Here is a 57,671-nt window from a genome sequence, read left to right as displayed (position 1 = left end):
CTTGCCAAGCTACTGCACCACTTGGGATCATGGAATCATACCAAATAATTTGCTGATTCTTTGGTTTTCGTGTTTGTAAATAACTCATAAACTCTTTCATTCCACTAGCCGTTTTCGCATCAACATTGGTTTCTTGATTAATAAACCATCCATCAAAACCATACGCTTTGGACATTTCCAACAACTTATCCGCCATCGGAAATCTTCCTCTTTGATCCTTTTGAACGAATTGTTCTACCCACTCACTCTTTCCCCCATATGCTTCTGGCGGAAAGAAAACGGTACCCACTACCGGCACGCCATTTCTATGAGCTGAATCCGTTACATCACCACTCGGCGGAACAATGATTCCTTCACCCGATGAACCTGCCCACGCAACCAACATATCTACATATTGCCAATTTGTAAAATTATAGACTGCTTTATCCGTTCCACCCTGTGATGGGGTACCTTTTGTATGCCGATTCACGATTGCGATTGATAGTACTTTTGCTTCTGTACTTTGATTCGCGTTTGATTTCTTCCCTTGAACTCGATCAGCTAAAGGAACTTTTGAAACATTAAACGGTGCATCTGGATCAATTTTAGGACTCCAATTTAACAACGTCTCTGGAAACAACGCTGTTGATTCTGGCATTTGCTCAAATACTGGAATGCCACTTTCCTGATTACTTCCCAATTCAGCTGACTCTGCATAAACAGTTGTCGTAAAAGCCAGATTCGCTCCTGTTACAAAAGCAAACATAACAGCCGAACAATAACATACACTTCTCCACGTTTTTCTTTTCACTGAATGAACCTCCTTAAGTTAGTTGCCTAAATCCCAGCATTATTCATTCTCCAACCAAAATGTTAACGCTTTCTTTCCGTTTTATAAATAGATAAACTATAGCATTTATATCAAAAAGTATAGGTTTCTTTCTTGGTAAATCAGAAATAACAGCCGAAATATCGAGCTTTACACTCTTTATCTCAGCTGTCCTATCACTCGGATCTATAAAAATGAAAAGAAAAGCCTTCCATCAATTTCATAAGCTCGATTACGATCTCCTCTTCTTCTTTCGCTTCTGGTTTATCACACCAAACTGCTAGAGCGGCGCCTTTGAGCTGTTGCCGTTTAGTTGGGGAAATTAGTTGGTGTGAAGCGAATAAATCGGGATACCAATTTTCTTTGATTTTTTCTGTCGTTGGATACGTATAGCCTGCATTCTCACCAAGTACATAATAAAGATAATTATCATTGAAATTAATGACGGTATATCCTTCATCCAAAAATGTGTGAACAGGCGCCATTTCTTTTTGCCATCTTGTCCAATAGGTGATTTCAACATTTTTTGTCAGTGTAGAACTTTGATTTTTTCTAAAAAAAGCGTCATTCCAAACTCTAGGAATAAATCCGTGATTTCTAACAAAATCTGCTACCGTGTTGATGTAGGATTCAAATTCTCCGACCCCATTCTTTGCCAACGCAGGATAGCACTCCATTTGATCAAAAACAACAAACTCATCTCCACCGATATGGAAATAGCGACTATCAGAAAACAACTGCAGATACTCTTCGTACAGCGAGAGTACAAATGACACTGCTTGCGGATTCGTAATATCTAAAGCCGAAGGAATTTTATCGATTCTGCCATCTTCCTCTTGTATCGACAATTGCCATTCAGGATATGCTTTTAATAGATGTTCCATATGCCCTGGCGTATCAATATCAGGAATAATTTCAATCGAGAGATAGGCTGCATAGCGAATTAGTTCTTCTACTTCCGCAATCGACAGACATTCATCTGAAACAAGTTCAGGATAGCGTAGTGATTCAATTCGAAATCCATTATTTTCAGAAAAATGTAGCTGCAGGAAGTTACAGCCATACAGAGCCATTTCCTCTATAATCCGGTATAATCCTTCAGGGGAGAAATATTTTCTGCCAATATCTATCATAACGATTCGTTCGCTTACAATCTCTGAGAATTTTCCGGAAGTGATTTCAACTCCTGTTCTTAACTGCTTCGCTAAATACATGACACCACGAAAAGCAGTCACTTGACCACTTGCCTGAACCACGATCTGTTCAGCTGCTTCAATAACAAAAGAGTTCTTCGCCTCTGATGAAAAACGCACGATAACATCCGCTTTCTCTATCGTCTTTATAAAACTAATTTTTTTGTTTAATAATCGCAAGTATAAATACGCTATTTTCTCCTGCTCTGTTTCAAAAGTCTGATCCATATAAAAATAGATTGTTTGTAATTTAAATAAACGAGTCACGCTATCATGCTTCACATCAAACCTCTTTGTTCCTTCGCCAACAATAAGCACCCCATCGTACCGCTATTATCACCTAAACCACAACCCACAATATACTCTTCTAAGTCTGGCAACGAAACATAACCACCTAATTGTTGTTCTAATGACTCACGTATTTTAGGTAAAAGATGCGTTTGCTTCATCACTCCTCCGCCTAGGATGATTTTTTCTGGCGAAAGAACTAATGTATAATTCATCAAAGACTGTGCTAAATAAAATGCTTCAATTGACCACGCTTCATGAGCTACTTCTAATAGTTGCCCTTTGATTCCCGTCCTTTTTTCTAACGCTGGTCCAGCAGCCAAGCCTTCCAAGCAATTATCATGATAAGGACAGACACATTCCAATGTATCGTTTGGATAACGCTGAACAGTAATATGCCCCATCTCGGGATGACTAAACCCTTGTAAAACAGCACCGTTCACAACCGCACCACCACCAATTCCCGTACCCACAGTCAGATAGATACAACTTTGAGTTCCTTTTCCAGCACCCAAATGAATTTCACCGTAAGCAGCAGCATTTACGTCAGTAGTCCAAGCAATCGGAATAGCAAAACGCGCTTTTAGCGTTCCTAAAAGATCCATATTTGTCCAGCCTATTTTAGGGGTAGAGGTAATATAACCATACGTACTGGATTTCTGATTTACATCGATCGGCCCAAACGAACCTACCCCGAGTGCCTTTAATTGGTAGCTATCAAAAAATTCAAAGACTTGATTTAATGTTTCTTCTGGTAATGTCGTAGGCAAACTGATTCGGTCAACGATCTGTAAATCTTCATCCGCTACTGCGCAGACAAATTTAGTCCCGCCAGCTTCGATCGATCCATAATATTCCATCAAAATCACTTCTCTTTCTTATCGGTCAAATCCAATCGTACGAATTTCATAGGCTTCTAGGTTATCTGTTACTTTTTCAGGTTGTTTCACTTCTAGTAGGTTTAATAAATATGATTTTTCGCCAGTGCTTTTTTCTACTTTAACTTCATCTGACTTATCACTCATATTGAACCCTCTAACAACAAGTGCTTGATTCTTTTCGCTGTTTTTCATTGCCGTTACTGCAAAATTTGTGCCTTCAATCTTTAAGTAGGCGTCTTCGGCTTTTAATCGCCCTGCATGATTTGTTGTTTGTTTTACACTAAAAGGTATTTGCGCCGCGTATGCTCGTTTATAGCTAGCGTATCGCTCCGCCGCTTCTCCATGAAAGTCAACACCATAATTAAAAGTATGTTGTCCTATGCATTGCGCTTCTGGTGTCGGGAAGTAACCCCAATCACCCATTTCACCGACGGATCTTAGAAGCGTTAACGCAATCGTATTGGTTTCAGGTAAAATCTCATATTCGTTCAATCCAAAATTTGAAACAGTTATTCCAGCTTTTTCATCATGAATATTGACAAATGCATGTTGATGTTGAGGATTGGTTGGATTCTCCCAACTTTTGCTAACTTGATTCGGTCTAGTAACTACTTCATAGATGCTATCAGCTTCATGCGTCTCTGCTTTTATCCCTGTTGGAAATAGCATCCGCAAGCGATGATCTTTCATTTGGTTATTTACAGTTGTTTCAAAGTTCAGGTATGGAGAATCTTTTTCCATCGTTACTACTGTTTCGATCGTTAATTCTTTCAGTTTCGATGAACGCTTGGCTTTTCTATAACGAAAATCAACAACTGATTTTTGTTCTTGTTCTAATAAATCTTCTGCAGATTCGGGAATCATCATGCGTTGGATGATCTTGACTTGTGCTATGAAAGATTCATCTTTCACTACAGAAATTTCTGCTGGAAGTCCGCTAGATAAAAGTGGAGTTGTATCTTCTGGTTGTTTAAAAATATATTCATTTCCGATATCGCCTGTATTTTCGATCGTCAGTAATTCAGTGTATTTTCTACCAGATTTTTTATCCAGTACGTCTAATGTTCCATCTCCATTGATCATTACCTTCAAGCGACTATTTTCCAGCACACCGTTTTCCGCATTTACGACCATTGAGTCTGTTTTCTTTACTGGCGCTTTTGTTTCTTGTAATGCAAAAGAGTTCCACGAGAAGGCTGGCATGTTACTTATCGACAGTTCTATTTCCACATACTTAGCCATATACGGCACTCTGAAACGGTCTTTTGGAAGGTCATACCCAAAACTAACTTCTGGATTTGAAATCAAAGACGGTACTACTTGCCCTTTAGAATCAATCACTTCAAATGTTGGTGTTTGACTTTCAGCAAGCTCTTCCCATAATTCATGAGGAATCCCTTCTTTGAACGGTTTTCTCTCGATTTCTACTTTTATTTTTGTGATTTCTGATTTTTGATACCCCGATGTATTAAAGACAACAAACGGATAACTTGTGTCGGCGAATTGCGTTGTATCGACCGCCTCTACTAAGTGGGTCAACGCTTCTTCAGCCAAAAACTTCCCGACTTCATTGGCTTTTTCAAATCTCGGAATCATTTCACGATGTACTTCGTCGACTGAGCATCCGCAAATACTATCGTGTGGATGATTTTGTAGCAATAATTTCCAAGCATAATCCAGTTGATCGTGTGGATAGGTTTGTGTTAGGTCATACGCCATTGCAGCTAATGGTTCTGTCACATTTTCCAATTGGCGCTCCACAGTTGTATTCCATTGTTTTAAATAAACTCTTGCTGATGCGGTATTCGCTAACGTAAACCAGCCATCCGTCTCTTGGCTCGTTAATTCTCCTTGAACGGTGCCAACCTTATCGGGTAAATCTTGACGCATCAGTTTTAAGTATTCATCAAAATTCGAGTGAATAAATTCATATTCAGGAAACAACTCATTTGCCAAGGCAATGGCTTTGGTAATATTTTTTTGGACTGGTTGATGATCCACACCATTCATCATTAACAAATGATCCGTAGAAGCGAATTTTTCAGCTTCAGCTAGCTTTTGATTCCAGAATGCTAAAGCTGTTTCTTTTTCAGCAGGTATTTCATTGCCATTACTGTACCAATTAGCAAATAGCAATCCTAAAATAGTACTACCATCTGGCCCTTGCCACCACATTTCGGAATACTGTGATGTATAATTTTCATCCTCTAACACTTCATTGTTAAAGCCAACTGGTTTCACTCCTCGACCAAAAGCCGCTGCGTCTAAATCAGCCTGTCTCATCATTTGTGGTGTTTGCCCCATGTTGCCGAATGTATCTGGGAAATAGCCTAACTTAACTTCTGGACCCCATTTTTCACTTTCTTTTTTACCGATCAACATATTACGCACATTTGACTCAGAGCTGATCAGAAAATCATCTTGCAAGATATAAAATGGACCGATTCGTAGTTTGCCATCCGTAATTGCTTTTTGAACGGCAGATTTCTTCTCTGGTCTAACTTGCAAGTAATCGTCTAAAATAATCGTCTGACCATCCAAATGAAAACTATCGAATGCCGAATCGGTCTCAATCAATTCCAACACGTCATCTACCAGCTCAACTAAGCGCATATGGTGCTGTTCATACGGCATGTACCATTCACGATCCCAATGAGAATGAGAAATGATATAGACTTTTTTCTTCATAATTTTACGCTCCATCCATTCTTTTTATCGTTCAACTCGAATATCAAAATAATCCATCACCAACTCACAAAACATCATGTTCGCCCAAGAGAACCATTCACGTGTATAATTTTTCGGATTGTCTACATCAAATCCTTCATGCATTAAGTGTGTGCCTCCGTCGTTGGCTACTAAAGAATTCAAGATTCGTTCTTTTTCTGACTTGTTTTTTGTCGTCATACCTTCCATCGCCAACGCGATCGGCCAAATATAATTTTCTGGCGTATGAGAACTACCGATACCTTTAGCGTATTTCCCCTCATAAAAATAAGGGTTTTCCTTACTTAAAATTGTTTTTCTAGTTGCTTGATACGTCTCGTCATCAACTGTTGTATAGCCCAAATAAGGTGCAGAAAGCAGATTAGGAATATTGCTATCATCCATAATGCTAGCATTACCTAGACCATCTACTTCGTATGCGTAGATAGCGTCTCCAGCTCGATTGTCCGTTTTGCCAAATTGGTGAATTCCAGAATCAATTTCTTTTCTAAGTGAAGATGCTTGCGCTACTATTTCTGGATCAGACAATATTTCAGTAAAAATCTCTTCGATATAGCCCAAAATAACTACAGCAAACATATTCGATGGCACTAAATAACCGTAACGGCAAGCGTCATCGCTCGGACGAAAGCCCGACCAAGTCATCCCTGTTTTACTGACCTCACTGCCTCGACCATCATTTGGAAGTGTGTCCTCTAAACGTGTAGTATCGCGTTCGAATGTATATGGTGAATTTTGGTGCTCTTGTTCTGTTTTAAAAACCGTCAAAATCTTTTTCACACCTGCTACAAAATTCTCATCGAATTGCTTCTTGCATCTCGTATTTTTGAATAGCAAGTAAGCGAGCTGAACGGGGTAACAAAGTGAATCTATTTCGTATTTCCGCTCCCAGATCCACGGACTCATTACCGTGTGATCGCTCTGATGTCCAGCACCATTCGGTTCTTCATTGAATGCATTAGCATAAGGATCCATCGTAATATAGAAAAATTGACGTTGGACCAAACCGCAAATCATGTCTCTTAATTCTTCATCTTCTTTGGCGATAACTAAATAAGGACGAACTTGCGCAGTAGAATCTCTCAGCCACATCGCAGGAATATCTCCTGTTAGTAAAAACGTAGTCCCATCCGCTTGTCTTTTGACTGTCGTAGTCAAGGTATTGGCAAAAGCTGCATTGAAGTTTTCCGCCCAACCAGCGTGCTCTTCCCCACACATCTTAGTGATTTTATCCATAAAATCTTGAACTGAGTTTGGTATTTTTTTGTAAGCCATACGTACCTCCCGTTAGTTGATATATCATTTCACAACGAAAGTATATGATAATGAAAGCGTTTTGTCTACTGTTTTTATTAATATTTTTAAATTGAACTCTTTTTCTTTCTATGTTAAACTAACAACAATGATATATCATTTCACATTTAGGAGAACAACTATGTCAAAACCATTATATAAAAAAATCACCGATGACTTATTGCAAGCAATCGAAACTGGAAAATTGCCAGAAAATGCCCAACTTCCAACAGAGAAGGAACTCTCTCAAACGTATAATGTCAGCCGTATCACCTCGAAACGAGCACTAACAGAGCTCGAAAATCAAGGGTTGATTTATCGTATCCAAGGAAAAGGCAGCTATGTTCAAAAACGTAAACCTATGAAGAAAAAAGTGTCACGTATTTTATTTTTGATTCCTTTCGTAAATGATCTTTCTCTTGGGAACTTCAATGAGGGATTAGCTCCTGTTACAAGTGAACATCACTACGAAGTAATCATGTCATCCTCAGAATTTTTGATCAATAAACAAGCAGCTGATATCATCGAAGATTTTGACGGAATGATCTACTATGCACATAATACTGAAGACTTTTTAGATACGTTATTCGAGTTGTCTATTCAGCAATTTCCAGTCATCATCTTAGATAAAAAGATCCACGATCTGCCTTATCCCACTGTTCAATCGAACAACTTTTCAGGTGGTGCGATGGCGACAACTTATTTAGCAACTCAAGGTCACCAACGGATTGCTTATATTTTTGGAGAAGAAACACTGCCGCAATCTGTACGGCAGCGCTATTTAGGCTACATTCATTCGACGAAAGAACAGCACTTATCTTTTCATACCGCTTTAACAGATAAGCAAGCCTTCCTACACTCCGATGTTATTGCTTATATTTTAGAAAATGCGATTACTGGTGTTGTCTGTGAAAATGATTTAGTAGCGATTTCTTTAATGAACCAAGCCAAGCGAGCCAATGTTGATATACCAAATCAATTATCCGTTATTGGTTTCGATAATATCCAAGCTGCCTCATTGATCGATCCATCTTTAACCACAATTGCTCAGGATTTTAAAGGGATGGGTAACCTTGCCGGCACGATGCTGATAGAATGGATCGAAAAACAAGTGATTCCAACAGATCAGCAAGTTCCAGTAAAACAAATTATTCGACACTCTACAAAGGAGAATTAATGTATGAAACCAACATTCATCGACACTAGACACGGAACTGATAATCAACATTCTTTTTCAAATGGTAATTGTTTACCTTATACGGGTGTGCCTTTTGGCATGAACTATTTTGCACCTCAAACTAATGGAGATAACGGTAGTTGGTGGTTCAATCCTCGTGACCGAGTCTTTCAAGGGTTTCGCTTGACCCATCAACCTAGTCCTTGGATGGGGGATTTTAGTTATTTGGTTATGTTGCCTTTTAATGGCAAACTAAAAGAATCGACTGTCTTTCATGCTCAGTCTTCTTACCGACCAGATGAAAGCGTTTTTAATCCTAGTTATTTAGAACTGACAGCACAGCGCTATCAACTGACAACTCGTCTAATTCCTAGTATGTATGGTGGTGTCTTAACAGCAAGTTACACACAAGCAGATGCCGGACTTTTACTTTCGTTACCTGGAAAATATCACCTTACTATCGAGGATGCTCATACCGTTTCCGGCTCTATAATAAACTCCGCAGGTTGTAAGGATAATCATTTTTCTTTTTACTTTACCTTGCATTTTGACCAAGCTTTAACTTTTGAAAAACCTGTCGAACAAAAAGGTGAAAATGAGTGCATTACTTTTTCATTTGGAAATATTGGAGAACAAGTAGTCCAGTTCGGTACTTCTTTTATCAGTTTAGAACAAGCTAAATTGAATTTGTCTCGTGAAGCACATTGGCAACCAGCAGACTACCTTGCAAACTCAGAAAAGCAGTGGTCTCATTATCTGAATAAAATCGAGATTCAAGATAAGAACCAACAGCGTCGTTCGACCTTTTATCATAATTTATATCGTGCTTTTTTATTTCCACAAACATTTTATGAAAAAGATGCTCACAACAAAATTATTCATTATGATACGTTGGCTAAAGAAGTAAAACCAGGATTTCTCTATACAAATAATGGGTTTTGGGATACTTATAAAACGGTTTATCCTCTTTATTCATTGATTGCTCAAGAAAAATATGCAGAAATGCTGGAAGGTTTTTTGAATAGTTATCGAGAAAGCGGCTATTTGCCTAAATGGCTTTCACCTGACGAACGAGGCTTAATGCCAGGCACATTGATCGATGCTGTGGTTGCTGATGCTGCAGTAAAAAATATTCGTCCTGATTTGATGCCTGAATTTTTAGAAGCTATGATCAAAGGAGCGACAATTCAAAGTGAGAATCCAAATTACGGCAGACAAGGAACCAACGATTATTTGACTTATGGCTATGTTCCTGCTCACTATCATGAGTCTGTAAACCATACCTTAGATTATTGCTATAGCGATTTCTGCATCAGCCAAGTTGCAAAATCATTGGAAGAACATACAATTGCTGAACATTATGAAAAACAAGCAAAGAATTATTTAACTATTTTTGATCCTGAAACTGGCTTTATGCGGGCTAAACAAACAGATGGCACATTCAAAGAACCTTTTAACAGTCACCAATGGGGAGAAGATTACGCTGAAGGTAGTGCGTGGCAAAGTAGTTTTGCGGTGTATCATGATTTTAAAGGTTTGATTGCAGCATATGGTGGACCAGACGAATTTCAAGAAACATTGATTGATTTATGCAATCAGGCACCAGTCTTTAATGTTGATGGATATGGGTTTGAAATTCACGAAATGAGTGAAATGGCCGCCACAGAGTTTGGCCAATTGGCAATTTCTAATCAGCCTAGCTTTCATTTTCCCTATTTATTTAGCTATATTGGAAAACCGGAGTTTGCCCAGCCATTACTAAAACAATTAATGATCCAAGAGTTCGATGATAGCTCTACTGGTTTCCCAGGCGATGAAGATAATGGAAGCATGGCTAGTTGGTATATTTTTAGTTCATTAGGATTTTATCCTGTTTGCCCTGGTTCAGGCGAATATGTGATTGGGATGCCTTTATTTGATAAAGCGATTATTCATTTATCTAGCGGTGAAACATTGACTATTTCCACTAGTCCAAATCAGGAACAGCAACAATTTGTGGACCATATTCGTTACAATGATTCTTTGCATGAGGAATTAGTTTTCACTCATGACAGCTTGATAAATGGTGGTACGATCGACTTTACTTTGGGCACCGTGCCTAGACCGAGACAATACAAAAAAGATCAACTTCCTTTTAGCATTTAATAACGTGTTATTTACAAAAAAAGCAACTACAAGAGCAGATCTCTTGTGGTTGCTTTTTCACCTATTCTTCCCCCACCGAATCGTAATGGTGTTTATATTTTTCTCGAAATTCTTTCGGCGTTAAATCATTCATCTTTTTGAAAATTTGAGAGAAGTATGTGCTGTTGTTAAAGCCGATTTTATCAGCAATTTCATTTACGTTATCATCCGTATAAAGCAACAAATTTTGAGCTTTTTTCATACGATATTGGTTTAAATATTGGGAAAAGCTCTTCTTCGTTTCTTTTTTGAATAGTTGCCCCAAGTACATCACATTAAGATGCAATGATTGCGCTACACATTTCAATGTTAATTCGCTTGTATAATCCGAACGAATTTTATCGATCACTTTTTGAACGTTTTCTGAGTAATCGTATGCTATTTTTTCCCGCGTGATTTGAGTCACTGTAGTGGATAGAATATCATGCAGTTTATCAGCGTTAGACGAGTGATTGATATCATCTAACACTTGCTGATACTCCCCTTCATCCAAATGATTAAAACGGCGATAAATATCCATAAAAAGCATAAACGTAATATGCCGAACATCCTCAGGACGAGCACCAATTTTTTGCGTCTTAGCAAAAATTTCAGCAATCGTCGTCTCGATCGTGGTAAAATCTCCCACCATCAACGTCTTGTTAAAATTGATAATATCTGCTGATAGATCAAAATCATCTGAAAAAACAGAATACAGTACATTACTGCCGCTAGCTTCATAAAACTTATAGCGCTGTAATGTTTGATTTGCTTTTTCATAACTATCTGGCACGTCCTCCCAATCACTGACCGTCTCACCAACACTTATCAACCAACTATCATCTTCATTGGCTTGTAACGGATTGGCTATTAAGAGCTGGTTCAATTGATACTTGCCACCTTTAAATATATGTACAATCAGACTTTTATCCCCTAAATTACGAGTAAATAATAACGATTGCTGCTGATTTTCTAGCCAGTCAATCACATTGATCTTTTTCTCGCGATTAACCTCTATCAACAGAACTGTCCACTCTGATTTTTCTGTAGTATTGACCAATCGATCCAGCTCTTCATAACTATCCTTATCAATTTCGCCATTCACCCATTGGGACAATAAAATTTCACTATACAAGCCATTTCTAGTTTCTTGTTGATTGCGTTCATCTAGACGTTTTCTTGCTTTTTTAACACTTTTTAGAAGTTCAACCTTATCTACAGGCTTCATCAAATAATTGATAGCCCCCAACTGTAATCCGCCTTTTAAGAAATCGAATTTTTGATAACCAGAAAGAATCATAAATTCAAATTCTCTCGCCTCTTTTTGAGCAGCTTCAATAAATTCTAATCCTGTCATTTCCGGCATTGTGATATCCGTAATGACTAGATCAATCGCCTCTGTCTCCATCATCGTCAATGCTTCTTTGGCATTTCGCGCCGTCCCTTTGATGGAAAAGCCTTCTGCTTCCCAAGAAATAATTTTTTTCAGCCCATTTACGATCATATACTCATCATCAACCAATAAAACATTGTAATTCATTTTATTACTCCTTTACTCTACGACTACTCATCGCAAAATGATTTTGCTGTAAAAGACGGTGACTTTTTTTGAAATAAACTTTCTTTTTCTTTTCATTGTCAATCAGATTTGTTAGGAAAGAGGATCATCAAAGGTTAACTCAATTGCGATTCCTTTTATTTCGTTTGGCGTAATCGTCATTAAAAATGATGGGCCAAAATAAGCACGCAAACGTTCATTTACATTTTGCAGCCCAATCGAATCATGCAGCTCGATTTGCTCGCTCTTCAATTTAGTTTGAATCAACGCTAGCTTTTGTAAAGAGATTCCTTTGCCATTATCACGTATTGAAATCTTTACCTGCCCCTTAATTAAACGAGCCTTCACGCTGATAGCATTGTCATTTCTGGAAAAATCGATACCATGAACAAAATAATTTTCAATCAACGGCTGAATTGAGAATTTCGGTAAAACCAGTTCCTTTAATGCCTCATCGATCTCAAAGTGATATGCAATTCGATCTGGATATCTCATTTGATATAAATATACATACTTTTCACAAAAACTTAGCTCTTTTTCCAACGTTGTTGTCTTAGCCTGATCGGTATTATTCCGCAGTAAGGTTGAGAAGGCATATACGACATCCGCTAGTTCCTCACTCCCTTCACTTAATGCATACATTCGAATATACTCGAGTGTGTTATATAAGAAATGGGGACTGATTTGCGATTGTAAGGCTCTCATATGTGCGTCTTGCTGCTTGATCTCTAGTTTATAGATATCCGCAATATATTGCTCAATATTATCCAACATCGTATTGATTCCTATAGATAATTCTTTTAACTCAAATTGGGTCTCTTGATCATTGATCCGTGTATTCAAATCTCCTTCAGAAACAAGCGCCATCGATCCCATAATAATATCGACTTGTTGAGAATACTTCGTAAAGGTTCGATAAAGCAAATATAACAGTAATAAAATCAACACCAAACCACCCAGCATCAGAATCCGTAAATCAAAAAGAACTTGCGTCAAGATCTTTTTCTTAGAGATCGTCACTAAAATATCAAAACCACTCGTTGTTTTCAGATGTTCCAGTATATTATTTTCTGCCAACTGTTGAATTGGCAAAGCAGATGTTTCTTTCATTTTTTGCTGAATCAGTTGTTGGTCTGACGTGTTATTTTGTTCCGTATAAGTCAATAATTGATACCCTGTACTTGAAAATACATACGCTAATAATCCATCGAATGTCGTTAAATGAGTCAAGCTATCGATAATATCTTTTTGAGAAAACTCAATATAAAAACTGCCCAGCACTTCTAAAGTCACTGGATTTGTGATTGGATACGCCAAATAAAACTTATTATTTAGACGTGGCGTTCCTTCTATCTTCTTACCACTCTTATTTTCAACACTAGAAAGATAATAATCAGTATAATTGTTCAATACGATGATAATCGATTCGATATTATCATACATGGTATAAAAATTTTTTACTTGGCCGGGTAAAAATAGATAGTTGCCTGTTTCTAACTGTTGATCATAAGAGTAATTCAAGTAATCTGAAATCGAAGTATCCATGTAACGATTTAAATTGTTGATTTTTTCTTGATTATCTCTCAAACTATTCAACATCGTTTTACCTTGTAGATTCTTATCATTGATCGAGCGGCTAATCGTGTCTACAGCTTCTTGTGCTGTAATCTCCCCTCTTCCCATCGATTGCCAATAGGTATTCATACCAATACTGACCATGCCGATCAAAATCAAAGACACAAGGATCAACGCATAATTTTTCAGCAAACGGTTCAGTAACGTTTTTTCATTAAAGAAAGAAGGTTTTTGTTTACGCATGGAGTTCCAATCGTTGATCGATTGTTTGGCGCCATGATTTTGTTGCCGTGAAACTCCAAATTTGAATCATAGAAAACGTACCAAATAGAATCAATCCTTTAAACTTCCACGTAACGAACAGAATCAAGCATATGCCAATTGCAATTTTTAAAAGATTGGTAAAATTTGATAACGTCGAAATAAACGCTAGTTTCAATAAATTTTTCAAACCGATTTCATAATAACTGTCTAATAGTAATGTATACTGAAAAGTCACAACTGCATAGATCATTGCAAAGACTAAAAGAAAATCAATCATCAAAAACGCCAATCCTTGGATTTGAACAGATAAAAATAAATTATAGGCTAAACCTGTTAATAACAAAATAGTGCCATAAAAGAGAATATTTCCTCTGACAAAATTCTGCTTAAAACGACTCCAACCTGCTTTCAACGTAATATCTTTGTAATTAAATTGATGACTGATAAATAATTCATTGATTGTTTTCAACGCTGGCCCAATCCCCGCTATAAGTAAACCACAACAGCTGAATAACCAAAAAAATAAATTTAACTTTACAATGACCCAGATTTTAATGAACAATGTTTCCAACGCTTTTCCAACCATCTAACTCTTCCTTTCTACTTCTCTATTAGTATAATAAATAACTATTCCGGATATTCCAAATAAAAAACTACTGTCTAAGATAATAGTACGCAGTTTAACCCAATTATTTTTAAAAGAACCAAGTAAAAACGATGTATTATCGATTCACTTGGTTCCAAGGATTTATACCTGTTTTATTTTTTCAAAAATTCATCGTATTGTTTTTGCATTTCAGCTAAGACTTTTTCGTAACCAGCATTAACAAGCGCTTCTTTTAATTTAGGGACTGTTTCTTCTGGGTCAACAGTTCCTGTATTTAAACCATCTAGGTATTGACTCATAACGTTCGCTATATTACTCATTTCTGTTTTCACATTTGATGTCACGAAGTTAAAGCCTAAAATCGGAGATGTCTCTGCTTTAGCAATTGATTCATCACGCTCTTTGATCATATCATCTGTGATGGTATCTTGGGTGTATAAAATTTTGTTATTCCCTGTATTCCAGGCTGGTAAATGCGTGTTTGGTTTATACCCATCGAGCAATTTGATTTTACCCTCTTTGCCTGGAATTTTTTCCCAAGCTTCGCCTTCAATTCCCCAAACTAATCCATTCAGCAATTCTGGATCACTATTGATTTGACCTAATACTTCTACAGCTTTTTCTTTATTTTTAGACGTATTTGAGACTACAAAGTTGGCCATTCGAGCTTGATCACTTGATTTAAGTGGTGTAGTAAAGGCTTTAGATACTAATTCTTGTCCTGCAGCATTACTTAAAATCGTATCACCATAATCGTAAGGACCTTGTGTTTCTTGACGAACGAACCAAGTATTTCCTTCTAGTGGAAACTCTGTATTACTTGTAGCCGCATCTGATGGAATGTAGCCTGCTTGATACCATTTATGCATTGTTTTTAAGACGTCCATGAAGTCTTTATTTTCATATTGGTTGACGATTTTTTTAGGATCACCATTTAAATCCACTGCGAATGGATAGCCATTCCCAATCGGAAAGTCAAAATCACCTTGTGCTTTGAATCCTTGACCAATCGCAAATGCTGCAATATTTGGTTCTTTTTCATGGAATGTTTTTAGTACGTTTTCTGCATCTTTGTATGACTTAATATTATCGATCGATAACTTGTATTTATCCAAATATTGTTTGTTGAATGTCAGTACTTGTTGAGAGTATACGTTGCCATTTACTGGAAATGCGTATAATTTACCATCCACCAAATTTCCTTTTATATACGCTTCATCCAACTGGTCATAAGCATCTTTAGCAAATTTCGGTGCCAGTTCAGTTAAATCAGCATACGCACCCTTTTGCGCATTTGGTACGTAATTATCCGCAAACGCAATATCATAATTTTCACCAGAAGAGACAATAACACTCATTTTTTTCTCATAATCGCCCCATCCAATATACTGGATGTTTAGTTTAACACCTGTTTTTTCTTCGATCTTCTTGTTAGCCGTTTCCATCAAGGCATCATAGTTATCAGGTTTATCTCCGATTTGATACATCATTAGTGTATTTTCATCCGCTTTTTTGCTACTTCCTTCTGTTTTTCCTTTACCACCGCCGCATGCTGTTAACGCACCTAAAAGAACAACTGCTGTACTTAAACCGATTACTTTTTTCCACGTCTTCATTCCTGTTCCTCCTTGTAATTTAAAATAGTAACAATGTTCCACTTCACCTTGTACCATTCAACATCAACACAGTTCTTCGTTGTGTTTCTTGGCATGTTTCAAGGAAAAAGCGTAGCGGGCTCGTTTAGCCTTGCAGGAAAAGCTGAATGAGTAAGCTTTTTATTCCTTAACTCCGCCAATCGTTAACCCTTTTACAAAATACTTTTGGAAAAATGGATAACTGATTGCAATTGGTAATGTCGAAATAACGACGATTGCCATCCGAGCTGATTCTCCCGGTATCGCTGCCATCCCGCCAGATAATTGACTACTGGCTCCAGCATTTTGGGTCAAGTATTGAATGTTGTTTTGAATCTTCATCAATAAATATTGCAGTGGAACTAAACTATCTTTTTGAATATATAAGAGTGCATTAAACCAGTCATTCCAATACCCTAAAGCGGCAAATAAACTGATTGTTGCAATTCCCGGTACTGCTAGTGGTAACACGATTTGAATAAAAATCCGCATCTCAGAAGCCCCGTCGATCCGCGCTGACTCAATGATCGAATCAGACACCGAGCGCTTGAAAAAGGTCCGCATCACAATAATATTAAACGGACTGACCGCCATTGGCAAAATCAATGCCCAAATCGTATCTTTTAACTGCAGTAAATTCGTCATCACTATATAATTTGCCACCATCCCTGGGGAAAACAACATCGTAATCAAACAAAAAACAGTAAAAAACCGACGAAACGGAAAATTAGATCTTGAAATCACATAAGCATATAGTGAAGTCGCCGTACTATTGATCAACGTTCCAACTACCGTTACTAAAACGGTGACAAACAATGCTTGAAAAATCTTGTCTTGCATCTGATCAAATAAGTAAGTATAGCCAAAGAAACTAAACTCCTTAGGCCAAAAACTATACCCATGAGTGGCTAGTGCTGTTTCATTAGTAAGTGAGATCGCGACAACAAACAAAAACGGCAAAATGCAAGATAGAGCAAAAACTGCGATCAACACATTAAAAAACAAATTTGCAGGTCTATTAAATGAGCGTATTGCTACTTTTGAAACTGGCTTTTTCTTCAATGTTTTCACTCCTCCTTAGAATAATGCCGAATCATTGTCAAAGCGACGAACGATTCCATTTGTAACCATCAACAAGATAAAACCAACTGTCGACTGGTATAACCCAGCTGCTGCTGTCATGCCGATATCGCCTGTAGCGGTCAAGCCGTTGAAGATGTAAGTATCCAAAACAGACGTGACCTGATACAATGAACCAGAATTTCTTGGAACGTTATAGAACAAACCAAAATCCGCCCTAAAAATATTTCCCACAGCCAAAATCGTCATGATCGTCATCAGAGGTAACAATTGAGGAATCGTTACATTTTTGATTTGCTGCCACTTGCTGGCACCATCCACCATCGCAGCCTCATAATAAGTCGGATCAATTCCCATAACAGAAGCAAAATAAATGATACTATTATAGCCGATTCCTTTCCACGTTCCGATAAATACTAAGATGAACGGCCAATATTTCGCTTCACTATACCAATTGATCGGCATTCCTCCACGACTAGCAATCCACTGATTGAAAATCCCTTTATCTGGACTTAAAAAGGCATAAACAAAATACCCAATAATAACCCAAGATAAGAAATACGGCAAAAGAGACATCGTTTGATAAACTTTTACCAAACGCTTATTCCGCAATTCACTCATCACGATTGCAAAAAATACAGAAATGACAAGGTTTAGCGTAATAAACGTCACGTTGTACAACACTGTATTTTTCGTAATCAAGAAGGCATCATTAGAAGAAAACAAAAACTTGAAATTATCCAAGCCAACCCAAGGGCTCTCTTTCAAACTAGCGATAAACCCATCTGGTGAAATATGGAAATCCTTAAAAGCTACCACATTGGTCAATACTGGAATATAAAAGAAAAAGATCATCCAAACCATCGCTGGAATCGCCATTAAGATCAAGGCTTTATACCGCCATACATTCGTAAAGAAAAGCGAGCGCTTTGACTTCTTCTTCATTTCCCCAACTCCTTTCATCAAATTGTCTACAATAGAATTGTAGCGCTTTCAAAAAGGAATAAAAATAAACAAAATATAGATATTCTTATAAAAAATATAGATGTTACTAAAAATACCCCAAATGATGCCTTTCCCTATAATCATTCCTGAATATGATACAATGAATCTACCAACTAGAATGGAGGAAGCAACGTGCAAATTTATCAAAACACAAAAATCGCTGGCAACAAGTCCCTATATATTTCAGGCCAAACACCAAGTAAAGAGGGTTACACACCGCATGGTATTGAAGAGCAAACAGAAATTGTATTAGAAAAAATCATCACTGCTTTGCATGAAAATAATTTAACGGTAGATGATTTAGTAAAAATCACGATATATATTACAGATGTTGCCTATCTGCCAGGCGTTAGAAGTAAGCTAGCATCATTTGTCGGCGCATCAAAACCTACTTCTACATTAGTTGTTGTTGCCGGATTGATCGATCCAGACTTTAAAGTTGAAATTGATGGAATTGCAGCATTTTAGATAAACTATTCATTTTATTAGATACTAAAAACGAAGCGAGTGCGAGACAAAACTTAATAAACGGTGACCAACAGTCAGGTTCTTCGGCAATTTCGCAAAAAAGCGAGCAATACAAAAAGCGTGTTGCTCGCTTTTTATATTGCTCGAACCTAATCGACTCTTGTCTCAAACTCATTTCGCTTAGTTATGTTTTTTTTGATAAACAATGTACCCTAGTAATCCAACTAAGATAACGCCCATTCCAGCTGCCACCCACGGCCAATAATTGGTTGGCTGTTTTACTACATCTACAGCTTCTTCATTAAGTTTCTCTGCCTCTTTTTGCTCAACATCGAATTCTTTTGTAAAGGCCCACTTCTCTTCACCACTTGTAACCTCTAACTTAAGTGTGTACTCGCCTGCACGTATTTCTTCATTCTCTAAAGAAACATTGTAATCAAATACAGAATGCGGCGCCATCGCCAATTTTTCCGTTTTTGTTGTGTATATCAATTGATCTTTTTGATACACTTTCGCTTCAACAGTCGCTTTTTTTAAGGTCGCACTTTGAACATTTCTTAATGTCGCTAAAAAAGCTGTCCGTCCATTTGTCAGACCTGCCTTAATGTCCCCAAGTTTGATTTCTGGTTTTACAATAGTATCCGTTTCGCTTAGTTTTACACCAATCGTGTATGAAAATCGATTTGACAACTGGACACCTGAAGCATTTTTTTGTTCCTGCTTGCTCTCATTTGAATCCTTTGAAGGCTCTTTGTCATTGACTTCTTGGACAAAAAATCCACCTAATATTTCGCCATCGAAAGAATCGCTTGGCATTTTCAAATGAAACTGAATCTCTTTTTCTTCTTTAGGATTTAACGTAACGATTTGTTTTTCTGAAACTAAATCCGTCAAACTATGCTTCATCGATTTGTCTAATAGAGGTTTATCAACACTATAATCGACCATTCCATTATTATTTGTGAAAGCATCTCTAGGGGTAACTGCAATCGTTGATGGACGATCTGCATAATTTATGAGTTTTAATTTTAGCTCCTGCTCTTTCGAAGGAGTCATATGTAAATCAAAATAACTAACATCTGTCTTTTGGTTCTCAGGTAAAATAGCTTGAACTGAGTATGACATTTCTTCGGCAAAAACAGTGTTTCCGTAAAATAATCCAACAACAAAAATAATACTTAAAAATCCTACTATCTTTTTCATTTATCATTATTCCTTTCTATATATAACTTGAGTGACTTATGTACAGATAAGTTTGAAACAAAAAGACATGCTCTTTGTTTCAAACTACTTTTGTTATAACTATTGCTATGTCTAATTAACCTACTGCTTATTCTTGACCTGTTTCAGCATCAACTAAGTTCCAATTGATTTCACCAGAGTAATCTCCAGCTACGACTTTTTTGTTCTTTGTATAACCGAATGTCATCATCGCATTTGATAGCCCGATCGTGTTAACACCTAAACCTGTTGTTTCGCCATCAGAAACGATATTCGTTCCCACTTGATCGATGATAATTAAGTTATCTGCTGATTTAGGTACTTCTTGCCCTAAAATTTTTGATCCTTCGATCAATGGTGACGCAAGTGTTTGTTCTTTATTCTCAGTGTTTACAAAGGCAGATAGTTTAACGTTTACTGTCCATTTTTCGTTAGATCCTAGTAAATCAACTACTTGACCTTGGATGATTCCTAATTCATTTTCCATTGGTTTAGATTTGATAGTTGAATTGATGGTTGTATTCCCATTTTCATCAGTTGATACAGCATCGTTTAAATCAAAATCAAAATTCGCTGTATTAGTGAAACCTGTTAAATAAAGGTCCCCACCTTTAACAGCTGCTTCCGTCTTTGTTGTTGCTTGTTTTGCTGGTGCTTCTTCTGCATGGGCCGTCACCGCAAATAGACTTCCCGCTGCTAATAAAATCATTCCTGTTGTTAAGGTACTTGTTTTCATAATAAAATTCCTCCTAATATTGGTTTAACTGATTGATTATTTTAAGGATAGACACTAAAGATTCTATCTATTTAAAACGCTAATAATGGACGTTTGAATCTTAAGGCACATCCATCAGATTCCAAGAAACGGTTCCTTGGTAATGGCCTTTCGTCATGTTTGGAGATAGTTCAGCATATATTTTTTGCTCGCTTTTCTCCCCGAATTTCAATTCTTTCATTCCTTTGTGACTAATGATGACTCCAGCTTCTAACGATTGTTTTTGATTCCCCTCTTCAAAGAAGAGAGGTAACGTGTCACCAGATTCATTTTTAATTTCACTCGATACTTGTAACGACCACGAATTGTTACCACTACGTGTATCTTGAATCGTTATACTCAAATCTTCTGCATATCTTTTTTGTTTTTCTCGTTTTATTGTCCATTCACCAAAATTCAATTCCCCTGTAACCTCTGCAATGGTCAACATTTCTTTGGGTTGAACCTTAGGTAGTTTGATCTCTTTTTCAAGCTCAACACTTTCTTCTGTTTTATCTATTCCAAAAGCAGAAGTATGCACAATGATTGGTTCACTAAGCTTAGACGAATCTTTTGCTGCTGTCGCCTTCACTCGTATATGATATTCTTCTTGGGGTAAAATATCCTTTTTAAAACGAGCAATCGCCATTCTACGATAGTTTTGTTTTACCTGCTGCCCATCTGTTTCGGAAACGATCCCGCATTCAACTTGGCTATCAGGTAAAGGCTGGTTATTTTTATCAAGAATCTGAATTTCTTTAAGAACTAGTCCTTCTTCTTCTGGAAAAACATACTGCACTTGCTTCCATGCACCAGAATCAACGTCTTTGGCTAGTGTCGAGTTGCCGATCTTACCTTCAAAGAGCAATTCATCCTCTTCTTTGATATCTTTATTTAGCAGCTGCCCTTCTAAGTATGGTTTGGGAAAGTTAGTAACAGTTCCTTCATTTGCTATACTGATTTCGCTTTTCACTAAGGGTTTTGTGGTACTACCTTTTTCATAAAAACTAGCTTTGTTCACGATAGATGCCAGTTTTACGCCTAAACTTTCATCTTTAACAATTGCGTCAAAACTAAACGTAATTACTTCATTAAGAGCCATTGCCCCGTTATAAATCATTTTGTTCCCTTGTATTTGAACATCTGGTTTAGGATCTCGCTTGTTTTCGATATGCAGTGAGGCCTCATCTAGCGTCAAGTACTTGGAAAATTCATTTTCCCATCGGAAATAAATGTTTTTCCCTCTGTTTTCTAGATATATTTCATAGTGTAAACGGTCGCCCGGGTGAACTTTTGAGAGTAGTCCATTCGTATTCGTAACAGTCGAATCAAAAACATATTTTGTATCTTTTGAGACGATTCTAAACGTACGTGTGACCTTCTCAGACAAGTTACCATTGCTGTCTTGTGCCAGAAAAGTAAGCGTATGTTTCCCAGTTTTGTATGCAGATAAATCAATTTTGTCGATCGACCATTTCTGCTTTCCACTTTGATCCCCATTTTCGATCTCTTCAAATTTTGTATACGGCTCATCATCGATTGCATAGAGCATATCAACCGTACTACTTAGTTCGGATTCTACCGTACCGCTGATGTTCTCAAAGATTTTTCCTTCAAGTAAACTAGCAGGAATATCTGATTGTAGGTTTATCTTGGGGTTATTGATTTCATCTAAATGAATCGTATATGACATCGTCCGCTTTTCTTGTGGTTTCACTTTTTGTTTGTTCCACATCATAGCAACTGCCGCATCTGAATAATAATCGACGATTTCACCTGGCTGACCATTCTTTTCTTCTAACCCATGAACTTCACCACCGATGATCGATCGGCTCTTAAAGAAGTCTCCTGGTTCTGCATAACGATACCACCAGTGAATCCCTATACTTAAATCTAAATAGGTTCCTTTTGCAGCGCCCCATTTGTCTGGATTAGTTCCAACATTACTTGTCTCTCCAACTTTAAACATCACTTGATAAGGATCATTTGCAATTGAAAGTCCACGTCCATTTCCGATATAAGCAACGTCTCCGCTGTCTTTCCCATTCAACTTAGTATCAACAACTTCTGAAAAACCAACATTCATTGGTTGAGGATCACCTAATAGAGGTTTATCAACACGTTTGATCTCAATTTGTTTTTGAATATCTCCAGTTTCGGAATTTGAACTGAGCGTTACCCGCACTACTACTTTATAGGAATAGATTAGATTATGATCAAGCGTAAACTCGCCATAGGCTCTGATTTGGTTCTCTTTGACTGAGACGGCACTCATAGCAACTTTCTCTACAGGCGTATATTCTCCAGCTTTTTCAAAAGAGTAAAACCGAATCCCTCTACCATTTGAAGAATTACTTTCATTGCGATAATCAACTCGCTGACCATTTTCATTGGTTAAGAAAATATTCGTTAAAAATAAATCCTCTTCTGTAGCAAAACCATATGAAATCTGACTCCCTGATGATAATGAGGTAGCTAACGTCGTTTGCTTATCGAGTTGAACTTTCCAACCAGCATCTCGATCTGCCGCAATCTCACTCACCAAGTCTCCTGACCGTGTTTCTGGTTTACGTGCTTGTTCTGTCGTTGTTGACGTTGAACTCGATTCTGTACTGTTACTAGTGCTACTTTGGTTTTCTGAATTTTTTTCAGGTTCTGACGATCCTATCGTTTCACTTGTCTCGACCGTTGAAGAAGTTTCTGAACTTGATTGATTGGTGTCTTCTGTTTCGCTGCTTGTTAATTCTGACGTGCTTGTTTCAGTAAAACTTTCATCTAACTGTAGTTGGTAAGTGATCGTCTCTTGATTCTGTTCTACTATAATTTCTTGTTCTTGTACTTGATCGACATCAAAATATAATTGAAACGGTGCTGTTCCCTGATAGATAAATGAGATACTATGATTTTCTTCATCATTTGTTAATTTTAAGATAGACTGTTCTTGTTCTAAAGCAACAATATCCATTACTGTATTTGTTTTAATGGTTACTTCTTGCCCTGGCCGAACCTGAGGCAATGACACAACAGCTTGTTCTTTTTCATTTTTATGTATTTTTAATATGTTTGTCTGTTCACTTAGTGTTTCGGCGAATACATGTATCGGACTTTGACATAACGGACTGACAACTAAAAAAATAATAAGCATCCATAAATTAAATCGTTTAATGAATTTCACTGACTCACCTCTTGTTTGTCAAAATTTGTTCTGCTTACAAAATATAAAAGAATTCAGTTCCAACTTCAAGATATTCTCGTATTACAATAATTTGCTTATTTTTAATTTTTTAATATGAAAAACATTTAAACCCGTTTATAATATCTACTATAAAGGTGGGATCGTTATGTTAATGACTCAATTAATCAAAAAAAATGAACAGATAAAATTGGATTTATTTACTAGAATCGTAAATAGTCCCATGATCGAAAGCGAGACATTACAAACACAATTGTCTCTCTCTAAAAATCGGCTGTATCACTTTGTCCTTCAGCTCAATAGAGATCTGGCAATCTATCAAATCCCAATCACAATTAATTACAAAGAAAATAAATATATAGCAGAAAAATCAGAAAAGGGGCATCATCCCTCACTATTGATTTACGAACTTATTCAACATTATTTAAATGCTTCTGCTATGTTCCAATTGACGTATCTTTTTTTACACGAGGAGCAAATTCCAATCACTGATATTGCCAACAAATTGCTATTTTCTCAGTCCCATACGTATTATGTAGTCCGTCAGGTCAATCCGTTTTTGACGCAATTTAATTTAAGATTATCAGTTGCCAATAAGAACGTTTATCTTGATGGTCGAGCTGCTGATATTTTTATCTTTCGCTTTTTAGTGTTTAGTTTCCTATTCTTTTACCGTTCAGCCTATCCTGCGATTGAATCTGAGCGTCAAAAAAGTGTAGCAAATGAAAAAACACTTCCTTACGCCAAACAGATGACTTATTCTGAGCTTCACAGTTTAAATTCTTTTTTCTATGTGTTAGAACATACGCCTACGGATCTAGATCGCTTAACAGAAGAGCTTCACTGCTCCTCCGTCTTTCCTTTAACAACCCTACTGAAAGCGAAAGAAAATGAGCCGGATCATGCCTTCCTACTATTTTTCCTGCGGATCTTTATTCCCAGACTCTGCAGCTTTGAAGAAATGATTCGTTTGGGAGAACAGTTAGAAACCATGATTGATTTTGATCTAGCAATGCTTGCCAAACAAATGCTAGATGCCATATTCGAAGCCTTTACATTGGAATCTTTGCCTCGTCTTTATAAAAACTATTACGCTAGCCTTTATATTTTGACCCTACATTTAAGCTATATTCAGTTTTTTGGGCATGATTTAAAAAATATCTTTTATTCACAAGCCTTAACTACTAAAAGTATTCAAACTCATGCAGCTTTGTATGAGCAATTGGTTGATTTCTACGATCAATTTCAACCAGCAGTCCCTTGGTCTAAAAAAGAAGAGAGCAAACAGGTACTAATCGATACACTTTATTTGATCGTTCTCGGTGAGCATCAGCAAAAAGTTATGATTTATATCGACTTTGGTGGGAATATCGTTGCTGAATTGGCCTTAAAACGTAAACTAATGAAAATACTCAACCCAGACACTTTTATCTTTACGACGGATGACACGATTGCAGATGTGATCATCGCAAATTATGTGGCACCGATCGAAAGACCAGATACCACCTTTTTACTTGTGGAAAACTTTAATGAGGCTGGAACTTGGAAAGCTATTTATACACATCTTTTACAGCTCGTTAAAGAATAATACGCAAAAAATCGAGACAATCATTTCGACTGTCTCGATTTTTTTATTTTTCTATTCAATCTTATGCTTCTTTAATGCTTTTTAAAATATAGTAGCCTTTATCTTTTGTTACGATTTCTACGTTACCAAAAACTTCCGCCATTCTTTTTTCGGCACTTGGCGCCCCTTGTTTCTTTTGGATCACGACTGTCAGGGTTCCACCGACTAAAAGCCTTGGATGAGCTTCACTTAAAATTTCGTGAACCACTTTTTTCCCCGCTCGGATTGGCGGATTGCTGATAATTGCAGCGTATTCCTTTTCATGAACATCCGCATAAATATTTGAAGTATGGATATCAACATTTTCTACATGATTTTTCTTCGCGTTTTCTTGCGCTAAGGCCACCGCACGTTGATTCACATCGATCATTTCTACCGTTCTTCCGCTCAATGAAGCAAGCGTTAACCCAATCGGACCATAGCCACAGCCAACATCAAGTAGCTTCCCTTCTGGTAGTTCTTCCCAATCAAAAGCATCGATCAACACACGTGAACCAAAGTCCACCGTATTGCGGGAAAACACCCCACTATCTGTTAAAAACTGGAATTTTTTGCCTCTTAATTCAAACGACCACTGCTCTAAATCATGCGCTAGATCTGGATTTTCTGTATAATAATGATTCGTCATTTTCTTCTTCCTAACTATTTTCTTTTGTCATCAGTCTACCTTTTATTTCGCGAACAATCAAGGCTGCTAGTAGGTCATAACCTGTTTTAGAAAAATGTAGACCATCTGCTTGTAAAAATTCATCGGTTCCAGGGTAAACAACCATAGCTTTGTATAAATCGATGACAGGAATTTCATATTTAGCTCCGATCACTTTTACTCGTTCTGCATATTCACGAATACGGTCATCATCTCGGGTTGGTTTTCTAGCACAATCTACGTAAGGCGGTGTAAGTAGAATAACTTTTTCTTTGCCGATTTTGGTAATCATTGTTTCGATATTTTCTGCGTATTGTTCTAAAGGCACTAGGTTATCGATATTTGTATCATTGGCACCGAAAAAGATTGTTACAATATCCGCTTGCTCAGCTAGTACTTCTTTCTCTAAACGTTTCATGGCATCTTGCGTGGTGTCTCCTGGCATACCAGCATTTACGATCATGACTTCTTCATAATTTCGAGTTGCTAAATCTTCTGAGATTAGGTTTTGTAAAATAGGAGTAATGGCTTCTTCGCCGTATCCTGCAGTAATACTATCTCCAAATAAAACAATTTTTTTCATTAAGCATTTTCCTTTCTTGTCTTGTTTTCTTTGTTTATCATACCATTGAAAAGACCGTTTTGCTGAAGCAAAGAATTATTTCAGGAATTGGTGTTAGGTCTAGCTAAATTGTGTTAAAATAGGAGCAGAAATAAATGTTGGCTTTGGTGGAGGAACCGATGGACGATAAAATGAATTATTACCCCATTTCACGGAAGGAATGGCAGGGCTTCTATCATAACGGCAAAGCGCCGCTGACAGAAGAAGAATTAGAAGATATTAAAGGCTTCAATGATCAAATTTCATTGCAGGATGTGCAGGACATTTACGTGCCGCTGACCCATCTGATTCACTTATATATGAAAGAATTTGAGTCTTTAACTGTTAGCAAAGGGCTGTTTTTGCATGAATATGTGCCTGTTCCGCCTTTTATCATCGGGATCGCTGGTAGTGTGGCTGTTGGGAAAAGTACCACCGCCCGCTTGCTACAGCTGATTTTATCCAGAACCTTTAAACGCCGCAATGTCCAACTGATTACGACGGACGGCTTTTTGTATCCGAATAAAGTGTTGGAAGCAAAAGGTATCATGGATCGTAAAGGATTTCCTGAAAGCTACGACATGGAAAAGTTGATCGACTTTTTAAACCAAGTCAAAAACAGCCAAGAAGAAATCAAAGCACCACTTTATTCTCACAGCGTATATGATATTGTGGAAGGCGAATATGAAGTGATCCAACAACCAGATATTCTGATCGTTGAAGGAATCAATACACTACAATTGCCAGCCAATCAGCAAATTTACGTCAGTGACTTCTTTGACTTTTCAGTCTTTGTAGATGCTGAACCGAAGCTGATCGAAAAATGGTACCTTGAACGATTTGGCGCCTTACTCGATACAGCCTTTCTTGATCCAGATAATTACTATTATCAATATGCGATCGGCAATCGTGAAGATGCCTTTGCAATGGCTAAAGAAGTTTGGAAAACGGTGAATTTGAAAAACTTAGAGGAATATATCTTGCCAACTCGAGGCAGAGCGGATATTATACTTCATAAGACTGAAAATCATATTATTGATGAGATATTTATGCGGAAGTATTAAAAGAAAGGCTGAACGAACTCGTTCAGTGCTGACAGAAAAATAGGGAAAACTGATTGTGACGCTTTTTGTCACTAGCCTTTTTCATCTTTTTTCCGAAGCACTAGTTCGTGAAGCTAGATCACAAAGTAACACTTAATTTGATTCTAAAAAGGTCAAAAATTCTTTTTGACCTTTTATTAGATAAATCTAAATGGATAGGGGTAATAAATGTGACCAATGTTGCCGATTTGACAACTGTCGAAAAAATTATTGTTTTAGACTTTGGTAGTCAATATAACCAATTGATTACTCGACGTATTCGTGAATTTGGCGTGTTCTCAGAATTATTGAGCCACCGAATCACAGCGGATGAAATTCGCGAAATGGCACCAAAAGGAATTATTTTCTCTGGTGGCCCAAATAGTGTTTATGATGAAAATGCGTTTAGTATCGATCCTGAAATTTATGAATTAGGCATTCCAATTCTAGGGATTTGTTACGGTATGCAACTAATGATGCATAATTTAGGTGGAAAAGTTGAGCCTGCTGGCAACCGTGAATACGGCAAGTCAGAGCTATCACTTTTGATTCCTGATTCACCTATTTTTAAAGGAACACCTGAAAAACAAATCGCTTGGATGAGTCATGGTGACTTAGTCGCTGCCATCCCTGATAGCTTTGAAACTGTGGCAACTAGTGCAGATTGTCCGTTTGCAGCAGTTCAAAATACAGACCGCAACTTGTACGGTGTGCAATTCCATCCAGAAGTACGTCATTCTGAATATGGTAACGACTTATTACGTCACTTTACCTTTGATATTTGTCATTGCGAAGGCGACTGGACAATGGGCAATTTCATCGAAATGGAAATTAACAAAATCCGTGAACAAGTCGGCGATAAAAAAGTCCTTCTTGGCCTTTCAGGCGGCGTGGATTCTAGCGTTGTTGGTGTGCTTTTACAAAAAGCTATCGGCGATCAATTGACTTGTATCTTTGTGGATCATGGTTTATTGCGTAAAGGTGAAGCAGAACAAGTAATGGATAGTTTAGCTGGAAAATTCGGCTTGAACATCATTAAAGTAGATGCGAAAAAACGCTTCTTAGATAAATTAGCTGGCGTTTCCGATCCAGAACAAAAACGTAAAATCATTGGAAATGAATTTGTTTATGTTTTCGATGACGAAGCGACAAAACTTGATGGTATCGACTTCCTAGCACAAGGTACCCTTTATACAGATATCGTAGAAAGCGGCACTGAAACAGCGCAAACAATCAAATCTCACCATAACGTGGGCGGATTGCCGGAAGATATGCAATTTGAATTGATCGAACCGTTAAATACTCTATTTAAAGATGAAGTTCGTGCCTTAGGAATTGAATTAGGCATGCCAGAAGCACTTGTTTGGCGCCAACCATTCCCTGGTCCTGGTTTAGGCATTCGTGTTCTTGGTGAAATTACCGAAGATAAATTAGAAATCGTGCGTAACTCTGATGCGATTTTACGTGAAGAGATCGCTAATGCTGGTTTAGATCGTGATATTTGGCAGTACTTTACTGTGTTACCTGGCATCCGTAGTGTGGGTGTGATGGGTGATGGCCGTACGTATGATTATACTGTGGGGATTCGTGCAGTGACTTCGATTGATGGGATGACAGCTGACTTTGCTAGAATTCCTTGGGATGTGTTGCAGAAGATTTCTGTGAGGATCGTGAATGAAGTGGATCATGTGAATCGGATTGTTTATGATATTACGAGTAAGCCACCTGCTACTGTTGAGTGGGAATAATGTAAAGGTGAATGACTCACAAATCCATTGATTTATAAGGGTTTCTGCACCATAGAATTATTCCAAAAGAATAAAATTATGCAAATATGGTAGCTTATGCGACCACATTTGTAACCAAGAAGTCCGCCAGTAATGGTTGACTTCTTTCTATATAAGTGGAAAGTTCCATGAAAAATATAGAACCTCTTTTAAAAGGAAAATAGATTGGAGAGATATTCATGAGTAAATCGGTTAATTTGGACTCTGTTGTGCAAATTATTGATTCAGGTGACAACAATTTGTTAAAATCTTTTTTGAAGTTAGAAGACAATGGTTTTTCTTATACTAGAAATAGTGGAATGTCAGGAACTGAAATAGATGATCTTTTATTATTATCAAAATACTTAATAGCTCAAACTTGTTTCAGTCAAAAAAATGGCTATTTCATTGGATATGTAGTGAACGCAGGTATACGAGAAGAATTTGATATTTTACGTTTTAGCAATGATACAATCGTAAATATTGAATTAAAGCATGACCTTCCATCTGGTAGTTATGAAGAAATCAATGATCAGCTAATTAGACATCGCTATTTGTTAAGCATTCTTGAAAAAAGAACAGTTTTGTGTACCTTTATCAATAGTTTAAATAAATTACTTTTATTAAAAGAAGATAATACTTTAGTTGAAGTTTCTTTTGAAAGTTTGGCTAATATGATCCCATATGATTATATTCTAAAAAATGAACTAGAAAATATCAATTTATCAAGCCTTATAATTTCTCCGTATTCGCAACCAGCTCAATTTGCAAATCATCAGTATTTTTTAACCGATGAACAAAAAGAAGTACGTAAAGATATTTTAACTAATAATCAATATAATAAATTTGGGTTAATTGGGGGTCCCGGTACTGGTAAATCAATGGTTATCATTGATTTAGCTAAGGAGTACCAAAGGCTTGGCAGAAAGGTATTAGTCATATTTTGTGCTTCTTTACCTAATTCTAATGAGATTAGCACTGCACTTGACTTAAATATACTTTCTATAAAAAACATAACAGAAAACGTTTTAAATGCCCACAATATAATTTTGGTTGACGAAGCTCAAAGGCTATATAAGAATCAATATGACTGGTTAATGAACACAAATAATAAAAAAGTTATTTTCTCAGTAGATCATCAACAAACACTACATCCTGAAGAAAAAAAACTTTACATTGAGAACCAACTGAAATTAAGTCCTGATATAAAAATCAAAGAATTGAAAAAAAAAGTTAGAACTGATTTGGTAATGTCTTCTTTTATACAAAAATTTTTAAATCTAAAAGCGAAAGGAGTCCAACCGTTTGATTATGATAACGTAAACGTTGTCTACTTTGAAAACAAACTAGATGCTGGTACGTATATAGAATATATGCGTCAGGAAGAAAACTACGTCTCTATAGAGCTAACAGAATATGTAACAAAAACAGGTAATAATTTGAAAAGACCAAAAATATGTATGTCATCTGAAACATCACACTCTGTAATTGGAAAAGAATATGATAATGTTCTCGTGCCTTTGGATAAATATTTTAAATATGATGAAGATGCAAAGCTAGTATCTACATACAATGAATATTACCCTTACTATGAAGATAGTTGTATTTTCGAAGCTTTAACTAGAGTTAAAAACAAATTGTTGTTAGTTATAATAGATAACCCCGATTTGTATATAACAGTTCAAGAAATATTAACTTGGAAAAACGACAAATTATATAAGCAGTAACTCTTTTAACCTTATCATTTAAGCAATGTTTCGGAAAACCTTAGATTGAGCTGTTGAATTAGAATACTTAGAATCTAATGTATCAAAAAAAATTAAAGCTATTCAAAAAGGGAAAGCATCTGTTCCTTTCTGGATGAAAGAATAATTTAAAAAAATCAATACTTAAATTTGTATCGATGATTACTATCTTTGTAAATTGAAGTATTGTTAAAAATCCGTAACCAATATTTCGCTATTATTATTCCTACAAAATTCATAATCAAAGCTTGATAATATTGATTACCGATTGGACTTTAACTATATAAAAGAGCTACCTTTACAGGTAGCTCAGACATTAAGCAATAATCTTTTTTATATCTTCGGCAGATAGTGGCATATAACCAACTTGATTTTCTCTTCTTTTTTCTATAATCTCTTTCCATCTACTTACCCAAATTTTTAAAGTATCTTCTCTTGGATAGTTACCATGAGAGTTCAAATCTATTTTTTTAAATTCAGCATATCTATCCATCTCATGAATAACAAACTTACAATATGAATAGTAATTAGTTGTGGAATTTCCATCAAACCCTTGAAAAGAAATAGCCTTCTCATCTATATTTTCTGGATCTTTCGTATAGGCATTTTGGAAAGCCCTATACATTTCCAATACATTCCACACAAATTCTGAATCCTCTTTAGACATAAGATCAGCAAAATATTCTGTAGCATCATCATAATTATATTCATAACCTTGAACAAAAATTTCTCGTTTAGTTTGATAATCTTTTTTTTCATATTCATTTTCTGCTAACTTTGACAAAATCTCGTATTGATTACTTAGGATTAATCTCTCCATTTTTGAAATTTTTTTCAAATATAAAAACTCCTCTCAATCTATTTATTTTAATTTTTACCACTTTCTAAGAACAAAAAGAAGAACTTTTCATATTAAGTAACCCTGAATGATACCTGCATTTGAAATAATCGTTTCTATGCTACCCAATTTAACAGCACATGAGAAACAAAATCTTGAATTGGGTTGCAAGTCGGATATAATAACTATTATAATCCTAAGTATGATACGAAATTATGCCAGTACTCGCTTACTTTTTAGACCTAGTGAATCGGTTAGAGTAGAAATAAGCTGAAATCATAAGGTGTAATAGGATCAGACTTTGATTGGGATTTACATTCTATAATAAACAAAATATCTGTACCTCTATAAAATTCAAAAATTTTTTTGGCAATATTTTAAATAGTTCTTATCTCGAACCTACAATTGATAAATTCAAAGACATATAATCTGATTTTTTCACACAATTAAAATAGATTCATTGTAATCATCCAAAAATATTTGATATAAGTTCAATACAGTAAGATATTGAAAATATTCTGCTTTTTCTATAAAATCTTTAACTTTTATTTTCGTTAAGGTTATTTGTTCTTCATTTCCATGAGCAACCTTATTTCTTGCTTTAACTAATTCATCAAGAAATGTTTTCCATGCATTTGAACCTTGATAATTTAAATTTAGTTTAGCTAATAATTCTTCGTTAGAACTCATGGGATTATTTTTTAATATATCAATTTTTTTTAAAATCATTTCTTTTATAGGATCACGTTCATCAGAATTCGAAGAAAAAAGATCGGAAAGTTGTTCAGAATTTATGCGCTCTAAAAATTTTTTCTCACCAACTTTACTGAAAAATTTAATGAATGTATCAGGTTTTGGATTCTTTAAATTAGTGGTAATACAATTAGCATCTATAGGTATGTTATTGTCTTTGTGTAGATTTTTTATTTTCTCTCTGTATTTCTGATTAAATCCCTTATCTTCATAATAGCTATCTTGTACAGCCTTCATAAGACTATTATTAGCTTGGGACGCTCCAACAAACTTATTGTAATCATCAATCCAACTCTTAGCGATTTGTTTTATCCCTGACTCAATATTAGCACTAATTAATACTACACAACTTTCATAGATAGTCACCTGCACATTTGTATCGTCATAGTCTTTGGAAATTTCTAACAGCTCCTTTGGCTTTTGCCAATTTTCAGTCAGAATCTCTAATAAATTGGATATACTTAATTCCTCCAACTCCATCAAAGTACTCCTTTAACTGCGTTAATTCTACCCACAATTTTTGCTTTATCGTTAGTACTTCCTTCTATATACCTAAAGAAATCTTCATCTGAAAATAATTTCTTTACACTTTCTCGACTATTGCTTTTTAATTTATCCTTAGACAACAAAGTATCTCCAACTGCAACAGCTATCGCATCGTATACCGAAACATTAAATGAAGACATTTCCTTATAATCATTCTCTTCTTTTATAAATTTATACTTAGCAAACGCTTTTTCACCAAACTCTTCTCGAATAACTTTCATAGTTCTATTAAAATGCTTTTCCATTAATGACAAACTATGATTGTCAAGTTCATTAAATTTTTTCATTGATGTAGAAAGGAAATATTTTAATCCACCTTTCATATCATGATATTTATCATCACCAAAAGCAAAGAAACGTAAAACTGTCTCAACGTCTTCCATTCTTTTAACTTTTTTATTCTCCTGTGGTTTATTCAAATTAACTTGCAAAAGAATTCTAAAATCTTCATTCTCGGATAATTTTTTGATTAAATCATTAAACGGCCCTCGATGTGAAGCATTTCTAAGTTCTTGTGACTCTAATTTCACAGAACCCGAATTTAGGCGTTCAAAAATATCATATTTGACTTGAGAATCCACAGATGAATCAATTCTTAAACACTTTATAGTTCTTTCTTCTAATCTTCTAATCAAAAAACCTGGTAATCCACTATATTTATAACCATTAAGATCACTTAATATTTCCATACCTGTAAGCTCATATTCATTATGGAAGAAATTTACAATAGCTGTTAATCTTTGTTGCCCATCAATTACTGAGTATCTTGCAATATCGTCTACATTTTCATCGTCTACATCAATATCTTGAGAAATAAATATTATCGGAATTGGAATATTTAATATTAAACTTTCTATTAATCTTGAAGATGTTACATCATTCCATACATGTCTTCTCTGATATTCTGGATCTAGTTTTATTACTTGATTATCAACTTTTTTGACTAATGTCTCTAAATCATATTCGACATCTTGAGTCCTGACTGTTCTTTCTTTTGCTTTTTCTTGTATTTTTTTTAGATCACTTTTATCCATAAAAACTACCCTCCACGATTATCGCTAAAATTAACATAACTTAACAATATTTTAACATATTCTGAAACTATCTTCAGTAAAAAAAGCAATTTAACCATAGTCTTAGACTTACTAAAAATAATTATTCATCATCAAATATTGTATTATTCATCTCTGGAAAATCCAACAGTTCAGAAACCGTCATATCAAGCCCTGTAGCTAACTTATGCAAAGTTTTCAACTTAGGGTTTTTGGTATTCCCTTTCATAATATTATCCACAGTAGACTGCGTTATACCAGATAACGTTGCAAGTTTATTGATCGATATGTTTCTTTCAGTACATAAATTGTTAAGCCGTAATCTAATTACATCAGAGTAAGTCATAATTATCCTCCATTAACCTTGTATAGTTAACTTAAGTATAATGAATAAGATTACACGAAATTAACCTTATAAGGTTATCTCCAGTATTATTCATCATCAAAAAGCGTTTCATTCATCTCTGGAAAATCTAATAGTTCAGAAACCGTCATATCTAATCCCATTGCTAATTTATGTAACGTTTTTAGTTTGGGATTTTTAGTATTCCCCTTCATAATGTTATCCAGCGTAGATTGGGTCATCCCTGATAAAGTTGCAAGTTTGTTTATTGAAATTCCTTTTTGTCCACATAATTCCTTAAGCCTAAAAACAATAATTTCTGAATATGTCATAATCTCCTCCGTTAACCTTGTACAGTTAACTGAAGTATATAATACTTCCATACAACGAATTAACCGCACAAGGTTGACAACAGATAATTCTTGTGATAAATTAACCTTATAAGGTTAAAAAATATCATTAGGAGGTTCCACATGGCTCACCCAGTAAAAATGATCACCTATCAAGATCTACATAAACTAAATCATTCAATCCAACAATTAAAGAACTGGCACGAAACATTCAGTTTACTAAAAAACAACACCCATAATCATTCTATTCCCGATAACCTCTTCTATGAGCATGAGCGAATACTAAAAACATTAACTCAAGAAACACATAAACTTAAAACCAAAGAGAAATTGAAAAACATTTTGATTTAAAATCCTAGCTGCAAAATGGGATTTTAAAGTTCATCAGTATTAGCCGAACTGTTACTGATGAACGATAGATTTAAACAAGTAGTTGGATAACTGGCTACTTGTTTTTTGAATACACATCAGCAGTAGAATGAGAATATTCATGATATTTAGACCGATTATTTTTTTCTCTAGTAACTAGCGCAACGCAAAAAAGCCTAGAGGAAATCCCCTAGACCTTACCACTACCAAATGAATTAGATTTTTATCTCATTCCCTATTGCATATTCTTCTCCAAGTGCTTCTTGTAGATAATTTGTTATTTGATTAAACTCATCAAGAAATACTTCTTTTTCTATATCTGAGTTAAATCTAATGTACTTGAACTCAGTATCTGTATCAATAAATAGGTCATTATATTTTTCTTGTAAGGAAACTAATTTTCTTTCTAATTCTTTATCTTCCACTAACTCTTTAGGTATATCGTTATATAGAAAATGCCCATCTGCATATATCCATATAGGAAAACATTGATACTCTAAATATAGTTTTATTTTTTTCATTGCTGTACTCCTAAATAAAATAGTGCCTTACTTAAAACCTATTGATTCATTTCTAAATAATTGGAGTCTTGTTTTTTATTTTAAACATCCACTACATTCAAATTTTTTTCTCGTGCATATTCATTTATTTTTGTAATTAGTTCATCTTTGTATATGCATTCTACAAATGGAATTTCACGCTGATTATTGATTTCATACTCTGGAAAAATAAAGAAATTCAATCGATCCAGTTTCTTTATAATATACTCGTTTCCTTCAAACTCGCCGCTTCTAATTTCATAGGAATTAACAAATTCAACTATCGCTTCATAAAGCTCTTGTTCATTTATTTCAGCTTGTAAAAATTTCTCTATCGTGTTCATACTTACATCTCCTTTAATTGATTGGGTATGCACTAAGCATTCCTCCATCTTCAGACAAAATAATTTTCAATTTGTTCTGCCCTTTTGTGCCAATAACATCATTTGCCTGTATGATATATTCGTAGCTTTGTTTTCCTTGTGAAGTTATTCCATTATTAGAAATGGAGAGTACGTTACCTTCCGACATTGTTTTTCTGAGAATTTCTTCAGCCTCTGCCTTAGAATTCCCTATAAATTTGGCTCCTTTTCCGTTAGTTGTAGCTAGATGTTTTGGCTTTACATAGGCTTTCTCTATGCTAAAATCATTCAATATTTTTTGACCTTTATCAAATATTTTTCTTGCATCTTTCCCTCTATCAACAGTCTTAACAACATCCGCCGACCTCTCAAACTCCTTCAACGCTTCCCACTCTTTAGCAGTCAACTTAATCGCATCAAGCGTATAATCACCATTTCTAAGCAACTTAGCCGACTTCAAAATATCCTTCACTCGATCAATCGGCAATACAGCTAATAACAAGAAAACACCCGAAGATGAGCGCTGCATCGTTGTTGAATCTTTCCCAAACAGGATCTCAATATCATCAATATTCGTAAGAATTTTAAAAATCTCCGGCCCATACTCTTTAAACAATTCAATATTATGGACACGAAACAATTCATGTAACTCTTTTGTTTTTTGAACGTCCAATTTCCCATTGCGATAAATCTGATATTCAACGCCATTTGATAATTCCTTGATCACCACATCGATCCGGTCTTTCGGTTGTGCTTTGTTAAAGTCCTTTAGTGCTTTATACCATTTTTGATTTTTAAAATCAATGGTTTTATAGCCGTCTTTACCGCCTGAAAAATTCCCAGCACTACCTAGAAAGGCTAACCCTTCAGCAATCGAAACAATAACCGTTTGTACATCTGAGAAATCACTGCCATGTGCTGCTTCAAAAGCGCTATATTTTTCGAGAATTTCAATTTTCTTAGCAGTTCCTAGCATACTTCTCTTATTAAAAAATTGATTCACAAATGGGACATCTTCAAAAGTTTTCGCTAAAGCTTCCATAATCACATCATTTTCTGCTTGTAGACGACGTAACTCAGCTTTCAATCCTTCCATTTTTGCGGTATCCAAATCATTTTCTGCAGGTCCAACTTCTGAGGTAAAGGCGCTCAAATAAGAGGTGATCGCATCATCAAGGGTATTTAAGGCATTGCCCACTGTGGTTGATACTTCTGAGTAGGCATCAAAATAACTTTTGGTAGACGCCCACCCTGTACCAGATAGTTTTTCTGCACTTTGAAATGCTTGTTGCGCCTCTTTAAAAGAATTTAGTTGATCTAACACAGTTAAACGCAACGTTTGGACTTCACTGGCAACATTTTGCCATTCCGTATATCTAAATTTAGGCATCTTTTTCCTCCTTTTGTGCTTGATTCTTTTTCTGCAGCCATAGGAGGTCGTCTTCTGCTTGGATTTTTTTACGTTCTGTTTCACTGACTAATTCTGTTAGTTCTTCTTTTCCTGCATCAAAGGTTCGGAAGGCTTCTGTTCGTTCATCTTCCAGCATTTCTAGGTCTATTCTTGCAGAACGTTCTGCTTCTGTTCCTTTGCTGTAATAGAGAAATTCTTCTAAGATTTCGGCTTGTTGTTGGTAAACACGCTGTAGATCATTGATTAGAAAATCACTTTCGGTCTCTTTTTTCTTTAATGCTATTTTTCGTTCTTCATATTCTTCGATTTTTACTTGTAGTTGTTTTTCTTCCATAACATACCTACTTTACTGCATTTTTTTCAGCCTGTTTGATGGCTTGGTGTATTTTTTCTAAGTTTCCAATATCTTTTGATGCATTACTTTTGAATGTTGATACGATAGAACTTAGAGAAGAAACACTGCTTTTCATTGCACTGGCAGCGCTACTTTCAGAAAAGCTCATGCTACTTGCTTGTTTTGGTTTGAATGATAAGGATGAGAGGCTACTTGTAAATTTACTTGTTAAAGAATTTACTGTCGCTGCATCGGTACTGATTTTATCTGCCATCTGAATGTCTCCTTTGATAGATTAGTTGATTTTATCCTCTACATAATATTCATCTTTTTAGCTAAATTGTCCAACCATATAATTGCTTTTAAAAATATTATGTAAGATAAGAATACCATATTGAAAACTATAGACTTTATCAGATTATTCAGTGTGCCTGTAACTTTTTGATAAATCATTTTGAAGTCTTATAAGACATTCACCATTTCATTTCAGCACATAGCAATGAAGTGGTTACTTCCCTTAAGAAAAAATTGAATCAATCAGTTGAAGAATTAGAAGAAAATCATCTTGCATTGACAAAAGAAATTCAACTTCTCGAAACAGAAAACGACCAAATCAGAAGGGAGATGACTGAAACTCATGACTAAAATAAAAAAATCTGAGCTAGATAAACTCTTAAAAACAGTAGAATCTTCCAACGAAGAAATGTACAATCAATTGTATAGTTTAAATCATCGGATTTCAGAATTCTCAAGTGAACCAGCCCTTTCTGGTGACGGATGGGATAGTGCCAAGAATAAATTCCAAAATGGTTACTCCGTTGTCACACCAGCTTTATACGATGTTTTAGGTGTTATTGAACAACAATTAAGTCAATACATCAATTCCTTTTCAGCAGAGGTAGACACCAACAAAGACAAACTGGATATGAACGACTTACAAGACTTGTATTTTGAAGCACAACGATTAACTGCTGAGCACAATAAAATTTTAACTCAATTAGCAGAAATGCCGATTATCGGGAAATTATTTAACGAGTTCAATTTGACAAAAGTTATGGATGATATTGAGGTACTACAGGATTTCCAGCAATTCGTTTCAGCTCACAGTAATGATTTTGATTATATTGATGAATTATTAAACAACATTGAGATGGGTATCAGTGAGCTAGGGAACGATGCTAGTTTTCTAGGTGCAAATGTTGGCTTTGCGATGGTAGATTATGGCAAATCAAATTGGTCTCAAGGAATCAATGATTTCAAAAAAGCTCATAAAAAAAAGATTGATGCAGGTGTTAGTCGTTATAAACTACGAATACAAGCAAGAACTGCTGGTACAGTAATTGGGCTACAACAAATGGGTATGAATATGGATATCATGAATCTAAAAGGACCATGGGAAAATGCAGCCAGAGACTTTTATATGCCTGATTATCAGAATAAAGCGTTGCTTTTAAATAGAAGTATGAAAATTTCTGATTTTAATAAAAATGCTCCGAAAGATGATCGTTTCCTTAATTCACCAATCCTATTCGATTTGAGTGATTTAAAAAATACATCCAATTTCCAAAACAATAATGCACTTGCTCATATTTTCCAAGGAAATTTAAATCGTAGAGGGAATGCAGGTGGTTATCATTCAGAGTTTATTCCAAATACACCGGGCAGTATTGTTCCAGGTACTAAGACACCACCAAATACTTCTGGAATTTACGAAGGGCAAGTAACTGTAAATGGAATACCTAAATCAGGGAATCAAGGAGTATCAAGCTTTTTCCCTGAGCATTGGGATCCTCAATTTGTTGTAAGTATTATAAATGGAGCTTATCAAAATAGATCACCTGTCCCAAATTCAAGAAATACGTTTAGAGGTTTATCTAATGGAATTTGGGTGGATATGTATATAGACAGTAATGGGAAAATTATATCTGCGTTCCCATCCCCAATAAATAATTAAAGGAGAAAATAATGGTTAATTATAAAATTAGATATGCTGAGTTTAAAAATGCTCCGAAACCAAATATACAAGTATTCTTAACATTTCCAGAAGATAGCTATGAACTTTTAAATGATTTTATTAATATGGGTGGATCTGTACCGGTTGAAAGAAATCATAGTTTACAATCGATTGAAAAAGTTTTATCGGGGCAAGAAAAACAACTAATGAGCGGAACTGAAAGAGTTATGTTAAATATCACAAAGGACGAAACACTATTCACAGATAACTTCGATGGTGTTTATGACAATATCGATATTTTACCACCTTTAAAAGTCCCTACAACCGATTTAAGAGATTTAATCATTTGGTGGATTCAAGAGAAAACACGTTTAGAAAAAATTGCTAATGCGAGTGGTTTCACTGCTGATGAATTGAATGAAAAAAGTAATATTAGTACTACTGAAAATCCCCAAGAAGACGATAATAATTAAAAATATTAAACTATCGATTTTATTATATGCATTTGAACTCACCTAAACCACATAAAAGAGCTATACTTTCATTTGTTGATCCTAAATAATTAGGATTAAATGATACTATTACAACAGATTTAAACTGGGAACATAGTATTGTTAATCAATTGAAGAAAGTACTATCTGGGGAATTGGAGCCTCAAGGTACAGGAACAAACAGAACAACTGTAGAGATTACAAAAGAGACTACAACAATTATCGATCACTTTTGGGGCGATGAAACAATGGATTATTTTGAAGATGTCGTTGTTCCAACAAAAGATTTATATGATTTAATTATTTGGTGGATTCAAAAAAAGATAGACTTAGAAATAGTAGCTGATCAAAGTGGATTAACAGAAGATGAATTAAATGCTAGGAGTACAACAATAGATACAGAAAAACTTCTGCAGAATGATGATATAGAATAAAAAATAGTTAAATCTAAAACGATAACTTACACTATAATTGGTAAGCGACCGTTTTAGATTTTTTATTCATGATACTAAAAATTGTTCGACATACATGTTCAGTATTATTCATTTGTGAACATTTTAAATGTTATTGGAAAACTCTTTCTTTTTGTGTAAACTAAGTAGTTGATATAGTTTATTTATTGATATGATTTTTAGAAAATAGCGCTCTGAAAAGGAGGAAGAATAATGAAAACGAAAATGCCTGAAATTCTTTCTTTCATTTCAGAAGAAGCTGTTAGTAGAAAAATGATCAGTGAGGAAATTGCCGTTCACTTCGGTTATGATAAACATCACTTTAGTCGGAAGTTTAAAGAAATAAATGGATTCAGTGTTGCTGAATTTCTCTCTAGTTTAAAAGTTGAAAAGGCGATCTTTGAACTTGATGAAGAAAAGCGAATACTCGACCTACAAGAAACTTCAGATTTTGAAAACAGTGGTAGTTTTACGAATACGTTTAAAAAATATACAGGTAGTTCTCCTAGAGAGTACAAAACTGAAATGAAGGAGTAGTAAAGTCCCCTTTTTATTTTCCTTTCTAAAACTTACTCAATAGTACTTGATTCATCGTCTAAAATTTTTGAAAAATTGTCATAACTTATACTATCTCTATAAAACAGTGTAAATAAGTCTCCTTCTATAAGATTAAATTCAATTAACACACTATTATCAATATCTTTTTCTGTATCTTCTAAATTAGGAACAAACTCACTATCAAATAAAACAACAGCAATACTTATTTCCCAAACAGTTCTGCACTGATTCAAAATATCAATCAATTCATCAAAATCAATTTTCATACCTTGTGCATCTCTTACTCGATTATTAAAATCAAAAACTTTATCACTAAATAATCCTTTTTCTTCGGAAAATCTTTCTTGATCATTCGGAACTGCATTAATTGTTCCTATAGAAAATTTACTAATTCCTGTATTCTCTTTCATAGATGTTAATATTTTAATTAAAAACTCAGCATTATAGTTCGCATCATTGTAAGCACAATCAATTTTTTTCAGCATATTTTTTCTCCTATTTTGAAAATGGTGGGTTGGTATCGAACTTATGATCAATTTTTTTCCCTAAAGGAAATTCTGAATCATAAATATATTCATGCCAGTGAGGAGCACTATGTGAATCAGGTCTTCCATGGTTTGAATGATAAGGATGAGATACTGCTTGTAAATTTACTCGTTAAGGAATTTACGGTTGCTGCATCGGTACTGATTTTATCTGCCATCTGAACATCTCCTTTGATGCATAAATTAATTTTATTGCGATTCTATCCATTATTACAGCCGTTAAATAGCATTACATAATATCAACCTTTTTAGTTGAATTACAAAACTATAAATTTATATTTAAAAATATTATGTAAGATAAGAATACCATATTGAAAACTATAGACTTTATCAGATTATTCAGTGTGCCTGTAACTTTTTGATAAATCACACTACATAGATTCTCTTTTATAAGACCATTAACGGACATAACAAACAAGCACCCTACACAATCTTCCAACCTGCGTAGGGTGCTTAAACATTCTATTTTTACGAAACCGTCAATTCAGCTCCGTTACTTTGAATAACTTTTTGATACCAATAAAACGAATCTTTTCTACTCCGAGCCAACGTCCCATTACCGTCATCGTCTTGATCAACATAGATAAAACCATAACGTTTTGACATTTCAGAAGTACCTGAAGAAACAATATCAATCGAAGACCACGTCGTATACCCAATTAAATCAACCCCATCGATCAAAGCTTCTTTCATTTGCTCAAGATGTTTTTGTAAATAATCGATGCGGTAGGTGTCATGAATACGACCGTCAGCTTCTACTTTATCTTCGGCACCGATGCCATTTTCTACAATAAATAAAGGTACTTGATAGCGATCATACAGGTTGTTTAACGTGTACCGCAACCCTTTTGGATCAATTTGCCAGCCCCATGCTGAACTTTCTAGATAAGGATTTTTTAGTCCTTTTTTCAAGTTGGCATCTGTCATTTCACCTTCGTCTGGCTTCGCACTTGAAACATTAGACATATAGTAACTGAACGCTAAATAATCAGATGTATACTCTTTTAATAGCTCTTTATCTCCGTCTGTCCAAACAATTGAAACACCCTTTTCTTTAAAGAAGCGGTTCATGTAGCCAGGATAGCTCCCGCGAAGCATCACATCTGTATAGAAAAAGTTATCATATTGATCGTCATGCATCATTTGTAAGACATCATCTGGCTTACATGTTGCCGCATACGTTGTAAAACGAGCAATCATACAACCCATTTTTCCAGCTGGATTGATTTCATGTAATCGTTTCGTGACAAGTGCTGCTGCGACAAATTGATGATGGACTGCTTGATAGCAATCTTGGATATAATTGTCTGTTTTATCTGCTACAACACCAGTAGATTTAAAGGTTGAAAAACGGCCTGCATTAATTTCATTGAATGAAATCCAGTAGGTTACACGTTGCCCAAAGTTCGCAAACAAGCACTCGGCAAAACGAACAAATAAGTCAATAACTTTACGATCTGTCCAGCCTTTGTATTTATTTACGAGTGCTAGAGGCATTTCAAAATGTGAGATCGTCACTAGTGGTTCCATGCCATATTTTTCAATCTCGGTTAAAACAGCATCATAGAAATCCAATCCTTCTTGATTTGGTGTCAATTCTTCTCCTGTCGGGAAAATACGGCTCCATGCCATTGAAAAACGGAATACTTTAAAGCCCATCTCCGCACATAAAGCAATATCTTCTTTGTAACGGTGATAAAAATCGATTCCATGACGTTTAGGATATCGTTTTGTATTCGGATCTTTCATCGCTTCTTCAATTTTCTCTGTTGTGACATTGCGATGCTTGGCTAAATCCTGACGGTCAATTTGACTGTCGAAAAAGGAAATATCTGAAACCGCCATACCACGACCATACTGACCGTATGCCCCTTCAGCTTGGCAGGCTGCAATCGCACCTCCCCATAAGAAATTCTTTGGAAATATAGTTTCTTGTGTCATAAATGTCACTCCTTTTTATAGTAATGTAATCAAACGATCGCCAGTATTCACTTGTGCTTGATCGCTGACTACAACATCTTCATAATTTGCTGTATTCGTGATAATAACTGGTGTTGTCACGTCAAAGCCAGCTGCCTTAATTGCTTCAATATCAAACACGACCAGCGGATCGCCAGCTTTTACGGTTTGCCCTTGTGTTACTTTTAACTCAAAGTGCTTGCCTTCTAATTGAACAGTATCTAGCCCAATGTGAATCAATACTTCTGCACCATTTTCTGAAGTTAAGCCAACTGCATGTCCTGTCGCAAAAGCCATCGTCACCGTACCATTGACTGGTGAAACCACTTCTCCTTTGGTTGGCGCAATCGCTAAACCTTGACCTAATGTTCCTGAAGCAAATGCTTTGTCATTAATATTTTCTAGTGGCACAATGTCACCCGTTAGTGGACTGCTGATCACTTCTGATTTTACGCCAACATGTGTTGCTGTTTTGGCTGCTGGTACTTCGTTTGTTCCTGTTGGTGTTTCTGGAATATCCTCAAAGCCAATGAAATAAGTTAATACGGCCGCCAAAACAAATGCTACGGCAATACCGATCAAGAAGCCTACAAAACCTTCGCCGTTTGGTCCATAGAAAGCTGGAATCATTAAAATACTTGAAGGTCCTGCTGCATAGCCCATGCTCCCTGCATATCCAACAATACCGCCACCAACAGCGGCTGAAATCACCCCAATAATAAACGGACGTTTTAATCTTAATGTCACACCATAAACAGCTGGTTCAGTAATGCCGAATAAAGCAGTGACTACAGCAGATGCTGACAACGCTCTAAATTCTTTATTTTTTGTTTTTAACATAACACCTAAAACGGCACCAGCTTGTGCAAATACTGAAATCGCTACGCTTGGTTTTAGAGGATCTTTCCCCATTGTAGCAATATTGTTCATCATCACTGGCACGATGCCCCAGTGCAAGCCAAACATCACAAGAATTTGCCATGAAGCTGCAATTAAGGCACCCGCTATAATTGGGTTAAAGTTAATCACTGTGATCAATACATCTGCAATCGCGTTCCCTACGTATACGCCAAATGGTCCAAAGATCATTAACGTTAAAGGCACAATCACAATCAACAGAATCATAGGTGTGATAAAGTTTTTAATACTTTGATGTAGACGTTTGTTCAAGAATTTTTCTAGTACACTCATCACATAAATGGCTAAAATGATCGGAATAACTGTCGATGTATATTTCACCATCACCACTGGAATTCCAAAGAAATCAGCGGATACATCTGGTGCTGCTAACCCAATAATCGTTGGATAAACCAGAGCGCCTGCAATGGTTACGGCAACAAAGACATTGGCTTTGAACTTTCTCGCTGCTGTGATTGCGAGTAAAACGGGTAAGAAGTAGAATAAACTATCCGCAATTGCACTTAAAATAATAAACGTTGATGTTTCTGGTACGATCAATTTCGTTGTCGTCGCAATAGAAAGCAGCCCTTTTAAAATCCCCGCTCCTGCCATCACACCAAGTAAAGGCGTAAATAAGCTAGAAATTAAATCTACAAATTTGCCAAAAATCGTTTCATTTTCATTTGAACTATTATCTGAACCGGTCTGATCACTAGTTAGGTTTGAAATGTTTCCAATCGCCTCATACACTTCAGGTACTGTATTCCCAATCACTACTTGGAATTGCCCCGCACTTTCCATCACCGTTACAACGCCTGGAATACTTTCCACAGCACTTTTATCCACAATCGTTCTATCTTTTAATTTAAATCGTAAGCGTGTCGCACAATGAACGAGTGATTGTACGTTTTCTTCGCCACCGACTTCTTTTAATATTTTTTCTGCTAATTGAGTTGTATCCATGATAAATCCTCCTAAGAACATACTTGCAAAAGGTTGTTTTCAACTGGTTTAAAATAGTTCCGGATCTATTTTTGGCAAAATAAAAACCTAAACCTTTACTAAAAAATGCATACACTACCCCTGTGTGCAATTCCTTAGTAAAAGTTTAGGTGTCGCCTGCCGAACAGTCACAATCCACTAACCTGATACGTTATTTATTTATCTGTCTCAAATGATAGCATTTTCAAAAATGGAAGTCAATCCTTTTTTGAAAGTGTTTTCTCTCTTGTATATAAACGTTTTAAATGAATCACAAGATATAACATTTCCTCAGACGTTAAGTCCATATGAAAAGTTGTATACACATACTCTGCAATTTTATTCGCACAATCATACGCTAATGGGTACTTCTTTTTCATCAATAAATAAAGGTCATGATCTTCACTATCGAGTAACGTTCCATTAGTGATACGCTGTACAAAAAACTTCAGGTGCGTCAAAAAACGATAAAAATTCAATGATTCTTCATCGTATTCAATCCCTAAATGATATTTTACAATCTTTAAAATGGCAGAGACTTCTTTTGTAATCGCAACGGTTGTATTCATTTCTTCATTCATTTCCGCATTGATCAAATGCATTGCAATAAAACCTGCCTCATCCGCTGGCAATCGAACCTCTGTCTCTTGCTCAATCATATCCAGTAATTCCTTGGCTAGTTCAAATTCATTTGGATATAAGCGATTGATTTCCCAAATCAACGAATTCGTAATCGACTGTCCGTTTTGATGTCTTTTTAACGCATGGAAAATATGATCCACCAGAGAGACATGTAGGCTTTCATTTAACTTTTGATTCAACTTTTTCTTCGAGATATCAATAAATTCTTCTGTTATTTTTAGAATTGGATAAGGAACTTCATTACTAAGTGAATTAAAATGTTGTTGCAAGTTAGCATCCTCTAAATGAAATACTTTGTCGGCTTTTGTCATATCTAATGTTTCGCCTGCACTCTTTTTAAATCCAATTCCTTTACCCATGATCACATGCTCTATTCCATGCTCATCTTTTGTGATGATCACATTGTTGTTTAATATTTTATATATTTTCATGACATAACCTCCTCATTTTTGACTGGCTTCTTCAATTTGCTATTCTACGCTATGAAGCAAAAAAAAGAAAGGGGTTGTTTTTTGTAAGAATACGTTTTACTGCTTAATATAATTTTCTTGTGCTTGTCCGATTGCTTTACTAAATCATCGCTGATAAACATCCCCATCCCGTTTTATCCATTACAACAATAATCCTTCATTCAAACTTTTTATTTTAACTGTAATTAATTGCTCCCTTGTGCCATAATTATTTTTGTGTTGAAGGTATAGATATCTTTGATTGTAAGTCAAGTAATGCTCCGTTGGCTAATTCATTTTCTACTACCGTAAAAAATAAATGTACGAAATTTTCGTTTCAGCCTTAGTGCATTCTTTTTAAAAAGCTTGTTATATCAATGTTTCTATTGATGTAAACAGCTGTATACATCAATATTTCTACTAAAGTACACGCTAATAGACAGACAAAATAGAGCCCTTTATATTATTTTAGAATCAAAGGAGACATCAAAATGAACTTTAATAAGCAATTAAAACTTTATCGTGAACGAGATGGTTATTCTCAAGAAGAACTTGCAGAAAAAATCTATGTCACGCGTCAAACAATTTCTAAATGGGAGAACGATCATACTTATCCTGATATTCATAATTTGATTGCTTTAAGCACTCTTTTTGATGTCACTTTAGATGAATTAGTCAAAGGAGATGTAGAAATTATGAAAAAAAATCAACACATCGAAGCAGAAAAAATGAATCGACTCTCTTGGGTCATGATTGTATTTATTGGGTTAGCTGCTTTATCTGTTGGCCCGTTTATGTTACTTTGGGGCTGGTATGGATTTGGTATCTTTTTCATTCTTTGGGCGATTTCTATGATTGCAGCTTTAAAAATCGAGAAAATCAAAAAAGAAAGAGATGTTCAAACCTATGGTGAAATTGTTGCTTTTCTAGAAGGGGAAGATCTTGAGGCGGCCAGAGCCAAACGAGATAAAAAAAGGGATCGCTGGAATAAAGCAAAAATCGTTATTGTTTTTTCATTAAGCGCTGGGGTGCTTGCTGCAATTAGTTCTTTTCTATGGATTTGGCTGTCATAGAATTACAATGTGCGAATTTATTACGGTTTGAGTATAAAAAAACAGTTGAAAGTTGGTTATCAACTTTCAACTGTTTTTTATTCACTTCTTTTATCTTTTTTGACCAGTATGAGCCTATCACAACCGTCCTAAATATAATACAAATTCTCAGACGGATAAACCGCATCACTGGTAATATCCAAACCTAATTCTCTTAGTGTTTGCTCATCATTCTTGCTCAACATCACAGTAGAATGCGCTTGGACACCATTCAATTCCGATAATTTATCATAAGCTAATTGTGCTGTCGGGTTCGTCACAGCGCTAATTGCTAAGGCAATCAAAATCTCATTGGCTTTTAAGGCGGTAATTTTGCTGTGAAGATCTTTTCGTTTCATTGTTTGAATCGTTTCAAGGATCACTGGCGATAACAATAAAATTTCATCTGAAATATTCGCTAACATTTTAATCGAGTTCAAAATGGCCGATGAACAAGAATCCATTAAGTTGCTAGTTCTTCCAGTTACAATTCTGCCATCTTGCAACTCAAATGCAATAACAGCAGGTGTCTCATTGCTTTGGTTTTGTTCTCTTAACTGTTCGGAATACTGACGAGCAGGAAGCACCGCTTTGCGGTCTTCTTTTTTAAGCTCGACTTCTTCCATGATCAATTTAATGCGATTGACTGTCTCTTCATCGATCAGACCTTTTTTAAAGTCACATTCTGTGGCAAAACAACGACGAATAATTTCTTGCTTGGATGCTTCTTTTACCACGTCATCATCGATGATCCCAAAACCAACACGGTTAACGCCCATATCCGTTGGTGATTGATAAACTGATTCTTCGCCTGTAATTTTTTCAATGATTCGTTTGATCACAGGGAATGTTTCCACATCACGATTATAGTTGACTGCTACTTTTTGGTATTTATCAAAGTGGAATGAATCGATCATATTGACATCTTTTAAATCCACTGTTGCCGCTTCATACGCAATATTTAGTGGATGTTTCAACGGAACATTCCATACTGGGAAGGTTTCAAATTTTGAATATCCAGCCGTTTTACCGTTCCGACTTTCATGATAGAGTTGGTTCAAACAAGTGGCTAATTTTCCACTACCAGGTCCTGGAGCTGTAACGACTACGATTGGTTTTGTTGTTGGGATATAGTCATTTTTCCCAAAGCCTTCTTCACTGACGATCTTTTCAAGATTTGATGGATAATCTTCGATTGCTGCATGTTTATAGACTTTGATATCTCTTCTTTCCAGTTTGTTAATAAACATTTTTGTAGAAGGTTGTCCACTATAGCGGGTAATAACCACACTATTGACTGCTAAGCCATATTCTCTTAATTCATCGATTTGGCGTAAAATATCCATATCATAGGTAATGCCATAATCGCCACGAATTTTATTCCGCTCGATATCGCCTGCATACACACAAATCAAGATCTCCGCTTGATCTTTTAATTTTTGCAAAAGTTTGATTTTAGCATCTGCATCAAACCCAGGCAAAACGCGTTTCGCATGCATATCCCCGATCAATTTCCCACCAAATTCTAAATATAACTTGTCGTAGTGATTAACTCTTTCAAGGATATATTTTGATTGTTCTTCAATGTACTTTTGTGGATCAAAACCCAGTTTTTTCACGTGAGAACCCTCCGATATTTGTATACTGCCATCTATTATAAACTTATTTACGGCTGATTACGATAAAGAATTTCATTTTAATTTTAAAAAAAGCCCACTATCTTGTCAGATATTTTCGATATGTAAAAATTCCCACTATAAACAAGATTGCCAGCATCTTAGATACAACACCACTATACAAAAACAAACAAACTGGAATCACAACACTGATTCCATAATAAACCCATTTAACAAATAACTTACCTGCGCGTCTTTCTGCCTTATTTTCTGGAGAACTTTCATAGCTTTTAGTATCTAGTGGATTTCTTGCTAAAAATAATCCGTTTGACTTCTCAATAAGTATCGCAAACAATAGCACTGCTAAACTAAATACAATTAAAAATAATAAGACTTGGTCCTTTGAAGAAAACAGTCTGTCCATCTTGAACCTCCTTTAACCTACATCTATTTTTACATTATTATACAGCAAAATAAACCTATGTACCTTTACTAGCAAAGGTACATAGGCTTATTTTATGATCGAACTTTTTATACTTTATTCCCTACTATACAATCGGAGGTGTTCCTTCCGCATTCCCAACAATAGTATCAATTTGAATCAATACATCTTTCGGTAACTCAGATACCCCAACCACTCTTCGTGCAGGAACTCCATCTGAGAAGAATTTTGCATACACTTCATCTACAGCGTCCATATCCTCAATATTTTTCACAAAAATATTGACTTTCACTACATCAGCCAGTACATGATCTACACTTTCGATGATCGCCTTGATATTTTCCAAACATTGTCCTGTTTGTTCTTTGATACCACCTGAAACAACTGCATTTGTCTTAGGATCGATCGGCAATTGAGCTGATAGATTATTGTAATGGGAAAAAGCAACAGTCTGGGTTGAAAATGGACATTTCGGTGCCTTTTCAGTATTATTCGCCTCGATAATCAACCCATGTCGATCTTCGATTGCTTGGGGCGGCGTACCATCTCCGTGTGAAACGACTGCTTCAATCTGTACATCAGCGCCCATTGGTAAATCTTTTACTGCAACAACTGTCCTAGCTGGAACATATCCTACTGTTCGAGCAATCCCTGAATCTGGGAAAAAGGTTGTATAAACCTTATTCACAGCATCTATTTTAGACAAATCTTTAAGGAAGATATTGATTTTCACAATGTCATCCAGAGGAACATCAATACTTTCTAAAATTGCTTTGATATTTTTTAAACATTGTCTTGTTTGCTTTTTCACACAACCCGCTACCACTCTACCTGTTTTTGGATCGATCGGTAATTGAGCTGAAAGATTGTTATAGTGAGAAAATGAAACAGTTTGTGTTGATAATGAACTACTCGGTGCATTGGATGTATGGTTCGTCAGTTTGATCAAATCACCTGCTTGTGGTGCATTTGGAATCGTTCCTTCACCATTTGAAACAAGTGCTTCAATTTGAACTAGAGCGCCCATTGGTAAAGCATCTACCGCCACAACAGTTCTTGAAGGTTGATAGTGTGTGAAAAATGATGCGTATACTTCATCTACCGCATCAATGTCTGTAATGTGCTTAACAAATACGGTGATCCGAACAATATCACTCATCACATGATCGATGCTGTCCATAATAGCATTAATATTTTTAAAGCACTGATTGGCCTGTTCCTTAATACCACCTGCAACCAATTGTCCAGATGTTGGATCGATCGGTAATTGGGCCGAAAAGTTATTATAGTGAGAAAAAGCGACGGTTTGGGAGGCTAGTGGATGTTGCGGTGCGTTTTTTGTATTTCTTGCTAGTACTGCGTTGTCATTACTCATATTCTTATTCCTCTTTTCTTTTCATTACATTCAAATAAAAACGATCCTACTTACAAGGAATTGTTTGCGCTTTCAATTTCAAAAGACAAAAATCGCTACTTTTTATAAGTGTACTATTTTTACTATCCTGCTTGCATTATAAAAATCATGACAAATTGACAAAAATGATATCACTTATTCCAGTCTACAATAATAGCGCTAACATTTCAATAACGTATTTTGAACTTTAGAGCGTCATAATTCTTACTTTTTTAATGAAGGTTGCTTTTCAGCCATAAAAATGCAACAATTCTTCTATAATCAGAGTCACGGTTAAAAACTGACTTATTTTCAAATGTTAGGAGAAACTTCTGAATGATAAAAAAAGAAGACATGCCGCTTTGCGATGTGGCAACGACGGTTCAATTAATAGGCAGCAAATGGAAAACATTGATTATCCGAGATCTAATAACAGGTCCAAAAAGAAATTCTGAATTAAAACGATCTTTGACGGGGATTTCTCAAAAAGTGTTGACCGAAAGTCTGAACTCAATGATACTAGATGGCATTGTGGAACGAATAGATTTCCAAAAAGTGCCTCCTCACGTTGAGTACCAATTAACACCATTAGGTGAAAGCTTACTACCTGTCATTGAATCAATGAGACAGTGGGGACAATTTTATAAACAACAACTTAGCTAGATAGTTACAAATTAGTGCCTACTTAACATTTTTTCAAAAGTTGTCTATACTTTTATGAAAGAGAAAAACTATTAAGGAGGATTTTTGAATGAATAATGAAACAACAGCTATCGAAGCAGTTCATACTACTGTTGAGCAAACTACACTGAACGGTGAATCAGTTTTAAGAGTCGTAAAAAAAGACAAATTAATGGAATTTGATGAAAACACTTATGCAAAATTAAACGATTCAACTTTTCATAATGGAATAATCGAAGTTAAAATGCTGAGCCGTTTATTACCCGATGCACCAGATTTTGCACGAGGATTTATCGGCATTGCATTTCGAATCAATGAGGATGATACAAAATTTGAATCGTTCTACGTAAGACCCACAAACGGCCGTATTGACGATCCCATAAGAAAAAATCGCGGTGTTCAATATTTTTCCTACCCTAAATATACGTTTGACTATTTCCGGAATCTTGGTATCACTGATTTTGAGGGTCCGGCTGATATTGGACTGGATGAATGGATCAGCTTAAAAGCTGTGATCAACGGGGCTAAAGGAGAATTTTATCTAAACAATAGCAAAGAACCTGTTTTAGTAGTGGAAAATATGAAACACGGTGCTGATACTAGAGGTCAGATTGGCTTCTTTGTCGATATTGGCACAGAAGCATTTTTCAAGGATTTGAAGATTACAGCAATTGATTAAACCAAACCGGTTTAGATACAGATAAATCCCTTCTTTATTTTCGAATAAAAAAACATAAAAACCGTGAATCCTTCGATACAACCAAAGGACTCACGGTTTCTTTTCATCATTACAAACTCATGCACAAAGCGAATTGATTCATTCCTATCTATCTATTAGTTTGATATCATAATTATACGTTGAGTATAGCTAATGCTCTGAAAAACGAGTTGATGCTATAAAGATATGTCTGTATCGCTTTTGTCCTTGCTTTGTTTTTCAGGAAAGGTTCTCCTTGAAGGATTGGTTAAAAGATATCGCTTCTAATATAGTAAAAAGACCGCTATCTTCTCGGCTAAAGTGAGATAGCGGCAACATCATAAACATTATTCGAGCTTTAGTCAAAACTCAACTAAGAGTCAGTGTTGTCAGCACTGGCTTTTTCCGTATAAAAATACGTACTTTACACTATTTATTATAGCCAGCCACCAATACTATGTCCAGTCTGTTCATTACAGCCGCTATTCTTGTAACTTTCTAGAATGTGAGTAATCTCTTCAAAACTCCTTTGACAACGCTTTCTTTTTAGTGTATATTTGCTTTGTTAAATGGATAGTGATTATTAAGTTAAGCTAAACCTAAACAACGCCTTTTTGGCTTTTGTTTGGGCTTTTTCTATTTTCAGTCCCTTTATTCAGGAAAACGGAGGTCGATTGCTTTGGAAATTCTAAAAATTTTAAATAATAACGTGATCATTGTTCGAAATGAGGAAAATGAAGAAGTGATTCTTATGGGCAATGGATTAGGTTTTCAGATGAAAGCTGGTGCAGAAGTTGATGAAGCTAAAATCGAGAAGGTTTTTAAGCTTGAAAATCAGGTTGAATCAGAACAAATCGAACAATTATTTTCAGAAATTCCCGAAGAAATCATTGAAATCTCCTATAGAATTCTATCTCAAGCAAAAAAAACGTTGGATAAAGAACTGAATGAATCCTCTTTTATCGCAATTGCCGATCACTTACACTCTTCTATTCAACGGACGAAGAAGAATATTCAGGTCAAAAATTTTTTATTATGGGATATCAAACGTTTTTTCCCAGTTGAATTAGAAATAGCGCGCTCAGCTATTCAAATGGTCAATCAGCAATTAGATGTAGAGTTGACCGATGATGAAGCTGGTTTTCTAGCTTTGCATATCACCAATGCTCAACTCGACAGCAATCATGAAGATGCAATCAGTCTGACGCAATTGATCGAAGAAATATTAACGGTCATTAAATATACACTTAGAATTAATTTCGCCGAAAATGATATTTACTTTCAACGATTTATCACACATTTAAAATTTTTCACTGAACGGGTGTTAAAAGATAACACCGTTAAAACATCAGAAGATAAAGTTGAAAATGAATTGTTCATACTCGTTACCAAACAATATCCAGAAGCTTTTAAAGCAACAAAAAAAGTCGCTGAACTGTTAAAAAACCGACGCAATTATACAATGTCAAAGGATGAGCAGGTCTATATCACCATCCACTTAGCTCGTATCAGCGATAAAACTAGTTAGTAAGAGAGGCTTTCTCTTAACCTAAATTATTTTCCAGAAAAGGAGCGTAGGAGTTCAATTGCCTGTGGAAAGGTCTTGGATCGTGACATTAAGTTGGCGAGACCTCTGAATAAAAATAACTAAACATTTGGAGGAACGAAAATGGGTAAATATGAAGAACTTGCAAAAAACATTGTCAAAGAAGTCGGAGGTAAAGAAAACGTCAATTCTTTAACCAACTGTATCACACGCCTTCGATTTAAATTGAAAGATGAAAGTAAGGCAAACACTGAAGTTTTAAAAAATATGGATGGTGTTGTGACAGTCATGCAGGCTGGTGGACAATATCAAGTCGTGATTGGAAATCATGTGCCTGATGTCCGTAAAGATGTCGATGCAGTATTAGGTGTGCTAGAAGCTCCGACTGAGTCTGGGCCAAAAGGAAATTTATTTGATCAATTTGTTGATATGATTTCCTCTATTTTCCAACCGATTTTAGCGCCACTGTCTGCAGCCGGTATGTTAAAAGGGGTTAATGCCATTTTAATTTTCGCGTTAGGGGCTGGCTTTGCGGAGTCGTCGACATCAGCTATTTTTAATGCGATGGGTGACGGATTATTCAAATTCTTGCCAATCTTTATTGGTTACACAGCAATGAAAAAATTTGGCGGCTCACCCTTCCTTGGGATGCTGATCGCATCAAGTTTAGTCTATCCTGGATTTTTAGAAGGTGCAGCTACTGCTCAGTTTGCTGAAACGGGAGGGCTTAATTTCTTTGGTATTCCATTCTCTATTCCGCCTGCTGGTTATGGTTCTACGGTTATGCCGATTATTGCAGCGGTAGCTTTTGCTGCCTTTTTAGAAAAGCAATTAAGAAAAGTTATTCCTGACGTTATTAAGTTGTTCATTGTTCCATTTTTAACAGCGCTTGTAACCATTCCATTAACATTCTTAGTGATCGGACCAGTCATGAATACTGTTTCTGACGCCTTAGGAAACGGCTTACTTTCTATTCAAAGTTTCAGCCCAATTTTATTCGGTGCTATTCTTGGTTTCTCTTGGCAAATTCTTGTTATGTTCGGTTTACATTGGGCACTTATTCCATTTGCCATTATCGCGTTATCTCAAGGTGATCCAACATCATTATTAACACCATCAGGTAGTGTGAGTTTTGCTCAAACTGGTGCGGTATTAGCGGTCATGTTGAAAACTAAAAATGCTAAATTAAAAGAATTATCGATCCCCGCTTTTATTTCAGGTATCTTCGGTGTAACTGAACCAGCTATTTACGGTATCACTTTACCTAGAAAAAAACCTTTCTGGGCCTCTTGTATTGTTGGGGGTGTTACAGGTGCCATCGCTATGGGACTAGGCATGCAAGGCTATCAAATGGGCGGCTTAGGAATATTCCGCTATCCAAGTTCTATCTCACCAGATGGCGATGTTACATTTGCGATTTACGCAATGATTTTGGATGCGTGTGCTCTAGCAGCTGGTTTTGGTTTAGCATGGGTTTTAGGCTTTAAAGATGATGAACCGACAATTCAATTATCAAAAGAAGAAGCAAAATTAGCCGCAACCGGACAAAAAAAGAAACTAGCAAAAGATGAAGTATATTCTCCAGCAGAAGGAAAAGTCCTTCCTTTAAGCCAAGCAAGAGACGCAGCATTTTCAGAAGGAATCATGGGTAAAGGTGTAGTGATCGAACCAACGAATGGCGAAATTGTGGCACCATTCGATGGAACTGTGATGACCCTGTTTCCTACAAAACATGCGATTGGTTTAATTTCAGATAATGGAACTGAATTATTGATCCATATTGGAATCGACACTGTTCAATTAGATGGTGAAGGATTTGAATCATTTGTTGAACAAAATGCACGAGTTAAAAAAGGCGACAAATTAGTAACCTTCGATATTAAAGCGATTGAAGAAGCAGGTTACAGTACACAAGTACCAATTATTATTACAAATACACCAGATTATACAGATGTAATTGCAACTTCTGAGACATCGATCAAGCAAGGAAATCTTTTAATCACTGCGATCATTTCAAATTAATCGTTTTGAATCAAGACCAATTTTATTTATAAAGGAGTAGAAATACATGAGTTTTCCAAAGAATTTTTTATGGGGCGGCGCCACAGCCGCCAACCAATGCGAAGGAGCATGGAATGAAGACGGCAAAGGGGATTCGATTTGCGATCATAATCGTGCTGGAAGTCGAACAGCCAATACACATCGGACATTCGATTTAGAGATCGATACAGGCCAATATTACTATCCTAGCCATACTGGGATCGATTCTTACCACCGCTATAAAGAAGATATCGCTTTATTTGCAGAAATGGGCTTTAAAGTGTATCGAATGTCGATTGCTTGGTCACGAATTTTTCCTAATGGAGATGAAGCTACGCCAAATGAAGCGGGTTTACAATTTTATGATGAGGTCTTCGATGAGTTAGCGAAATATGGTATTGAACCACTTGTGACGATTTCCCACTTTGAACTGCCTTTTCATTTAGGGAAAACTTATGATGGCTTTTTAGATAAACGAACGATTGGCTTTTACGAAAACTATGCAACCACTCTGTTTGAGCGTTATAAAGATAAAGTAAAATACTGGCTAACATTCAACGAAATCAATTTTGGGACAATGGATCATGGCAAACGAATCAATGGTTTATTTAATCGTGAGTATACTGAAACTGAACAGTATCAAGCCTTACACAATGTCTTTTTAGCTTCTGCTAAAGCCGTTGTTGCAGGACATAAAATCAACCCAGACTTTAAAATCGGCTGTATGTTAGCCTATATCACCATGTATCCAAAAACTTGTCGACCAGAAGATGTGTTAAAAACACAACAAATCAATGAAAAATTCAACTTTTTCTGTGGGGATGTACAAGTCAAAGGAAAATATCCTTATTTCATGAAACGTTATTTTGAAAAGAACAATATTCAGGTAGAAATAACAGAAGAAGATAAAGCCTTGTTGAAAGCTGGAACTGTTGATTATTATACGTTTAGTTATTACATGACCACTTGTATTACAGATGA

The 57,671-nt window shown here is 35.8% G+C and carries 50 protein-coding genes and 1 pseudogene (2 of these 51 running past the window's edge); 18 read left to right on the top strand and 33 right to left on the bottom strand.

Features of this window, described 5'->3' with window-relative positions; all coding sequences use genetic code 11:
• The 5 genes from A5821_RS13755 to A5821_RS13735 all read right to left on the bottom strand — a co-directional run.
• Positions 1-790, bottom strand: the 5' end (the start) of a protein-coding gene (locus tag A5821_RS13755; RefSeq protein ID WP_086315317.1) for an endo-beta-N-acetylglucosaminidase. 1,958 nt of this gene lie to the left of the window's left edge; only the first 790 of its 2,748 coding nucleotides appear in the window; it begins with the start codon at positions 788-790; its stop codon lies off the left edge, out of view.
• Positions 791-984: 194 nt separating this feature from the next.
• Complete coding sequence (locus tag A5821_RS13750) at positions 985-2,283, bottom strand: family 20 glycosylhydrolase (RefSeq protein WP_249921878.1); 1,299 nt, start codon at positions 2,281-2,283, stop codon at positions 985-987.
• A complete protein-coding gene (locus tag A5821_RS13745; RefSeq protein WP_086315316.1) occupies positions 2,280-3,149 on the bottom strand; it encodes an ROK family protein in 870 nt (289 codons plus the stop codon). Before A5821_RS13745 ends, A5821_RS13750 begins: the two co-directional genes overlap by 4 nt.
• An 18-nt stretch (positions 3,150-3,167) precedes the next feature.
• Complete coding sequence (locus tag A5821_RS13740) at positions 3,168-5,858, bottom strand: alpha-mannosidase (protein ID WP_086315315.1); 2,691 nt, start codon at positions 5,856-5,858, stop codon at positions 3,168-3,170.
• 24 nt (positions 5,859-5,882) lie between these two features.
• Entirely contained in the window at positions 5,883-7,172 is a 1,290-nt protein-coding gene (locus tag A5821_RS13735) for a glycoside hydrolase family 125 protein (protein ID WP_086315314.1), read from the bottom strand.
• 160 nt (positions 7,173-7,332) lie between these two features.
• Here A5821_RS13735 and A5821_RS13730 point away from each other — a divergent pair, with 160 nt between their 5' ends.
• Both A5821_RS13730 and A5821_RS13725 read left to right on the top strand, forming a co-directional pair.
• The gene (locus A5821_RS13730) at positions 7,333-8,367 is read left to right on the top strand and encodes a GntR family transcriptional regulator (protein ID WP_086315313.1); all 1,035 of its coding nucleotides are present in this window, start codon (positions 7,333-7,335) and stop codon (positions 8,365-8,367) included.
• Positions 8,368-8,370: 3 nt separating this feature from the next.
• Positions 8,371-10,512 (top strand): GH92 family glycosyl hydrolase, encoded by a 2,142-nt coding sequence (locus tag A5821_RS13725; RefSeq protein WP_086315312.1) that lies wholly within the window; start codon positions 8,371-8,373, stop codon positions 10,510-10,512.
• Between the two features lie 61 nt (positions 10,513-10,573).
• Here the strand turns inward: A5821_RS13725 and A5821_RS13720 are convergent, their stop codons facing one another.
• The 6 genes from A5821_RS13720 to A5821_RS13695 form a co-directional block, all read right to left on the bottom strand.
• A complete protein-coding gene (locus A5821_RS13720; RefSeq protein WP_086315311.1) occupies positions 10,574-12,070 on the bottom strand; it encodes a response regulator transcription factor in 1,497 nt (498 codons plus the stop codon).
• 111 nt (positions 12,071-12,181) lie between these two features.
• Complete coding sequence (locus A5821_RS13715) at positions 12,182-13,906, bottom strand: sensor histidine kinase (protein WP_086315310.1); 1,725 nt, start codon at positions 13,904-13,906, stop codon at positions 12,182-12,184.
• A complete protein-coding gene (locus A5821_RS13710; protein ID WP_086315309.1) occupies positions 13,899-14,513 on the bottom strand; it encodes a YesL family protein in 615 nt (204 codons plus the stop codon). The genes A5821_RS13715 and A5821_RS13710 overlap by 8 nt, the downstream gene beginning before the upstream one ends.
• A gap of 173 nt (positions 14,514-14,686) precedes the next feature.
• Positions 14,687-16,150 carry an ABC transporter substrate-binding protein gene (locus A5821_RS13705; protein ID WP_086315308.1) on the bottom strand — a complete coding sequence of 488 codons (1,464 nt, stop codon included), beginning with the start codon at positions 16,148-16,150 and terminating at the stop codon, positions 14,687-14,689.
• 159 nt (positions 16,151-16,309) lie between these two features.
• Complete coding sequence (locus A5821_RS13700) at positions 16,310-17,230, bottom strand: carbohydrate ABC transporter permease (protein ID WP_086315307.1); 921 nt, start codon at positions 17,228-17,230, stop codon at positions 16,310-16,312.
• A gap of 15 nt (positions 17,231-17,245) precedes the next feature.
• A complete protein-coding gene (locus A5821_RS13695; RefSeq protein WP_422392079.1) occupies positions 17,246-18,211 on the bottom strand; it encodes an ABC transporter permease in 966 nt (321 codons plus the stop codon).
• A gap of 174 nt (positions 18,212-18,385) precedes the next feature.
• Here A5821_RS13695 and A5821_RS13690 point away from each other — a divergent pair, with 174 nt between their 5' ends.
• Complete coding sequence (locus A5821_RS13690; RefSeq protein WP_086315305.1) at positions 18,386-18,721, top strand: RidA family protein; 336 nt, start codon at positions 18,386-18,388, stop codon at positions 18,719-18,721.
• 180 nt (positions 18,722-18,901) lie between these two features.
• Here A5821_RS13690 and A5821_RS13685 read toward each other — a convergent pair whose 3' ends face one another.
• The 3 genes from A5821_RS13685 to A5821_RS13675 all read right to left on the bottom strand — a co-directional run bounded on the left by A5821_RS13685 (position 18,902) and on the right by A5821_RS13675 (position 23,871).
• Positions 18,902-19,924, bottom strand: coding sequence for a DUF916 and DUF3324 domain-containing protein (locus tag A5821_RS13685; RefSeq protein WP_086315304.1), 1,023 nt, complete (start codon positions 19,922-19,924; stop codon positions 18,902-18,904).
• A gap of 127 nt (positions 19,925-20,051) precedes the next feature.
• Complete coding sequence (locus A5821_RS13680; protein ID WP_086315303.1) at positions 20,052-20,678, bottom strand: WxL domain-containing protein; 627 nt, start codon at positions 20,676-20,678, stop codon at positions 20,052-20,054.
• A gap of 100 nt (positions 20,679-20,778) precedes the next feature.
• Positions 20,779-23,871, bottom strand: a complete 3,093-nt coding sequence (locus A5821_RS13675) for a hypothetical protein (protein WP_086315302.1) — start codon at positions 23,869-23,871, stop codon at positions 20,779-20,781.
• A gap of 166 nt (positions 23,872-24,037) precedes the next feature.
• On the opposite strand from A5821_RS13675, the gene A5821_RS13670 reads away from it, so the two are divergent.
• Complete coding sequence (locus A5821_RS13670; protein WP_086315301.1) at positions 24,038-25,477, top strand: helix-turn-helix domain-containing protein; 1,440 nt, start codon at positions 24,038-24,040, stop codon at positions 25,475-25,477.
• Between the two features lie 61 nt (positions 25,478-25,538).
• Here the strand turns inward: A5821_RS13670 and A5821_RS13665 are convergent, their stop codons facing one another.
• Entirely contained in the window at positions 25,539-26,144 is a 606-nt protein-coding gene (locus A5821_RS13665) for a class I SAM-dependent methyltransferase (RefSeq protein ID WP_086315300.1), read from the bottom strand.
• A 10-nt stretch (positions 26,145-26,154) separates the two neighbouring features.
• Positions 26,155-26,745: an SGNH/GDSL hydrolase family protein gene (locus tag A5821_RS13660; RefSeq protein WP_086315299.1), complete on the bottom strand. Its 591-nt coding sequence runs from the start codon at positions 26,743-26,745 to the stop codon at positions 26,155-26,157.
• 158 nt (positions 26,746-26,903) lie between these two features.
• Between A5821_RS13660 and coaA the strand changes: the two genes are divergently transcribed.
• The 3 genes from coaA to A5821_RS13645 all read left to right on the top strand — a co-directional run bounded on the left by coaA (position 26,904) and on the right by A5821_RS13645 (position 31,338).
• Positions 26,904-27,827 (top strand): type I pantothenate kinase, encoded by a 924-nt coding sequence (coaA, locus tag A5821_RS13655; RefSeq protein WP_086315709.1) that lies wholly within the window; start codon positions 26,904-26,906, stop codon positions 27,825-27,827.
• Between the two features lie 209 nt (positions 27,828-28,036).
• The gene (gene guaA / locus A5821_RS13650) at positions 28,037-29,593 is read left to right on the top strand and encodes a glutamine-hydrolyzing GMP synthase (protein WP_086315298.1); all 1,557 of its coding nucleotides are present in this window, start codon (positions 28,037-28,039) and stop codon (positions 29,591-29,593) included.
• A 218-nt stretch (positions 29,594-29,811) separates the two neighbouring features.
• Positions 29,812-31,338 carry a DNA/RNA helicase domain-containing protein gene (locus A5821_RS13645; protein WP_086315297.1) on the top strand — a complete coding sequence of 509 codons (1,527 nt, stop codon included), beginning with the start codon at positions 29,812-29,814 and terminating at the stop codon, positions 31,336-31,338.
• Between the two features lie 334 nt (positions 31,339-31,672).
• Here the strand turns inward: A5821_RS13645 and A5821_RS13640 are convergent, their stop codons facing one another.
• The 5 genes from A5821_RS13640 to A5821_RS13620 all read right to left on the bottom strand — a co-directional run bounded on the left by A5821_RS13640 (position 31,673) and on the right by A5821_RS13620 (position 35,220).
• Positions 31,673-32,194: a YfbU family protein gene (locus A5821_RS13640; RefSeq protein ID WP_086315296.1), complete on the bottom strand. Its 522-nt coding sequence runs from the start codon at positions 32,192-32,194 to the stop codon at positions 31,673-31,675.
• Positions 32,195-32,632: 438 nt separating this feature from the next.
• Positions 32,633-33,427: a HEPN domain-containing protein gene (locus A5821_RS13635; protein ID WP_086315295.1), complete on the bottom strand. Its 795-nt coding sequence runs from the start codon at positions 33,425-33,427 to the stop codon at positions 32,633-32,635.
• Entirely contained in the window at positions 33,427-34,527 is a 1,101-nt protein-coding gene (locus tag A5821_RS13630) for a DUF262 domain-containing protein (RefSeq protein ID WP_086315294.1), read from the bottom strand. The genes A5821_RS13635 and A5821_RS13630 overlap by 1 nt, the downstream gene beginning before the upstream one ends.
• 121 nt (positions 34,528-34,648) lie before the next feature.
• Complete coding sequence (locus A5821_RS13625; RefSeq protein ID WP_086315293.1) at positions 34,649-34,891, bottom strand: helix-turn-helix domain-containing protein; 243 nt, start codon at positions 34,889-34,891, stop codon at positions 34,649-34,651.
• Between the two features lie 86 nt (positions 34,892-34,977).
• On the bottom strand, positions 34,978-35,220 hold the full coding sequence (locus A5821_RS13620) for a helix-turn-helix domain-containing protein (protein ID WP_086315292.1): 243 nt from the start codon (positions 35,218-35,220) through the stop codon (positions 34,978-34,980).
• 141 nt (positions 35,221-35,361) lie between these two features.
• Here A5821_RS13620 and A5821_RS13615 point away from each other — a divergent pair, with 141 nt between their 5' ends.
• The gene (locus A5821_RS13615) at positions 35,362-35,589 is read left to right on the top strand and encodes a hypothetical protein (protein WP_086315291.1); all 228 of its coding nucleotides are present in this window, start codon (positions 35,362-35,364) and stop codon (positions 35,587-35,589) included.
• A gap of 233 nt (positions 35,590-35,822) precedes the next feature.
• Here A5821_RS13615 and A5821_RS13610 read toward each other — a convergent pair whose 3' ends face one another.
• From A5821_RS13610 to A5821_RS13590, 5 genes are all read right to left on the bottom strand, one after another.
• Positions 35,823-36,128, bottom strand: a complete 306-nt coding sequence (locus A5821_RS13610; RefSeq protein WP_086315290.1) for a hypothetical protein — start codon at positions 36,126-36,128, stop codon at positions 35,823-35,825.
• Between the two features lie 80 nt (positions 36,129-36,208).
• Positions 36,209-36,490, bottom strand: a complete 282-nt coding sequence (locus A5821_RS13605; RefSeq protein WP_086315289.1) for a hypothetical protein — start codon at positions 36,488-36,490, stop codon at positions 36,209-36,211.
• Between the two features lie 13 nt (positions 36,491-36,503).
• The gene (locus A5821_RS13600) at positions 36,504-37,898 is read right to left on the bottom strand and encodes a T7SS effector LXG polymorphic toxin (protein WP_249921877.1); all 1,395 of its coding nucleotides are present in this window, start codon (positions 37,896-37,898) and stop codon (positions 36,504-36,506) included.
• Positions 37,891-38,253 (bottom strand): hypothetical protein, encoded by a 363-nt coding sequence (locus A5821_RS13595; protein ID WP_086315288.1) that lies wholly within the window; start codon positions 38,251-38,253, stop codon positions 37,891-37,893. The genes A5821_RS13600 and A5821_RS13595 overlap by 8 nt, the downstream gene beginning before the upstream one ends.
• Positions 38,254-38,260: 7 nt before the next feature.
• Complete coding sequence (locus A5821_RS13590; protein ID WP_086315287.1) at positions 38,261-38,527, bottom strand: DUF3130 family protein; 267 nt, start codon at positions 38,525-38,527, stop codon at positions 38,261-38,263.
• A 363-nt stretch (positions 38,528-38,890) separates the two neighbouring features.
• On the opposite strand from A5821_RS13590, the gene A5821_RS13585 reads away from it, so the two are divergent.
• The 4 genes and pseudogenes from A5821_RS13585 to A5821_RS13570 form a co-directional block, all read left to right on the top strand.
• Positions 38,891-40,207: an EndoU domain-containing protein gene (locus A5821_RS13585; protein ID WP_086315286.1), complete on the top strand. Its 1,317-nt coding sequence runs from the start codon at positions 38,891-38,893 to the stop codon at positions 40,205-40,207.
• Positions 40,208-40,218: 11 nt separating this feature from the next.
• Positions 40,219-40,680, top strand: coding sequence for a hypothetical protein (locus A5821_RS13580; RefSeq protein WP_086315285.1), 462 nt, complete (start codon positions 40,219-40,221; stop codon positions 40,678-40,680).
• A 149-nt stretch (positions 40,681-40,829) separates the two neighbouring features.
• Positions 40,830-41,132, top strand: a complete 303-nt coding sequence (locus tag A5821_RS13575; protein WP_139844067.1) for a hypothetical protein — start codon at positions 40,830-40,832, stop codon at positions 41,130-41,132.
• Between the two features lie 231 nt (positions 41,133-41,363).
• Positions 41,364-41,684: pseudogene (locus A5821_RS13570) on the top strand (helix-turn-helix domain-containing protein); the annotation flags it as partial.
• A gap of 35 nt (positions 41,685-41,719) precedes the next feature.
• Here the strand turns inward: A5821_RS13570 and A5821_RS13565 are convergent.
• The 4 genes from A5821_RS13565 to licT (A5821_RS13550) all read right to left on the bottom strand — a co-directional run bounded on the left by A5821_RS13565 (position 41,720) and on the right by licT (A5821_RS13550) (position 47,166).
• On the bottom strand, positions 41,720-42,193 hold the full coding sequence (locus A5821_RS13565; protein WP_212637428.1) for a hypothetical protein: 474 nt from the start codon (positions 42,191-42,193) through the stop codon (positions 41,720-41,722).
• Between the two features lie 528 nt (positions 42,194-42,721).
• On the bottom strand, positions 42,722-44,194 hold the full coding sequence (locus A5821_RS13560; protein WP_086315283.1) for a glycoside hydrolase family 1 protein: 1,473 nt from the start codon (positions 44,192-44,194) through the stop codon (positions 42,722-42,724).
• Positions 44,195-44,209: 15 nt separating this feature from the next.
• A complete protein-coding gene (locus tag A5821_RS13555) occupies positions 44,210-46,075 on the bottom strand; it encodes a beta-glucoside-specific PTS transporter subunit IIABC (RefSeq protein WP_086315282.1) in 1,866 nt (621 codons plus the stop codon).
• A gap of 236 nt (positions 46,076-46,311) precedes the next feature.
• Positions 46,312-47,166 (bottom strand): BglG family transcription antiterminator LicT, encoded by an 855-nt coding sequence (licT, locus tag A5821_RS13550; RefSeq protein ID WP_086315281.1) that lies wholly within the window; start codon positions 47,164-47,166, stop codon positions 46,312-46,314.
• 509 nt (positions 47,167-47,675) lie between these two features.
• Here licT (A5821_RS13550) and A5821_RS13545 point away from each other — a divergent pair.
• Entirely contained in the window at positions 47,676-48,257 is a 582-nt protein-coding gene (locus A5821_RS13545; RefSeq protein WP_086315280.1) for a helix-turn-helix domain-containing protein, read from the top strand.
• A 128-nt stretch (positions 48,258-48,385) separates the two neighbouring features.
• Here the strand turns inward: A5821_RS13545 and A5821_RS13540 are convergent, their stop codons facing one another.
• From A5821_RS13540 to A5821_RS13530, 3 genes are all read right to left on the bottom strand, one after another.
• Positions 48,386-49,894 carry a DUF1846 domain-containing protein gene (locus A5821_RS13540; protein ID WP_086315279.1) on the bottom strand — a complete coding sequence of 503 codons (1,509 nt, stop codon included), beginning with the start codon at positions 49,892-49,894 and terminating at the stop codon, positions 48,386-48,388.
• A gap of 97 nt (positions 49,895-49,991) precedes the next feature.
• Entirely contained in the window at positions 49,992-50,315 is a 324-nt protein-coding gene (locus A5821_RS13535) for a hypothetical protein (RefSeq protein WP_086315278.1), read from the bottom strand.
• Positions 50,316-50,439: 124 nt separating this feature from the next.
• Entirely contained in the window at positions 50,440-51,708 is a 1,269-nt protein-coding gene (locus tag A5821_RS13530; RefSeq protein WP_086315277.1) for a RidA family protein, read from the bottom strand.
• A 354-nt stretch (positions 51,709-52,062) separates the two neighbouring features.
• Between A5821_RS13530 and A5821_RS13525 the strand changes: the two genes are divergently transcribed.
• The 5 genes from A5821_RS13525 to A5821_RS13505 form a co-directional block, all read left to right on the top strand.
• A complete protein-coding gene (locus A5821_RS13525) occupies positions 52,063-52,389 on the top strand; it encodes a winged helix-turn-helix transcriptional regulator (RefSeq protein WP_086315276.1) in 327 nt (108 codons plus the stop codon).
• Positions 52,390-52,477: 88 nt separating this feature from the next.
• Positions 52,478-53,086, top strand: a complete 609-nt coding sequence (locus A5821_RS13520; protein WP_086315275.1) for a hypothetical protein — start codon at positions 52,478-52,480, stop codon at positions 53,084-53,086.
• Positions 53,087-53,783: 697 nt separating this feature from the next.
• On the top strand, positions 53,784-54,632 hold the full coding sequence (licT, locus tag A5821_RS13515) for a BglG family transcription antiterminator LicT (RefSeq protein ID WP_086315274.1): 849 nt from the start codon (positions 53,784-53,786) through the stop codon (positions 54,630-54,632).
• A gap of 141 nt (positions 54,633-54,773) precedes the next feature.
• Positions 54,774-56,672: a beta-glucoside-specific PTS transporter subunit IIABC gene (locus A5821_RS13510; protein WP_086315273.1), complete on the top strand. Its 1,899-nt coding sequence runs from the start codon at positions 54,774-54,776 to the stop codon at positions 56,670-56,672.
• 46 nt (positions 56,673-56,718) lie between these two features.
• A protein-coding gene (locus A5821_RS13505) for a glycoside hydrolase family 1 protein (RefSeq protein ID WP_086315272.1) crosses the window boundary here: on the top strand, positions 56,719-57,671 show its 5' portion. 472 nt of this gene lie beyond the right edge of the window; the window shows 953 of its 1,425 coding nt (coding positions 1-953); its start codon is at positions 56,719-56,721; its stop codon lies off the right edge, out of view.

The organism is Enterococcus sp. 7F3_DIV0205, assembly GCF_002141365.2.
Classification (GTDB): domain Bacteria; phylum Bacillota; class Bacilli; order Lactobacillales; family Enterococcaceae; genus Enterococcus_L; species Enterococcus_L palustris.
This window is presented reverse-complemented; position numbering and strand designations above follow the sequence as displayed.

What these genes read in the sequence shown, in the direction of transcription:
- A5821_RS13735 (WP_086315314.1), bottom strand. Translation starts at nt 7,172, where the DNA reads ATGGCTTACAAAAAAATACCAAACTCAGTTCAAGATTTTATGGATAAA.
- A5821_RS13600 (WP_249921877.1), bottom strand. Translation starts at nt 37,898, where the DNA reads ATGCCTAAATTTAGATATACGGAATGGCAAAATGTTGCCAGTGAAGTC.
- A5821_RS13610 (WP_086315290.1), bottom strand. Translation starts at nt 36,128, where the DNA reads ATGAAAAAAATAAAACTATATTTAGAGTATCAATGTTTTCCTATATGG.
- A5821_RS13635 (WP_086315295.1), bottom strand. Translation starts at nt 33,427, where the DNA reads ATGGAGTTGGAGGAATTAAGTATATCCAATTTATTAGAGATTCTGACT.
- A5821_RS13710 (WP_086315309.1), bottom strand. Translation starts at nt 14,513, where the DNA reads ATGGTTGGAAAAGCGTTGGAAACATTGTTCATTAAAATCTGGGTCATT.
- A5821_RS13525 (WP_086315276.1), top strand. Translation starts at nt 52,063, where the DNA reads ATGATAAAAAAAGAAGACATGCCGCTTTGCGATGTGGCAACGACGGTT.
- A5821_RS13585 (WP_086315286.1), top strand. Translation starts at nt 38,891, where the DNA reads ATGACTAAAATAAAAAAATCTGAGCTAGATAAACTCTTAAAAACAGTA.
- A5821_RS13605 (WP_086315289.1), bottom strand. Translation starts at nt 36,490, where the DNA reads ATGAACACGATAGAGAAATTTTTACAAGCTGAAATAAATGAACAAGAG.
- A5821_RS13685 (WP_086315304.1), bottom strand. Translation starts at nt 19,924, where the DNA reads ATGAAAAAGATAGTAGGATTTTTAAGTATTATTTTTGTTGTTGGATTA.
- A5821_RS13665 (WP_086315300.1), bottom strand. Translation starts at nt 26,144, where the DNA reads ATGACGAATCATTATTATACAGAAAATCCAGATCTAGCGCATGATTTA.
- A5821_RS13510 (WP_086315273.1), top strand. Translation starts at nt 54,774, where the DNA reads ATGGGTAAATATGAAGAACTTGCAAAAAACATTGTCAAAGAAGTCGGA.
- A5821_RS13620 (WP_086315292.1), bottom strand. Translation starts at nt 35,220, where the DNA reads ATGACATATTCAGAAATTATTGTTTTTAGGCTTAAGGAATTATGTGGA.
- coaA (WP_086315709.1), top strand. Translation starts at nt 26,904, where the DNA reads ATGGACGATAAAATGAATTATTACCCCATTTCACGGAAGGAATGGCAG.
- A5821_RS13560 (WP_086315283.1), bottom strand. Translation starts at nt 44,194, where the DNA reads ATGACACAAGAAACTATATTTCCAAAGAATTTCTTATGGGGAGGTGCG.
- A5821_RS13705 (WP_086315308.1), bottom strand. Translation starts at nt 16,150, where the DNA reads ATGAAGACGTGGAAAAAAGTAATCGGTTTAAGTACAGCAGTTGTTCTT.
- A5821_RS13730 (WP_086315313.1), top strand. Translation starts at nt 7,333, where the DNA reads ATGTCAAAACCATTATATAAAAAAATCACCGATGACTTATTGCAAGCA.
- A5821_RS13670 (WP_086315301.1), top strand. Translation starts at nt 24,038, where the DNA reads ATGTTAATGACTCAATTAATCAAAAAAAATGAACAGATAAAATTGGAT.
- A5821_RS13595 (WP_086315288.1), bottom strand. Translation starts at nt 38,253, where the DNA reads ATGGAAGAAAAACAACTACAAGTAAAAATCGAAGAATATGAAGAACGA.
- A5821_RS13625 (WP_086315293.1), bottom strand. Translation starts at nt 34,891, where the DNA reads ATGACTTACTCTGATGTAATTAGATTACGGCTTAACAATTTATGTACT.
- A5821_RS13720 (WP_086315311.1), bottom strand. Translation starts at nt 12,070, where the DNA reads ATGAATTACAATGTTTTATTGGTTGATGATGAGTATATGATCGTAAAT.
- A5821_RS13680 (WP_086315303.1), bottom strand. Translation starts at nt 20,678, where the DNA reads ATGAAAACAAGTACCTTAACAACAGGAATGATTTTATTAGCAGCGGGA.
- A5821_RS13695 (WP_422392079.1), bottom strand. Translation starts at nt 18,211, where the DNA reads ATGAAAGGAGTTGGGGAAATGAAGAAGAAGTCAAAGCGCTCGCTTTTC.
- A5821_RS13580 (WP_086315285.1), top strand. Translation starts at nt 40,219, where the DNA reads ATGGTTAATTATAAAATTAGATATGCTGAGTTTAAAAATGCTCCGAAA.
- A5821_RS13555 (WP_086315282.1), bottom strand. Translation starts at nt 46,075, where the DNA reads ATGGATACAACTCAATTAGCAGAAAAAATATTAAAAGAAGTCGGTGGC.
- A5821_RS13645 (WP_086315297.1), top strand. Translation starts at nt 29,812, where the DNA reads ATGAGTAAATCGGTTAATTTGGACTCTGTTGTGCAAATTATTGATTCA.
- A5821_RS13725 (WP_086315312.1), top strand. Translation starts at nt 8,371, where the DNA reads ATGAAACCAACATTCATCGACACTAGACACGGAACTGATAATCAACAT.
- A5821_RS13740 (WP_086315315.1), bottom strand. Translation starts at nt 5,858, where the DNA reads ATGAAGAAAAAAGTCTATATCATTTCTCATTCTCATTGGGATCGTGAA.
- A5821_RS13660 (WP_086315299.1), bottom strand. Translation starts at nt 26,745, where the DNA reads ATGAAAAAAATTGTTTTATTTGGAGATAGTATTACTGCAGGATACGGC.
- A5821_RS13715 (WP_086315310.1), bottom strand. Translation starts at nt 13,906, where the DNA reads ATGCGTAAACAAAAACCTTCTTTCTTTAATGAAAAAACGTTACTGAAC.
- A5821_RS13615 (WP_086315291.1), top strand. Translation starts at nt 35,362, where the DNA reads ATGGCTCACCCAGTAAAAATGATCACCTATCAAGATCTACATAAACTA.
- A5821_RS13745 (WP_086315316.1), bottom strand. Translation starts at nt 3,149, where the DNA reads ATGGAATATTATGGATCGATCGAAGCTGGCGGGACTAAATTTGTCTGC.
- A5821_RS13630 (WP_086315294.1), bottom strand. Translation starts at nt 34,527, where the DNA reads ATGGATAAAAGTGATCTAAAAAAAATACAAGAAAAAGCAAAAGAAAGA.
- A5821_RS13530 (WP_086315277.1), bottom strand. Translation starts at nt 51,708, where the DNA reads ATGAGTAATGACAACGCAGTACTAGCAAGAAATACAAAAAACGCACCG.
- A5821_RS13590 (WP_086315287.1), bottom strand. Translation starts at nt 38,527, where the DNA reads ATGGCAGATAAAATCAGTACCGATGCAGCGACAGTAAATTCTTTAACA.
- A5821_RS13545 (WP_086315280.1), top strand. Translation starts at nt 47,676, where the DNA reads ATGAACTTTAATAAGCAATTAAAACTTTATCGTGAACGAGATGGTTAT.
- licT (WP_086315281.1), bottom strand. Translation starts at nt 47,166, where the DNA reads ATGAAAATATATAAAATATTAAACAACAATGTGATCATCACAAAAGAT.
- A5821_RS13565 (WP_212637428.1), bottom strand. Translation starts at nt 42,193, where the DNA reads ATGCTGAAAAAAATTGATTGTGCTTACAATGATGCGAACTATAATGCT.
- A5821_RS13520 (WP_086315275.1), top strand. Translation starts at nt 52,478, where the DNA reads ATGAATAATGAAACAACAGCTATCGAAGCAGTTCATACTACTGTTGAG.
- A5821_RS13535 (WP_086315278.1), bottom strand. Translation starts at nt 50,315, where the DNA reads ATGGACAGACTGTTTTCTTCAAAGGACCAAGTCTTATTATTTTTAATT.